Annotated in this window: 55 protein-coding genes and 2 tRNA genes (1 of these 57 only partly in view); 42 read left to right on the top strand and 15 right to left on the bottom strand. The window is 75.0% G+C overall.

Features of this window, described 5'->3' with window-relative positions; translation table 11 throughout:
* Window positions 1–1,304: the 5' portion of a PTS transporter subunit EIIC gene (locus tag KJP73_RS06485; RefSeq protein WP_213281970.1), read on the bottom strand. The gene continues 103 nt to the left of window position 1, outside the view; the window shows 1,304 of its 1,407 coding nt (coding positions 1–1,304); it begins with the start codon at window positions 1,302–1,304; the stop codon falls past the left edge of the window.
* A 300-nt stretch (window positions 1,305–1,604) separates the two neighbouring features.
* On the opposite strand from KJP73_RS06485, the gene KJP73_RS06480 reads away from it, so the two are divergent.
* The 5 genes from KJP73_RS06480 to KJP73_RS06460 all read left to right on the top strand — a co-directional run bounded on the left by KJP73_RS06480 (window position 1,605) and on the right by KJP73_RS06460 (window position 4,159).
* The gene (locus tag KJP73_RS06480; RefSeq protein WP_249669157.1) at window positions 1,605–2,381 is read left to right on the top strand and encodes a GntR family transcriptional regulator; all 777 of its coding nucleotides are present in this window, start codon (window positions 1,605–1,607) and stop codon (window positions 2,379–2,381) included.
* 17 nt (window positions 2,382–2,398) lie between these two features.
* Window positions 2,399–2,644, top strand: coding sequence for a glucose PTS transporter subunit EIIB (locus KJP73_RS06475; protein WP_213281968.1), 246 nt, complete (start codon window positions 2,399–2,401; stop codon window positions 2,642–2,644).
* Window positions 2,645–2,705: 61 nt separating this feature from the next.
* Window positions 2,706–2,936, top strand: a complete 231-nt coding sequence (locus KJP73_RS06470; RefSeq protein WP_147796028.1) for a PTS transporter subunit EIIB — start codon at window positions 2,706–2,708, stop codon at window positions 2,934–2,936.
* On the top strand, window positions 2,936–3,397 hold the full coding sequence (locus KJP73_RS06465; RefSeq protein WP_213281967.1) for a PTS sugar transporter subunit IIA: 462 nt from the start codon (window positions 2,936–2,938) through the stop codon (window positions 3,395–3,397). The genes KJP73_RS06470 and KJP73_RS06465 overlap by 1 nt, the downstream gene beginning before the upstream one ends.
* A 99-nt stretch (window positions 3,398–3,496) precedes the next feature.
* The gene (locus KJP73_RS06460; protein WP_249669156.1) at window positions 3,497–4,159 is read left to right on the top strand and encodes a pyridoxine/pyridoxamine 5'-phosphate oxidase; all 663 of its coding nucleotides are present in this window, start codon (window positions 3,497–3,499) and stop codon (window positions 4,157–4,159) included.
* Window positions 4,160–4,194: 35 nt separating this feature from the next.
* Here the strand turns inward: KJP73_RS06460 and KJP73_RS06455 are convergent, their stop codons facing one another.
* A complete protein-coding gene (locus KJP73_RS06455; protein ID WP_213281966.1) occupies window positions 4,195–5,238 on the bottom strand; it encodes a heparan-alpha-glucosaminide N-acetyltransferase domain-containing protein in 1,044 nt (347 codons plus the stop codon).
* 114 nt (window positions 5,239–5,352) lie between these two features.
* Between KJP73_RS06455 and KJP73_RS06450 the strand changes: the two genes are divergently transcribed.
* From KJP73_RS06450 to KJP73_RS06435, 4 genes are read left to right on the top strand one after another with little or no spacing between them, the layout of a single operon-like run.
* On the top strand, window positions 5,353–6,174 hold the full coding sequence (locus KJP73_RS06450) for a methyltransferase domain-containing protein (RefSeq protein WP_213281965.1): 822 nt from the start codon (window positions 5,353–5,355) through the stop codon (window positions 6,172–6,174).
* 17 nt (window positions 6,175–6,191) lie between these two features.
* Window positions 6,192–6,974: a fumarylacetoacetate hydrolase family protein gene (locus KJP73_RS06445; protein ID WP_213281964.1), complete on the top strand. Its 783-nt coding sequence runs from the start codon at window positions 6,192–6,194 to the stop codon at window positions 6,972–6,974.
* A 52-nt stretch (window positions 6,975–7,026) separates the two neighbouring features.
* On the top strand, window positions 7,027–8,532 hold the full coding sequence (gene gltX / locus KJP73_RS06440; RefSeq protein ID WP_213281963.1) for a glutamate--tRNA ligase: 1,506 nt from the start codon (window positions 7,027–7,029) through the stop codon (window positions 8,530–8,532).
* Window positions 8,529–9,290: an HAD family hydrolase gene (locus KJP73_RS06435; protein WP_249669155.1), complete on the top strand. Its 762-nt coding sequence runs from the start codon at window positions 8,529–8,531 to the stop codon at window positions 9,288–9,290. Before gltX ends, KJP73_RS06435 begins: the two co-directional genes overlap by 4 nt.
* A 67-nt stretch (window positions 9,291–9,357) precedes the next feature.
* Here KJP73_RS06435 and KJP73_RS06430 read toward each other — a convergent pair whose 3' ends face one another.
* A complete protein-coding gene (locus KJP73_RS06430) occupies window positions 9,358–10,170 on the bottom strand; it encodes a class I SAM-dependent methyltransferase (RefSeq protein WP_213281962.1) in 813 nt (270 codons plus the stop codon).
* A 191-nt stretch (window positions 10,171–10,361) separates the two neighbouring features.
* Between KJP73_RS06430 and KJP73_RS06425 the strand changes: the two genes are divergently transcribed.
* Window positions 10,362–10,433 (top strand) — tRNA-Gln (locus KJP73_RS06425).
* A 102-nt stretch (window positions 10,434–10,535) separates the two neighbouring features.
* Window positions 10,536–10,608 (top strand) — tRNA-Glu (locus tag KJP73_RS06420).
* Window positions 10,609–10,801: 193 nt separating this feature from the next.
* Here KJP73_RS06420 and KJP73_RS06415 read toward each other — a convergent pair.
* Window positions 10,802–11,521 (bottom strand): IclR family transcriptional regulator, encoded by a 720-nt coding sequence (locus tag KJP73_RS06415; protein WP_154728344.1) that lies wholly within the window; start codon window positions 11,519–11,521, stop codon window positions 10,802–10,804.
* 95 nt (window positions 11,522–11,616) lie between these two features.
* Between KJP73_RS06415 and leuC the strand changes: the two genes are divergently transcribed.
* From leuC to KJP73_RS06370, 9 genes are all read left to right on the top strand, one after another.
* Entirely contained in the window at window positions 11,617–13,071 is a 1,455-nt protein-coding gene (gene leuC / locus KJP73_RS06410) for a 3-isopropylmalate dehydratase large subunit (protein WP_213281961.1), read from the top strand.
* Between the two features lie 51 nt (window positions 13,072–13,122).
* Window positions 13,123–13,788 carry a 3-isopropylmalate dehydratase small subunit gene (gene leuD / locus KJP73_RS06405; protein WP_213281960.1) on the top strand — a complete coding sequence of 222 codons (666 nt, stop codon included), beginning with the start codon at window positions 13,123–13,125 and terminating at the stop codon, window positions 13,786–13,788.
* A 143-nt stretch (window positions 13,789–13,931) separates the two neighbouring features.
* Window positions 13,932–15,248 (top strand): UDP-N-acetylglucosamine 1-carboxyvinyltransferase, encoded by a 1,317-nt coding sequence (murA, locus tag KJP73_RS06400; RefSeq protein ID WP_213281959.1) that lies wholly within the window; start codon window positions 13,932–13,934, stop codon window positions 15,246–15,248.
* Between the two features lie 192 nt (window positions 15,249–15,440).
* Complete coding sequence (locus KJP73_RS06395) at window positions 15,441–16,784, top strand: ABC transporter substrate-binding protein (protein WP_249669154.1); 1,344 nt, start codon at window positions 15,441–15,443, stop codon at window positions 16,782–16,784.
* Window positions 16,781–17,788, top strand: a complete 1,008-nt coding sequence (locus KJP73_RS06390) for a carbohydrate ABC transporter permease (protein ID WP_213281957.1) — start codon at window positions 16,781–16,783, stop codon at window positions 17,786–17,788. The genes KJP73_RS06395 and KJP73_RS06390 overlap by 4 nt, the downstream gene beginning before the upstream one ends.
* Window positions 17,785–18,636 (top strand): carbohydrate ABC transporter permease, encoded by an 852-nt coding sequence (locus KJP73_RS06385; protein ID WP_249669153.1) that lies wholly within the window; start codon window positions 17,785–17,787, stop codon window positions 18,634–18,636. Before KJP73_RS06390 ends, KJP73_RS06385 begins: the two co-directional genes overlap by 4 nt.
* Window positions 18,633–19,670 carry a glycoside hydrolase family 43 protein gene (locus tag KJP73_RS06380; RefSeq protein ID WP_213281956.1) on the top strand — a complete coding sequence of 346 codons (1,038 nt, stop codon included), beginning with the start codon at window positions 18,633–18,635 and terminating at the stop codon, window positions 19,668–19,670. The genes KJP73_RS06385 and KJP73_RS06380 overlap by 4 nt, the downstream gene beginning before the upstream one ends.
* Window positions 19,667–20,659: a LacI family DNA-binding transcriptional regulator gene (locus KJP73_RS06375; RefSeq protein ID WP_213281955.1), complete on the top strand. Its 993-nt coding sequence runs from the start codon at window positions 19,667–19,669 to the stop codon at window positions 20,657–20,659. Before KJP73_RS06380 ends, KJP73_RS06375 begins: the two co-directional genes overlap by 4 nt.
* Before the next feature lie 243 nt (window positions 20,660–20,902).
* Entirely contained in the window at window positions 20,903–21,157 is a 255-nt protein-coding gene (locus KJP73_RS06370) for an acyl carrier protein (RefSeq protein ID WP_213281954.1), read from the top strand.
* Window positions 21,158–21,245: 88 nt separating this feature from the next.
* Here the strand turns inward: KJP73_RS06370 and KJP73_RS06365 are convergent, their stop codons facing one another.
* Genes KJP73_RS06365 through KJP73_RS06355 form a run of 3 tightly spaced genes read right to left on the bottom strand, consistent with a single transcriptional unit; the run spans window position 21,246 to window position 23,294 of the window.
* Window positions 21,246–22,025 carry an ANTAR domain-containing protein gene (locus KJP73_RS06365; RefSeq protein ID WP_213281953.1) on the bottom strand — a complete coding sequence of 260 codons (780 nt, stop codon included), beginning with the start codon at window positions 22,023–22,025 and terminating at the stop codon, window positions 21,246–21,248.
* A 5-nt stretch (window positions 22,026–22,030) separates the two neighbouring features.
* Entirely contained in the window at window positions 22,031–22,207 is a 177-nt protein-coding gene (locus KJP73_RS06360; RefSeq protein WP_213281952.1) for a hypothetical protein, read from the bottom strand.
* A 49-nt stretch (window positions 22,208–22,256) separates the two neighbouring features.
* A complete protein-coding gene (locus tag KJP73_RS06355; RefSeq protein WP_213281951.1) occupies window positions 22,257–23,294 on the bottom strand; it encodes an ANTAR domain-containing protein in 1,038 nt (345 codons plus the stop codon).
* Window positions 23,295–23,527: 233 nt separating this feature from the next.
* Between KJP73_RS06355 and KJP73_RS06350 the strand changes: the two genes are divergently transcribed.
* Together KJP73_RS06350 and KJP73_RS06345 are read left to right on the top strand one after the other, a co-directional pair.
* Window positions 23,528–24,262 (top strand): lysophospholipid acyltransferase family protein, encoded by a 735-nt coding sequence (locus tag KJP73_RS06350; protein ID WP_213281950.1) that lies wholly within the window; start codon window positions 23,528–23,530, stop codon window positions 24,260–24,262.
* Window positions 24,259–25,260, top strand: coding sequence for an NAD(P)H-dependent glycerol-3-phosphate dehydrogenase (locus KJP73_RS06345; RefSeq protein WP_213281949.1), 1,002 nt, complete (start codon window positions 24,259–24,261; stop codon window positions 25,258–25,260). Before KJP73_RS06350 ends, KJP73_RS06345 begins: the two co-directional genes overlap by 4 nt.
* Here the strand turns inward: KJP73_RS06345 and KJP73_RS06340 are convergent.
* A complete protein-coding gene (locus tag KJP73_RS06340) occupies window positions 25,257–25,895 on the bottom strand; it encodes a TetR/AcrR family transcriptional regulator (protein WP_213281948.1) in 639 nt (212 codons plus the stop codon). The genes KJP73_RS06345 and KJP73_RS06340 overlap by 4 nt on opposite strands.
* 232 nt (window positions 25,896–26,127) lie before the next feature.
* Between KJP73_RS06340 and KJP73_RS06335 the strand changes: the two genes are divergently transcribed.
* The 6 genes from KJP73_RS06335 (at window position 26,128) to KJP73_RS06310 (ending at window position 33,899) form a co-directional block, all read left to right on the top strand.
* The gene (locus tag KJP73_RS06335; RefSeq protein WP_213281947.1) at window positions 26,128–27,798 is read left to right on the top strand and encodes an ABC transporter substrate-binding protein; all 1,671 of its coding nucleotides are present in this window, start codon (window positions 26,128–26,130) and stop codon (window positions 27,796–27,798) included.
* Window positions 27,799–27,881: 83 nt separating this feature from the next.
* Complete coding sequence (locus KJP73_RS06330) at window positions 27,882–28,724, top strand: ABC transporter ATP-binding protein (protein WP_213281946.1); 843 nt, start codon at window positions 27,882–27,884, stop codon at window positions 28,722–28,724.
* Entirely contained in the window at window positions 28,721–29,581 is an 861-nt protein-coding gene (locus tag KJP73_RS06325; protein WP_213281945.1) for an ABC transporter ATP-binding protein, read from the top strand. The genes KJP73_RS06330 and KJP73_RS06325 overlap by 4 nt, the downstream gene beginning before the upstream one ends.
* 5 nt (window positions 29,582–29,586) lie before the next feature.
* Window positions 29,587–30,570: an ABC transporter permease gene (locus tag KJP73_RS06320; protein WP_213281944.1), complete on the top strand. Its 984-nt coding sequence runs from the start codon at window positions 29,587–29,589 to the stop codon at window positions 30,568–30,570.
* A gap of 3 nt (window positions 30,571–30,573) precedes the next feature.
* Window positions 30,574–31,641: an ABC transporter permease gene (locus KJP73_RS06315; RefSeq protein ID WP_213281943.1), complete on the top strand. Its 1,068-nt coding sequence runs from the start codon at window positions 30,574–30,576 to the stop codon at window positions 31,639–31,641.
* Window positions 31,638–33,899 carry a glycoside hydrolase family 3 N-terminal domain-containing protein gene (locus KJP73_RS06310; RefSeq protein ID WP_249669152.1) on the top strand — a complete coding sequence of 754 codons (2,262 nt, stop codon included), beginning with the start codon at window positions 31,638–31,640 and terminating at the stop codon, window positions 33,897–33,899. The genes KJP73_RS06315 and KJP73_RS06310 overlap by 4 nt, the downstream gene beginning before the upstream one ends.
* Window positions 33,900–34,006: 107 nt before the next feature.
* Here KJP73_RS06310 and KJP73_RS06305 read toward each other — a convergent pair whose 3' ends face one another.
* On the bottom strand, window positions 34,007–35,179 hold the full coding sequence (locus tag KJP73_RS06305) for a trans-sulfuration enzyme family protein (protein WP_213281978.1): 1,173 nt from the start codon (window positions 35,177–35,179) through the stop codon (window positions 34,007–34,009).
* 99 nt (window positions 35,180–35,278) lie between these two features.
* Here KJP73_RS06305 and KJP73_RS06300 point away from each other — a divergent pair, with 99 nt between their 5' ends.
* Window positions 35,279–36,430, top strand: a complete 1,152-nt coding sequence (locus KJP73_RS06300; RefSeq protein WP_213281942.1) for a D-alanine--D-alanine ligase family protein — start codon at window positions 35,279–35,281, stop codon at window positions 36,428–36,430.
* A gap of 28 nt (window positions 36,431–36,458) precedes the next feature.
* On the opposite strand, the gene KJP73_RS06295 is transcribed toward KJP73_RS06300, so the two are convergent.
* Window positions 36,459–37,073: a DUF3515 family protein gene (locus KJP73_RS06295; RefSeq protein ID WP_249669151.1), complete on the bottom strand. Its 615-nt coding sequence runs from the start codon at window positions 37,071–37,073 to the stop codon at window positions 36,459–36,461.
* A 66-nt stretch (window positions 37,074–37,139) separates the two neighbouring features.
* On the opposite strand from KJP73_RS06295, the gene KJP73_RS06290 reads away from it, so the two are divergent.
* Window positions 37,140–38,147: a thiamine-phosphate kinase gene (locus KJP73_RS06290; protein WP_213281976.1), complete on the top strand. Its 1,008-nt coding sequence runs from the start codon at window positions 37,140–37,142 to the stop codon at window positions 38,145–38,147.
* A 25-nt stretch (window positions 38,148–38,172) separates the two neighbouring features.
* Here KJP73_RS06290 and KJP73_RS06285 read toward each other — a convergent pair whose 3' ends face one another.
* Window positions 38,173–38,694 (bottom strand): GNAT family N-acetyltransferase, encoded by a 522-nt coding sequence (locus KJP73_RS06285; protein WP_213281941.1) that lies wholly within the window; start codon window positions 38,692–38,694, stop codon window positions 38,173–38,175.
* Window positions 38,695–38,808: 114 nt separating this feature from the next.
* A complete protein-coding gene (rpmB, locus tag KJP73_RS06280) occupies window positions 38,809–39,000 on the bottom strand; it encodes a 50S ribosomal protein L28 (protein WP_213281940.1) in 192 nt (63 codons plus the stop codon).
* Between the two features lie 397 nt (window positions 39,001–39,397).
* Between rpmB and KJP73_RS06275 the strand changes: the two genes are divergently transcribed.
* The 11 genes from KJP73_RS06275 (at window position 39,398) to mutM (ending at window position 49,992) form a co-directional block, all read left to right on the top strand.
* The gene (locus tag KJP73_RS06275; RefSeq protein ID WP_213281939.1) at window positions 39,398–40,966 is read left to right on the top strand and encodes a DAK2 domain-containing protein; all 1,569 of its coding nucleotides are present in this window, start codon (window positions 39,398–39,400) and stop codon (window positions 40,964–40,966) included.
* Complete coding sequence (locus tag KJP73_RS06270; RefSeq protein ID WP_433995151.1) at window positions 40,963–43,233, top strand: ATP-dependent DNA helicase RecG; 2,271 nt, start codon at window positions 40,963–40,965, stop codon at window positions 43,231–43,233. Before KJP73_RS06275 ends, KJP73_RS06270 begins: the two co-directional genes overlap by 4 nt.
* A 69-nt stretch (window positions 43,234–43,302) precedes the next feature.
* Window positions 43,303–43,995 (top strand): ABC transporter ATP-binding protein, encoded by a 693-nt coding sequence (locus KJP73_RS06265; RefSeq protein WP_213281938.1) that lies wholly within the window; start codon window positions 43,303–43,305, stop codon window positions 43,993–43,995.
* Window positions 43,992–45,701 (top strand): DUF6297 family protein, encoded by a 1,710-nt coding sequence (locus KJP73_RS06260; RefSeq protein WP_249669150.1) that lies wholly within the window; start codon window positions 43,992–43,994, stop codon window positions 45,699–45,701. Before KJP73_RS06265 ends, KJP73_RS06260 begins: the two co-directional genes overlap by 4 nt.
* Window positions 45,698–46,279: a 16S rRNA (guanine(966)-N(2))-methyltransferase RsmD gene (gene rsmD, locus KJP73_RS06255; RefSeq protein ID WP_213281937.1), complete on the top strand. Its 582-nt coding sequence runs from the start codon at window positions 45,698–45,700 to the stop codon at window positions 46,277–46,279. Before KJP73_RS06260 ends, rsmD begins: the two co-directional genes overlap by 4 nt.
* A gap of 10 nt (window positions 46,280–46,289) precedes the next feature.
* Window positions 46,290–46,835, top strand: a complete 546-nt coding sequence (gene coaD / locus KJP73_RS06250; RefSeq protein WP_213281936.1) for a pantetheine-phosphate adenylyltransferase — start codon at window positions 46,290–46,292, stop codon at window positions 46,833–46,835.
* Window positions 46,832–47,335 carry a hypothetical protein gene (locus KJP73_RS06245; RefSeq protein WP_213281935.1) on the top strand — a complete coding sequence of 168 codons (504 nt, stop codon included), beginning with the start codon at window positions 46,832–46,834 and terminating at the stop codon, window positions 47,333–47,335. Before coaD ends, KJP73_RS06245 begins: the two co-directional genes overlap by 4 nt.
* A 115-nt stretch (window positions 47,336–47,450) precedes the next feature.
* A complete protein-coding gene (locus KJP73_RS06240; protein WP_213281934.1) occupies window positions 47,451–48,047 on the top strand; it encodes a YceD family protein in 597 nt (198 codons plus the stop codon).
* Window positions 48,048–48,049: 2 nt separating this feature from the next.
* Window positions 48,050–48,244 carry a 50S ribosomal protein L32 gene (gene rpmF, locus KJP73_RS06235; protein ID WP_213281933.1) on the top strand — a complete coding sequence of 65 codons (195 nt, stop codon included), beginning with the start codon at window positions 48,050–48,052 and terminating at the stop codon, window positions 48,242–48,244.
* A gap of 58 nt (window positions 48,245–48,302) precedes the next feature.
* Window positions 48,303–49,052: a ribonuclease III gene (gene rnc, locus KJP73_RS06230; RefSeq protein WP_213281932.1), complete on the top strand. Its 750-nt coding sequence runs from the start codon at window positions 48,303–48,305 to the stop codon at window positions 49,050–49,052.
* Between the two features lie 16 nt (window positions 49,053–49,068).
* Window positions 49,069–49,992 carry a bifunctional DNA-formamidopyrimidine glycosylase/DNA-(apurinic or apyrimidinic site) lyase gene (gene mutM, locus KJP73_RS06225; protein ID WP_213281931.1) on the top strand — a complete coding sequence of 308 codons (924 nt, stop codon included), beginning with the start codon at window positions 49,069–49,071 and terminating at the stop codon, window positions 49,990–49,992.
* 23 nt (window positions 49,993–50,015) lie between these two features.
* On the opposite strand, the gene KJP73_RS06220 is transcribed toward mutM, so the two are convergent.
* Window positions 50,016–50,963, bottom strand: a complete 948-nt coding sequence (locus KJP73_RS06220; RefSeq protein WP_213281930.1) for a phosphoglycerate dehydrogenase — start codon at window positions 50,961–50,963, stop codon at window positions 50,016–50,018.
* 147 nt (window positions 50,964–51,110) lie between these two features.
* Between KJP73_RS06220 and KJP73_RS06215 the strand changes: the two genes are divergently transcribed.
* The gene (locus KJP73_RS06215) at window positions 51,111–51,740 is read left to right on the top strand and encodes a response regulator (protein ID WP_213281973.1); all 630 of its coding nucleotides are present in this window, start codon (window positions 51,111–51,113) and stop codon (window positions 51,738–51,740) included.
* Window positions 51,741–51,768: 28 nt separating this feature from the next.
* Here the strand turns inward: KJP73_RS06215 and KJP73_RS06210 are convergent, their stop codons facing one another.
* Both KJP73_RS06210 and cydC read right to left on the bottom strand, forming a co-directional pair.
* Window positions 51,769–53,601, bottom strand: coding sequence for a GAF domain-containing sensor histidine kinase (locus KJP73_RS06210; RefSeq protein ID WP_349628290.1), 1,833 nt, complete (start codon window positions 53,599–53,601; stop codon window positions 51,769–51,771).
* Window positions 53,586–55,479, bottom strand: a 1,894-nt coding sequence (gene cydC / locus KJP73_RS06205) for a thiol reductant ABC exporter subunit CydC (RefSeq protein ID WP_213281929.1), incomplete at its 5' end; no start/stop codon positions are given. The genes cydC and KJP73_RS06210, both read right to left, overlap by 16 nt.

The following is a 55,479-nucleotide window of genomic DNA, read 5'->3' as shown; positions in this document are numbered from 1 at the left end:
TCGGCGCGACCGGCCGGGACCGTCGCCGGCTCCGTGCGCTCGGTCCGCTCGGCGACCTCGTCGCCCGCGCCCTCGGCGACGGGGTCGTCCTCGCGGCCGGGGGTCTTGAAGTTGAACTTCAGGATCATGAACCGGAACAGGAAGTAGTAGATGACCGCGTAGACCAGCCCGATCACGATGAGCAGCAGCGGCTGCTCGGCGATCCGGAAGTTCAGCAGGTAGTCGATCGCGCCCGCGGAGAACCCGAACCCGCTGCGGATGTCGAGCGCGTTGACCAGGGCCAGCGAGGTGCCGGTCAGCACGGCGTGGATCGCGTACAGCGGGTAGGCCACGTACACGAACGCGAACTCGAGCGGCTCGGTGACACCGGTGACGAACGCGACCAGGGCGGCCGAGCCCATGATGCCGGCGATGACCTTGCGGTTCTTCGGCTTCGCGGTGTGCACGATGGCCAGGGCGGCGGCCGGCAGGGCGAACATCATGATCGGGAAGAACCCGGTCATGAACGTGCCCGCGGTCGGGTCGCCGTGCAGGAAGCGGGCGATGTCGCCGTTCCAGGTCTGGCCGTCGGCCTCGTAGGAGCCGAACTGGAACCACGGCAGCGAGTTGAGCAGGTGGTGCAGGCCGAACGGCAGCAGCAGGCGGTTCAGCGTGCCGAACACGAACCCGCCGATGATCGTCGAGCCGGTGACCCACTCGCCGACCGAGGTGAAGGCCGTGTCGAACGCCGGGTAGATCAGCGAGGCGAGCACGCCGATGAGCACGGCAGCGCCGGCGGTGACGATCGGCACGAACCGGCGGCCACCGAAGAACGCCAGGTACGGCGGGAGCTTGATCCGGTAGAACTTCTGGTAGAGCAGCGCCGCGGTCAGGCCGATCACGATGCCGCCGAGGACGCCGTAGTTGATCAGCTCCTGCGTCTCGCCCTCGCCGGCCCGGTCGAGGATGTACGGCGACAGGGCGTCCGTGACGCCCGTGAACACCAGGTACCCGATGAGCGCCGCGAGGCCGGTGGAGCCGTCGGCCTTGCGGGCGTAGCCGACGGCGACGCCGAGCGCGAACAGCAGGGGCAGGTTGCCGAGCAGGGCGTTGCCGGCGCCGGCCAGGACGTCGGCGACCGGCAGCAGCCAGTCGGCGTTCCGGCCCAGGCCCTCGGCGCCGAGCATGTCGGCCTGGCCCAGGCGCAGCAGCAGCGCGGCGGCGGGCAGGGAGGCGATCGGCAGCATCAGGGAGCGGCCTACGCGCTGCAGCTGCGCGAGACCGGGGATGCCCCGCTTGGGGGCATCGACCGTGGTGGCGGTCATGGTGTCTCCTCGTCGGAAGATCGGCTCCGGGGCGTCCCGCAGGGCGGCCCGGGGCGGAGGGGAGGACCCGTCGGCGACGGGTGTCTTCAGGTGTGCGGAGTGCGTGCGAGCGGTGTGCGTCCGGGGGAGGAGGCACGGAACTTGCGTGTTCGCCGTCGAGTCCGGCAAGTTGTCTGGACCAGTTGCGGTCAGAGTGGTCTAGACCGGAAGATGTGTCAAGGACCACAGCCTGACCGCACGTCGATCCGCGACGCGCCGGTGGTGTCCGGACGACGTCGACCGAGGTGGGAGGGTGAGGCCGTGCACGCGCAGCAGACCCCGCCCGCCCACAAGTACCAGGCGGTCCGCTCCTTCCTCACCGGCCTCGTCGAGGCCGAGCTGCACGTGGGCGACGCCATCCCGTCCGAGCGGACGCTGTGCGAGCGGTTCGGCGTCTCCCGCATGACGGTCCGGCAGGCGGTCGACGCGCTCGTCTCCGAGGGCGTCCTGGTGCGCGAGCAGGGCCGCGGCACGTTCGTCGCCCCGCAGCCCATGGACTTCGAGATGCGGCTGACGACCTTCGGCGAGGAGATGCGCCGCCGCGGGATGCGCCCCGAGACCCGGGTGCTCGGCACCCGCACGGTCACGGCGACCCCCGACGCCGCCGACGCCCTCGGCACGGACGTCGGCGCCCCGCTGCACCACCTGTCGCGCGTCCGGTACGCCGACGGCAGCCCCATGAGCATCGAGCAGCACTGGCTGCCGGTCGCGCTGCTGCCCGACCTGTTCGCCGACGGCGCGCCGCCGAGCCTGCACGACGCGCTGCGGGCCGCCGGGCTCGACCCGTCGTGGGGCGAGGAGACGCTCACCGCCTCGGAGGCGAGCGACGACGAGGCCGCGTTGCTCGACCTGCGCGCCAGCCGGGCGGTCCTGCGGGCCACCCGCCGCACCTTCAGCAGCGACACCCCCTGCATGTACTCGCGGGCCTGCTACCGCGGCGACCGGTACAGCGTGTGGGTGCCGCTCAGCGCCCCCGGCCCCGCCCTCGTCCCGCGGGTCCGTTCCGCGCAGCCCGAGGCCGTGGGGGCCCAGCCATGACCAGCGGGAGGAACCGGATGACGCGCGCAGGCACCGACCAGGCGGCGGCGATCCTCGCCGGCCTCGGCGGCGTGGGCAACATCGACGAGATCGAGCCGTGCACGACCCGGCTGCGCTCGCTGGTCAAGGAGCCGTCCCGCGTCGACACCGCCGCCCTGCGTGCCGCCGGCGCGTTCGGCGTGATGGTGTCCGGCCGCGTGGTCCAGGTCGTCATCGGGCCGAGCGTCGACACCCTCGCGTCCGACCTCGAGGACCTCATGTGACCGGCCCCCGCACCGGGGCCACCCCCGACCCCACCGACTGAGCCACCCGAAGGAGAACACCATGAGCAAGGCAGAGCAGATCCTCGCCGGACTGGGCGGGGACGCCAACATCGTCGACCTGGAGCCGTGCATCACGCGGCTGCGCGTCGAGGTCGAGGACCCGTCGAAGGTCACCGAGTCCGTCCTGAAGGCGGCGGGCGCGATCGCCGTCATGCAGTCCGGCACCGTCGTGCAGGTCATCGTCGGGCCCGAGGCCGACACCCTCGCCTCCGACATCGAGGACCTGCGCTGATGGCCGCTCTGACGGTCCTCGCCCCGGTCGCCGGGGTCGTGCACGCCCTCGCGGACGTGGACGACCCGGTGTTCTCCGGCGAGATCGTCGGGCCCGGCCTGGCGGTGCAGCCCGACCCCGACGCGGGCCGCGCGGTCGTCGCCCCCGTGGCGGGCACCGTCGCGAAGCTGCACCCGCACGCGTTCGTGCTGCTCGCCGAGGGCGGGCGCGGGGTGCTGGTGCACCTCGGCATCAACACCGTGCAGCTCGGCGGCGAGGGGTTCACCCTGCACGTCGCCGAGGGGGACGCGGTCGAGCAGGGCCAGCTCCTCGTCGAGTGGGACCCCGCGGTGGTCGAGGGCGGCGGCCGGTCGGCCATCTGCCCGGTTATCGGCCTCGAGGCGCAGCCCGACTCGCTCACCCGGCTCGCGGAGCCGGGCACCCGGGTCGCCGCGGGCGACCCGCTGCTCGCGCTGGACTGACGCGCCGGCGCCGGCGCGTCCACCGGCACGCCGGCCGGGGCCACGAGGTCCCGGCCGGTGTCCCGGCCACGGCCGTCGCGCCCGGTCGATACTGGGTCGATGATGCCCCGACCGACGATCCGGGACCGGATCCGGGCCCTGCCCGCCCTGACCGGTGACCTGCCCGAGGTCGACCCCTACGCCCTGCCCGGCGACCCGGAGCAGGCGTTCGGCGAGTGGTTCGCCGCCGCGGTCGCCGCCGGGGTCCCCGAGCCGCACGCCATGACCGTCGCGACCGTCGGCGCCGACGGGGCGCCCACCTCCCGCGTCGTGCTGCTCGCGGACGTCGTGGACGGCGCCTGGGTGTTCGCGACCGACGCCCGCACGACCAAGGCCCGGGACCTCGCCGAGAACCCGCGGGCGGCCCTCACGTTCTACTGGCAGCCGCTGGGCCGGCAGGTCCGGCTGGCCGGCCCCGCGCACCCGCTCGACGACGGCACGTCCGCCGCGGACTTCCTCGGGCGCTCGCCGAGCTCCCGCGCCGCGGCCCTCGCGTCCCGTCCGGGGCAGGTGCTGCACTCGGTCGGGGAGATGACCACGGCGATCGCCGAGGCGCGCGCCCGGGTCGACCGCGAGCCGCGCCTGGTGGTGCCGACCTGGCAGCTGTGGGCGGTCGTGCCGGACCACGTCGAGCTCTGGCAGGGCGACTCGGACCGCGCGCACCTGCGCGTGCTGTACACGCGCACCGACGACCGCTGGGACCGGCACCTCGGCTGGCCCTGACCGCCGCTGAGCCCTCGGGTCGACGACTCCGACGGTCAGGGGCGCGGGGCGGGGTCGGGGAGGACGTCCGGGGACACGTCGGACGCGCGCGCCGCCAGGGTGTGCAGCAGCCGCTCCAGGGGACCCTGGCCGAACGCGACCCGCCAGAGCCAGCACGCCGCGAGCGTGACCGCGAGGAACGTCAGCCACACCGAGGTGTCGGGCTCCCACACCACCCGCTCCCCGAGCGCGGCGATCGCGAACAGCTGCGCCGTGTAGGCCGTGAGGGCGAGCGCGCCGGTGGCGGCGACCGGGGCGACGAGGCGCGGTGCCGCGTCCCCCACGACGAGGCACAGCGCCAGGACGGCGAGGCCGACGCCGGTGTTCGCCACGACCTCCAGCGGTGAGCTCGAGTGCGGCTCGGTGGTCACCAGCGCGGCGAGGGCCCCGCCCGGCTCGACGGCCCGGCTCAGCAGCGCCGACGCCCCGTGGCCGGCGACGGCGAGCACGACGCCGGCGCCCAGCAGCCGGCGGCGCACGGTCGCGTCGCGCAGGTCCGACCGCCCGACGGCGAGACCGACCAGCACGTAGGCGAACCACACGACCGCGGGGTAGTAGTCGCCGACCACGACGTCGGTGAACGCGCGCCCGGGCAGCACCGCGAGCACCGGGGCGACCGCGAGGCGCAGCACCGGCCCGAGCGCCGCGACCGCCGCCGCGCCGACCAGCAGCCGGCGCGGGTCCGCACCGAGCAGGGGGACGGCCGCCGCGAACAGCACGGCGTAGGTCGGCAGGATCACCACGACCGGCGTGCCGAGCAGGAGCACCGCGACCCCGATGCCGAGCACGGCGAAGGCGCGCACGAGGATCCTGGTCCGGGCCTGCACCCGCCGGACGCCGACGACGGGGGAGGACCCGCCGGAGATCAGCGCCACCGACACCCCGGACAGCAGCACGAACAGCGCCGCGGACCGCCCGTCGACCACCTGGGCGAGCGACCACGGCCACGAGTCGTCCGGTCCGCCCGGCCCGACGTGCGCCGTGATCATCCCGAGCACGGCGAGGCCGCGGGCGACGTCGACCCCCGTGATCCGCTGCATGCCGACACGGTAGCGGCGTCCCGGGCGCCGGGCGCCGCGCAGGTCGTCCCGCCATCCGGGACGGCACGTACCGCCTACTGGAACGCACCCCGGCGACCCGCCTAGAGTCGACGGGTGACCGACACGCACCCGGCCGAGGTCTACACCCACGGCCACCACGACAGCGTGCTGCGCTCCCACCGGTGGCGCACCGCGGAGAACTCGGCGGCCTACCTGCTGCCCGCCCTGCAGCCCGGCCAGCGGCTGCTCGACGTGGGCTGCGGCCCGGGCAACCTCACCGTCGACCTCGCGGCCCGCGTCGCGCCCGGGGACGTCGTCGGGCTGGACCGGTCCGAGCGGGTGCTCGACATCGCCCGCGAGGAGGCCGCCCAGGCCGGGGTCGCCAACGTGACCTTCACGCCCGGCGACGCGTACGCGCTGCCCTTCGAGGACGACAGCTTCGACGTCGTGCACGCGCACCAGCTGCTCCAGCACCTGGCCGACCCGGTCGCCGCCCTGCGCGAGCTCCGCCGGGTCACGCGGCCCGGCGGCGTGGTGGCCGTCCGCGACGCCGACTACTCGGGGATGACCTGGTACCCGCCGTCGCCCGTGCTGGACGAGTGGTCCGCGCTCTACCACGAGGTCACGCAGGCCAACGGGGCGGAGGCGGACGCCGGCCGGCGGCTGCACTCCTGGGTCCTCGCCGCGGGGTTCGACCCCGACTCGCTCGTCGTCACCGCCGGCGTCTGGTGCTACGCCTCCGCGGAGGACCGCGAGTGGTGGGCCGGCCTGTGGGCGGAGCGGTGCGTGGCCTCCGACTTCGCGCAGCAGGCCGTCGGGCACGGGCTCGCCGACGAGGTGGCGCTCGAGCAGCTCGCGACCGGCTGGCGCGAGTGGGGCGAGGCTCCCGACGGGTGGTTCGCCGTGCTGCACGGCGAGGTGCTGGCCCGGGTCTGACCGTTAGGGTGAGGCCCGTGCGTATCGCGAGGTTCACCACGGGGGACGACCCCCGCTACGCCCTGGTCGAGGGCGAGCCGGGTCAGGAGCAGCTCGTCGTCATCACCGGCGACCCGATCTACACGCCGGTGCAGCCCACCGGCGAGCGGATCCCGCTCGGCGACGGGGTCCGCCTGCTCGCACCGGTCATCCCGCGGTCGAAGATCATCGGCGTCGGCCGCAACTACGTGGACCACGCCGCCGAGATGGGCAACGAGGTCCCGGCGTCGCCGCTGCTGTTCCTCAAGCCCAACACCTCGGTGGTCGGCCCGGACGACCCGATCGTGCTGCCCGACTGGACCGAGGAGGTCTCGTACGAGGCCGAGCTCGCCGTCGTGATCGGCAAGGTCACCAAGGACGTCCCGCCGGAGCGCGCCCTCGCGCAGGTGTTCGGCTTCACCGTGGCGAACGACGTGACCGCCCGCGACGTGCAGCGCGCCGACTCGCAGTGGGCCCGCGCCAAGGGCTTCGACTCGTCCTGCCCGCTCGGGCCGTGGATCGTGCCGGGGCTCGACGTCGACGACCTGGCGGTGCGCTCGCGGGTCAACGGCGAGGCGAAGCAGGACGGCCGGACGTCCCAGATGGTCTTCGACGTCGCGTACCTCATCTCGTACATCTCCGAGGCGTTCACGCTGCTCCCCGGCGACGTGATCCTCACCGGCACCCCCGCCGGCGTCGGCCTGCTCGCCGAGAGGGACGTCGTCGAGGTCGAGGTCGAGGAGATCGGCACCCTGCGCAACCCGGTGCTGCGCCGCGGCTGACCGCCTGCCCGCACGTCGGGCCGGGCCGGCGCGGCTCGATAGGGTGGACGGCGTGACCTCCGCTGCTCCTGCCTCCCCGGTTCGCGTCCGCTTCTGCCCCTCGCCCACGGGCACCCCGCACGTCGGGCTGATCCGCACGGCGCTGTTCAACTGGGCGTACGCCCGGCACGTCGGCGGCACCTTCGTGTTCCGCATCGAGGACACCGACGCGGCCCGCGACTCCGAGGAGTCCTACCAGCAGCTGCTCGACGCGCTGCGCTGGCTCGGGCTCGACTGGGACGAGGGCGTCGAGGTCGGCGGCCCGCACGCGCCGTACCGGCAGTCGCAGCGGATGGACTTGTACGCCGACGTCGCGCGGCGCCTGCTGGAGGGCGGGTACGCCTACGAGTCGTTCTCCACGCCGGAGGAGGTCGAGGCCCGGCACCGCGCCGCCGGCCGCGACCCGAAGCTCGGCTACGACGGGTACGACCGCGACCTGACCGACGAGCAGAAGGCCGCCTACCGCGCGGAGGGCCGCGAGCCCGTGCTGCGGCTGCGGATGCCCGACGAGGACGTCACGTTCACCGACCTGGTGCGCGGCGACGTCACGTTCAAGGCCGGGTCCGTGCCGGACTACGTGGTTGTCCGCGGCAACGGGCAGCCGCTCTACACGCTGGTCAACCCGATCGACGACGCCCTCATGGGCATCACGCACGTGCTGCGCGGCGAGGACCTGCTGTCGTCGACCCCGCGCCAGGTCGTGCTGTACCGGGCGCTGCTGGAGCTCGGCGTGGCGACCGTCATGCCGCAGTTCGGCCACCTGCCCTACGTCATGGGCGAGGGCAACAAGAAGCTCTCGAAGCGGGACCCCGAGTCGAACCTGTTCCTGCACCGGGAGCGCGGCTTCACGCCCGAGGGCCTGCTGAACTACCTGTCGCTGCTCGGCTGGTCGATCGGCCCGGACCGCGACATCTTCTCGGTCGCCGAGCTGGTCGAGGCGTTCGACGTCGCGGACGTGAACCCCAACCCCGCGCGGTTCGACCTGAAGAAGGCCGAGGCGATCAATGCCGAGCACGTCCGGCTGCTCGCGCCCGAGGACTTCCGCGACCGCCTGGTGCCGTACCTGCACGCCGCGGGCCTGGTGCCGGCCGACTCGTACGCCGACCTGTCGCCGGAGCACCGCGCCCTGCTCGACGCCGGCGCGCCGCTGATCCAGACCCGCGTCACGCTGCTCGGCGAGGCCGTGGGGATGCTCGGGTTCCTGTTCACCTCCGACGACGCGCTGGTCGTCGAGGAGGACGCCCGGGGCGCGCTGAAGGACAGCGCCGCCGACGTGCTCGACGCCGCGACCGCCGCGCTGTCGGAGCTGCCGGCGGACGGGTTCACCACCCAGGCCACGCAGGACGCCCTGCAGGCCGCGCTGGTCGACGGGCTCGGCATCAAGCCGCGGTTCGCGTTCACGCCGCTGCGCGTGGCCGTGTCGGGCCGTCGCGTGTCGCCGCCGCTGTTCGAGTCCCTGGAGATCCTCGGCAAGGACTCCACCCTGGCGCGGCTCGCGACGCTGCGCGCCTCGCTGTGACGGCCGCCGCTGTGCCCCCCGCCGTGCCCGGGCTGGCGGTCGACGGCGTCCTGTTCGACGTCGACGACACGCTGGTCGACACGCACGGGGCCTTCGCCGCGGCGCTCGCCGCCGTGAGCCGGCGCTGGCTCCCCGAGCTCGACCCGGCGCGGGACGCCGAGGTGCTGGACCAATGGCGCGCCGACTCCGGCGGCCGGTACCGCCGGTACACGCGCGGCGAGGTGTCGTACCGCGAGCAGCGGATGGCCCGCGCCAACGACCTGCACGCGACGTTCGGCGGGCCGGCGCTCGACGACGCCGCCTACGACGAGTGGAACGCGCTGTTCGAGGAGCGGTTCCGCGCCGCCTGGGCCGCGCACGCCGACGCCGCGGCGGTCGTCCGGCGCCTGCTGGACGCGGGCGTGAAGGTCGGCGCCCTCACCAACGCCGCGACCGAGTACCAGATCGCGAAGCTGACCCGGGCGGGGCTGGCGGCCGACGTGCCGCTCCTGGTCGGCGTCGACACCCTCGGGTTCGGCAAGCCGGACCCGCGCGTGTTCGCGGAGGCCTGCCGCCGGCTGGGCACCGATCCGGGCCGGACCGCGTACGTGGGCGACGAGCTGGACGTCGACGCCCGCGCCGCCGTGGCTGCCGGTCTGCGCGGGGTGTGGTTGGCCCGGCCGGGGCTGGGCGCGAAGGACGCGAACGGCACCGCCGCGCTGCCGACCGACGTGGTGATCGCGTCGCTGGACGAGCTGCCGGCGGTGCTCGGGCTCTGACGGCGGGCCGGCCCTGGTCGGCGCGGGTGAGCCCAGGTCAGCCCAGGTCAGCCCAGGTGAGCCCAGGTCAGCGCGAGGCGGTGCGGACCGCGCGGAAGCAGTCCGTCCGGTAGGGCATCGCGACGACGTCGCGCCCGCGGAGCTCCGGGTGCGTCGCCGCGAGCTCGTCGATCTCCGCCAGCAGCGCCTCCCGCGCGTCCTCCGGGAGGGTCAGCACGTGCGAGCGGCTCGCGGCGAGCGCCCGCAGCGACGACGGCGCCACGGGGTCGGTCCACCGCACCTGCCGGTGCTCGACGGGGCCGAACACGGACCCGAGGGCCGGGGGCCCGCTGATGGTCCGCAGCGGGTCGTCGCGGTGCAGGATCTCCTCCACGTCGGCGACCCACCCGGCGCCGGCCTCGGTGTCCCGGACGTTCCACAGCAGCGCCAGCGTGCCGCCCGGCCGCAGCACCCGGGCGAGCTCGGCCGCCGCGCGCGGCGGGTCGAACCAGTGCCACGCCTGCCCGACCGCCACCGCGTCGGCGCTCGCCGCCGGCAGCCCGGTGCCCTCGGCGGTGCCCGGCAGGACGGTCACCCCGGGGAGCGCGGCGTGCAGGGCGTCGCGCATGCCCGGGGACGGCTCCACGGCTGTGACCCGGCGGCCGGGGACGTCCTGCGCGAGGATCCGCTCGGTCAGCTTGCCCGTCCCGGCGGCGAGGTCCACGACGTCGAGGGCGCTGCGCGGCACGCACCACGCGACGGCCTCGTCCGGGTAGGACGGGCGGGCCGTCTGGTACAGCGCGGCGGCGGCGCCGAACGAGGCCGCGCGGCGGGCGTGCCGGTCGTCGTGGGTGGCGTGGTGGGCGGCGTCGCGGGTGGGGGAGGCGGGCTGGTCGGTCACGCCTCCGAGACTGCCACCGGGTGCCCGGACAGGCCTCGCGAGCGGCCGGTTTGGAGCCCGCCCGACTGTCCGGTAATGTTCTCGGCCGGTGAGACGTCCGGTTGACGTCGGCCCCCCAACCGCTCGGACGGCGCCCTGTGCGCCGGTCGGTGCTGGTCGCGGGACCGGGATCAGCGGGGGTTTTGTCCCATTGGGGTATGGTGTAATTGGCAGCACGAGTGATTCTGGTTCACTTAGTCTAGGTTCGAGTCCTGGTACCCCAGCAAGGCCCGGTGACATTGCCCGCGAGGGCGGATTTCACCGAGTCGAGCAGGATGCTGTACAGTAGTTCCCGGTCGATCCCCGGTAGGGGAGAGATCGTCCAGGCCCCCATCGTCTAGAGGCCTAGGACGCCGCCCTCTCACGGCGGTAACAGGGGTTCGAATCCCCTTGGGGGTACATCGAGAGGCCGGTCACCATCAGGTGACCGGCCTTTCTGCTCCCCAGAACGCATTTCCGCCGCCTCGACCGCCATTCCGAGGTCGGCCCCAGGGTGTGAGGTCGTCATATCGGCACGAGGTCGTCAGGTGGACCTGACGACCTCGTGCACGACTGACGACCTCGCCGCGCGAACGCTCGACCTCGCGGCGCGCTACTCCGCGGTGCGGCGCAGGACCTCCGTCAGGCGGTTCGCCGCCGAGACGACGGCCGCGGCGTGCAGGCGGCCGGGCTGGCGGCTGAGGCGCTCGACCGGGCCCGAGATCGAGACCGCCGCGACGACCCGCCCGGACTGGCCCCGGACCGGGGCGGAGACCGACGCGACGCCGACCTCGCGCTCGGACACCGACTGGGCCCAGCCGCGGCGGCGGACGCCGGACAGGATCGTGGCGGTGAACTTCGCGCCCTGGAGCCCGCGGTGCAGCCGGTCGGGCTCCTCCCAGGCGAGCAGGATCTGCGCGGCGGACCCGGCGGCCATCGTGAGCGTCGCCCCGACGGGGATCGAGTCGCGCAGGCCGATGGGCCGCTCGGCGGCCGCGACGCAGATGCGCTGGTCGCCCTGCCGCCGGTAGAGCTGGGCGCTCTCGCCCGTGTGGTCCCGCAGCGCCGCGAGCACAGGGCCCGCCGCTGCCAGCAGCCGGTCCTCGCCGGCCGCGCTCGCCAGCTCCGTCAGTCGCGGCCCCAGGACGAACCGACCCTGCATGTCGCGCCCCACCAGGCGGTGGTGCTCGAGCGCGACCGCCAGACGGTGAGCCGTCGGACGGGCAAGATGGGTGGCGTTGACCAGCTGCGCGAGGGTCGCGGGGCCGGCCTCCAGGGCGTTGAGGACAGAGGCGGCCTTGTCGAGTACGCCGACTCCGCTAGAGTTGTCCATAGGTCGATATTGGCGTCTCGAAGGCTGAGACGCAAGTGCGACACCCAGACGGACCCCGGACGGCCCCCCGCCCGGCGAGCGGAGAGGACGGCGACATGGCCGGCACACTGGCGGAGAAGGTGTGGGAGAACCACATCGTGCGGCGCGGCACGGACGGCGCGCCCGACCTCCTGTACATCGACCTGCACCTGGTCCACGAGGTGACCAGCCCGCAGGCCTTCGAGGGGCTGCGGCTCGCGGGCCGGAAGGTCCGCCGCCCGGACCTCACCCTGGCGACCGAGGACCACAACACCCCGACGCTCGACATCGACCGGCCGATCGCCGACACGACGTCGCGGACCCAGATCCAGACGCTGCGGAACAACGCCGCGGAGTTCGGCGTCCGGCTGCACTCCCTGGGCGACGCGGACCAGGGCATCGTGCACCAGGTCGGCCCGCAGCTCGGGCTGACGATGCCGGGCCTGACAGTCGTCTGCGGCGACTCGCACACGTCCACGCACGGCGCGTTCGGCGCGCTGGCGTTCGGCATCGGCACCTCTGAGGTCGAGCACGTGCTCGCCACGCAGACCCTGCCGCTGGCCCCGTTCAAGACCATGGCCATCACCGTGAACGGCGCGCTGCCGCTCGGCGCCACGGCGAAGGACATCATCCTCGCGGTCATCGCGAAGATCGGCACGGGCGGCGGCCAGGGCTACGTCCTGGAGTACCGCGGCGACGCCATCCGGTCGCTGTCGATGGAGGGCCGGATGACGATCTGCAACATGTCGATCGAGGCCGGCGCCCGCGCGGGGATGATCGCCCCGGACGAGACCACGTTCGAGTACCTCAAGGGCCGCCCGCACGCGCCCGAGGGCGCCGACTGGGACGCCGCCGTGGAGTACTGGCGGACGCTGCGCACCGACGACGACGCGACGTTCGACGCCGAGGTGGTCCTGGAGGCCGCGGACCTCGAGCCCTTCGTCACGTGGGGCACCAATCCCGGCCAGGGCCTGCCGCTGTCCGCGACCGTCCCCGTCCCGGAGGAGATCGCCGACGCCAACGAGCGCGTCGCCGCGGAGCGGGCCATCGAGTACATGGGCCTGACGCCGGGTCAGCCGCTGCGCGAGATCGCGGTCGACACCGTGTTCATCGGCTCCTGCACGAACGGCCGGATCGAGGACCTGCGGGCCGCCGCGAAGATCGTCCAGGGCAAGCAGAAGGCCGAGTCGGTCCGCGTGCTGGTCGTGCCGTCGTCCGCGCGGGTGCGCCTGCAGGCCGAGGCCGAGGGCCTGGACAAGATCTTCCTGGACTTCGGCGCGGAGTGGCGCAACGCGGGCTGCTCGATGTGCCTGGGCATGAACCCGGACCAGCTGGCGCCGGGGGAGCGGTCCGCGTCGACGTCGAACCGCAACTTCGAGGGCCGGCAGGGCAAGGGCGGCCGCACGCACCTGGTGTCCCCGCTCGTGGCCGCCGCCACCGCGATCCGCGGGACCCTGTCCTCCGTCTCCGACCTCGGCCCGGACGTCCCGGTGCCGGACGGCTCGCCGCTGCAGGACCTGCAGCCGGCCTGAGCCGCCGACCCCGCCGCCCGAGCCCCCCAGACCCCCAGGAACGAGATCGTCATGGAGAAGATCACCCAGCACACCGGCGTCGGCGTCCCGCTGCGCCGCAGCAACGTCGACACGGACCAGATCATCCCGGCCGTGTACCTCAAGCGGGTGACCCGCACCGGGTTCGAGGACGCCCTGTTCGCCGCGTGGCGCGGTGACCCGTCGTTCGTGCTGAACCAGGACGCCTACAAGGCCGGCTCCGTGCTGGTCGCGGGCCCCGACTTCGGCACCGGCTCCTCCCGCGAGCACGCCGTGTGGGCGCTCAAGGACTACGGCTTCAAGGTCGTGCTGGCGTCCCGGTTCGCGGACATCTTCCGCGGCAACTCCGGCAAGCAGGGCCTGGTCGCCGGCCAGGTCGCGCAGGAGGACATCGAGCTGATCTGGAAGATCCTCGAGACCGCCCCGGGCACCGAGGTGACGGTGGACCTCGACGCCCGCACCGTCACGTGCGACGACGTCGTGGTGCCGTTCCAGATCGACGACTACACCCGCTGGCGCCTCATGGAGGGCCTCGACGACATCGGCCTGACCCTCCAGCACGAGGAGGAGATCACGGCGTTCGAGACGACGCGCGACGCCTGGCGGCCGAAGACGCTGCCGGCCAAGCACCTGCCGCCGGTGGAGATCAAGGCCGCCCGCCCGGTCGAGCTCGCGATCGGCCGTCGTCCCGGCCTGTAGGACCACGCACCCGGCGCCCGGGCCCCGCAGCCGCTGCACTGTGCGGGGCCCGGGCGTCTGGTTTGTGGAGGTTTGGCGAGCGCTGTGCCGCGCCACCCGCGCGGTGCGCGTCGGCACCCTCCCGGGTGGGTCACCATGGGGGGATGACCGATCTGCTGTACGTCCACGGCGGCACGCCGCTCTCCGGTGAGATCACCGTCCGGGGGGCCAAGAACTTCGTCTCCAAGGCGATGGTCGCGGCGCTGCTGGGCGAGACCCCGAGCGTGCTCCGCAACGTCCCGCAGATCCGCGACGTCGGCGTCGTGACCGGGCTGCTGGAGCTGCACGGCGTGCGGGTCGACGCGGACGCGGAGGCGGGCGTGCTGCGCCTCGACCCCACCGACGTCGAGTCGGCGCACGTCGCGGACATCGACGCGCACGCCGGGTCCAGCCGCATCCCGATCCTGTTCTGCGGCCCGCTGCTGCACCGCCTCGGCGAGGCGTTCATCCCGGACCTGGGCGGCTGCCGGATCGGCGACCGGCCGATCAACTACCACCTGGACATCCTGCGGCAGTTCGGCGCGGTGGTGGACAAGCGCGAGAACGGCATCCACATCCGCGCGCCGCGCCGCCTGCAGGGCACGAAGATCACGCTGCCGTACCCGAGCGTCGGCGCCACCGAGCAGCTGCTGCTCACCGCCGTGCGCGCCGAGGGCATCACGGAGCTGACGAACGCGGCGATCGAGCCCGAGATCATGGACCTGATCAACGTCCTGCAGAAGATGGGCGCGATCATCTCGGTCGACACCGACCGGGTCATCCGGATCGAGGGCGTCGACCGGCTCGTCGGGTTCCAGCACACGGCGCTGGCGGACCGCATCGAGGCGGCGTCCTGGGCGTCGGCCGCGCTGGCGACCGGCGGCGACATCTACGTCCGCGGTGCCACCCAGCCCGAGATGACGACGTTCCTCAACACGTTCCGCAAGGTCGGCGGCGAGTTCGTCATCGACGACGAGGGCATCCGGTTCTTCCACCCCGGCGGCGACCTGTCGTCGATCGTGCTGGAGACCGACGTGCACCCGGGGTTCATGACGGACTGGCAGCAGCCGCTGGTCGTTGCGCTGACCCAGGCCAAGGGCCTGTCGATCGTGCACGAGACCGTGTACGAGAACCGGTTCGGGTTCACCGACGCGCTGCGCGGCATGGGCGCGACCATCCAGGTCTACAAGGAGTGCCTGGGCGGGCGGCCGTGCCGGTTCGGGCAGCGGAACTTCTACCACTCGGCGGTCATCTCGGGCCCGACGCCGCTGTCCGCCGCCGACATCGAGGTGCCGGACCTGCGCGGCGGGTTCAGCCACCTGATCGCCGCGCTGACCGCCAAGGGCACGTCCGCCGTGCGGGGGATCAGCCTGATCGACCGGGGCTACGAGCGGTTCACCGACAAGCTCGTCGCGCTCGGCGCGGAGTTCGACCGCGACTGACGCCGCACCGCCACGACGCCCGCCCGCGCCACGCGCCGGCGGGCGTCGCCGTCCCCGGCGTCGTCCCCAGCGCGTGAGGTGCGGCTTTACAACGGAGGAACGGCTCCGCTAGACATGGGCCACGGTTATCCGTTGTACAGCCGGGTGGCGAACAGCCGCCGCCCACCTGGCACCGATGGCGAAGGAGCCACTGTGCGCCAGACACCCCTCATCCCTGCACGCCCTCAGCCCGCCGGACCCCTCGGCGGCACCCTGTCCCGTCGCGGGTTCCTCGCCGGAGTCGGTGCCGTGGGCATCGCCGCCGGCGTCGCGGCCTGCGCCGGCGGCAGCCCGTCGTCCGGCGGGTCCGCCGGCGGGAAGGTCCAGCTCGCGTTCTGGAACGGCTTCACCGGCGGCGACGGACCGGTGATGCAGGACCTCGTCGACCGGTTCAACGCCGAGCACGAGGGCATCGCCGTGCGGATGACCACCATGGAGTGGGCCGACTACCACGCGAAGCTCCCGGCGGCCCTCACGTCAGGGCAGGGCCCGCACGTCGCGATCCAGCACCTCGACTCGCTGCCGACGTCCGCCGCGCGCGGGCTGCTGCTGCCGCTCGACGACGTGGCGGACGACCTGCGGCTGACCTCCGACGACTTCATCCGCACGGTCTGGGACGCGGGGCTCTACGACGGCGCTCGGTACGGCATCCCGCTCGACGTGCACCCGCTCGGCATGTTCATGAACACGCGGGTGCTGACCGACGCCGGCCTGGACCCCGCCGCCCCGCCGACGGACCGGGAGTCCTACGAGGCCGCGCTCGACGTGCTGCTCGGCCACGGGGTCGCGGGGCACTGGATGAGCCCGCACACGTTCACCGGCGGCCAGACGGTGCAGTCGCTGATCTGGCAGTTCGGCGGCGACCTGTTCGACGCCGAGGGCGCCCGGACCACCTGGGCGCAGGACGAGGGCGTCGAGGCCCTGTCGTGGATGGTCGACGCGGTGCGCAAGGGCTGGAGCGCCGCGGACGTCGGCCAGGACGCGGACCTCATCGCGCTGCAGAACGGGCGGGCGGCGTTCAACTGGAACGGCATCTGGACCGTCAACACCCTCGACCAGATCAGCGGCCTGGAGTGGGACGTCCGCCGGCTGCCGCGCATCGGGAGCGTCGACGCCGCGTGGGCGGGCTCGCACAACTTCGTGATGACGAAGCAGCGCGGGGCGAGCGACGACCAGCTCGAGGCCGCCCGCACGTTCATCAACTGGGTGTCGCAGCAGTCTGCGGAGTGGGCGGTCGGCGGGCAGGTGCCCGCGCGCATCTCGGCCCGCGAGTCCGCGGAGTTCGCGGCCCTCGCCCCGCAGGCCGCCATCGCCGAGCAGGCCGACGACCTCCGGTTCCTGCCGGCGATCCCGGGCATCGGGGACGCCATCGAGGAGCTGTACACGGCCCTGAACGAGGCCGTGCTGCTGCGCAAGAGCCCCGCGGACGCGCTGTCCGAGGCGGCGGCGCGCTCCGACCAGGTGCTGGCCGACAACCGCGCCCGCTACGCGGCATGAGCGCCGCGCACGCCGCCCGTCCGCCCGCGCGGAGGGCGCCGCAGCGACGCGCGCCCCTGCGCCGTGGCGCGTGGTGGACGCCGTACGTGTTCCTGGCCCCGTTCCTGGCGATCTTCGGCACGTTCGTCGCGTTCCCGGCGCTGCGCGGGCTGTGGATGTCCCTGCACGACTGGGACTACCTGATGCCGAGCAAGCCGTTCGTGGGGCTCGGCAACTACGCCGACCTGTTCGACAGCTCCAGCGTCCTGTTCGGGAGGTTCTGGGACGGCATGGCCGCCACCGGCATCTTCGTCGTCGCGTCCGTGCCGGTGCTGCTGGCGCTGCCCCTGCTGCTCGCGCTGGCGCTGAACCGGCGGTTCCCCGGGCGGACGTTCCTGCGCGCGGTGGTGTTCCTGCCGTACGTGCTGGGCGTCGCCGTGGTGGGCGTGCTGTTCCGGTTCGTCCTCGACCCGAACCTCGGCATCCTCAACCACCTGCTGGACGTCACCCGGCTCGACGGGCTGCTGCACGCCCTGGGAGCGGGCGACCCGGTCCCGTGGCTCACCGCGCAGCCGTGGACGTGGGTGTCGCTGGTCGGGGTCACCGTGTGGTGGACCCTCGGGTTCAACATGATCGTGTACCTGGCCGGCCTGCAGGACGTCCCCGCGGAGCTGTACGACGCCGCGAAGATGGACGGGGCGTCCGCCGGGCAGCGGTTCCGGCACGTGACGCTCCCGGGGCTGCGGCCGGTGCTCGCCTTCGTGCTGACCATGACGGTGCTGGCGTCCGCCAACATGTTCGGGCAGTCCGACCTCATGACGAGCGGCGGGCCCGGCACGTCGACGCGGACGGCGCTCATGGTCATCCTGGACACCGGCCTCGGGGAGTACCGGATGGGCGCGGCCGCGGCGATGGGGTACCTGCTGTCCGTCGGGCTCGGCGTCGTGTCGATCATCAGCTTCGTGGCGCTGCGGGAGCGGGAACCCGGACGTCCCCGTCGGCGGGCCCTGAGGAGCGCGTCGTGACCGCCCCCGTGCGCGGCCGCCGGCGCGGGCTCGGTGCGGGCGTCACGTGGGCGCTGCTGGTGGTCCTCGCGGCGACGTTCATCGGGCCGCTGGTGTGGATGGCCCTCACCTCGGTGAAGTCCTACGGGGAGGCCACGGCGTCCCCGCCGACGCTGTGGCCGCAGGACGTCGACGTGTCGGCGTACGCGCGGCTGCTCAGCCTCGACGGGCAGTACCCGGTGCTGCGCTGGTTCCTCAACTCGCTGGTCGCCGGGACGCTGCACACCGTGCTGGTGCTCGTGGTGGCGTCGACCGCCGCGTTCGCCCTCGCGCGGATGCGGTTCCGGGGCCGCGGGCTGATCTTCGGCGTGATCGTCTCGACCCTGTTCCTGCCGGCGTTCGTGTTCCTCATGCCGAACTACCTCACCATCGACCGGCTCGGCTGGGTCGACTCGATCTGGGCGCTGGTGGTGCCCGGGGCCGCCGGGGCGTTCGGCGTGTTCTTCCTGCGGCAGTTCTTCGTCGGGCTGCCCGCGGAGCTCGAGGAGGCGGCCGCGCTCGACGGCGCGAACCAGTGGCACGTGTTCACCCGCGTGGTGCTGCCGAACACCCGGCCGGCGCTGGCGACGCTCGCGGTGCTGGCGTTCCTGGGCAACTGGAACGACTACATCTGGCCGGTCTACGTGCTGTTCAGCCCGGAGCGGCTCACGCTGCCCGCGGGGCTCAAGCTGCTGCAGGGCGCGTACATCACCGACTACCCGTCGATCATGGCGGGAGCGGTGGTGGCCTCCGTCCCGGTGATCCTGCTGTTCGTGCTGACGCAGCGGTTCATCATCGAGGGCGTCGCACGCAGCGGGCTCAAGGGATGAGCGACCCGGTGCGTCTGCTCACGGCGGTCCTCGCCGCGGCCCTCGGCGCCACGGCGCTGACGGGCTGCGGCGGGGCCGCGGACCCCGGACCCGGACCGACACCGGAGGAGACCGTGACCGTCACCAACCCCGTGTACGACGGGAACCTGCCCGACCCGTTCGTCCTGCGCGCGCCGGACGGCTGGTACGCCTACGGCACCCAGGGGCGGTACGGCACGATGCCGGTGCTGCGGTCGGACGACCTGGTCGCGTGGGAGGTCGTCGGCGACGGGATGCCGGTGATCGCGCCGTGGGCCGCGGCCGGGCGGCACTGGGCGCCGGAGGTGGTCGAGCTCGGCGGCCGGTACGTCGCGTACTACACGGCCATGGACGCCGCGACGCAGGACCAGTGCCTGGGCGTGGCGTTCGCCGACGCGCCCGCCGGGCCGTTCGTGGACGACGCGCCCGCGCCCCTGGTGTGCGAGCACGACGAGGGCGGCTCGATCGACGCGTCGCCGTTCGTGGACGTCGACGGCACGCCGTACCTGCTGTGGAAGAACGACGGCAACCACATCGGCGTGCGGTCCTGGATCCGGGTGCAGCAGCTCGCGCCGGACGGGTCCGCGCTCGTGGGCGGCGGCCCGGTCGACCTGATCACGCACGACCAGGCCTGGGAGGGCTCGCTCGTCGAGGGCCCGACCGTGCACGTCCACGACGGCCGCTACCACCTGCTCTACTCGGCGAACGACTACGGGTCCGAGCACTACGGTGTCGGGTACGCCGTCGCGGACGCCCTGACGGGGCCGTGGACCAAGCCGTCGGAGGAGCCGCTGATGAGCAGCACCGAGCACGCCGCCGGGCCCGGGCACGGGTCGGTCGTCACGACGGACGACGGCACCTGGTACGTGCACCACGCCTGGCGGCCGGACGCCGTGGGGTCGACCGTGCCCGGGCGGCAGATGTGGCTCACGCCGCTGCGGTTCACCGCCGACGGCGTGCCGGTGCTCGACGGCCCCGCGCCCACGGTGAGCCACCCCGTGAGCCGCCGGGCGTGAAGGTGACGCTGCGGGACGTCGCCGCCCGGGCCGGCGTGTCGTTCAAGACGGTCTCGAACGTCGTGAACGGCCACCCGCACGTCACCGAGGCCACCCGGAGCCGGGTCGTCGCGGCCATCGACGACCTGGGGTACCGCCCGAACGCCAGCGCCCGCAGCCTCCGGCACGGCCGGTCCGGGATCCTGGCGCTCGCGGTCCCGGAGCTCACGTCGCCGTACTTCGCGGCGCTCGCGTCCGAGGCGGGCCGTGCGGCCAAGGAGCACGGCCGGGTGCTGGTCATCGAGGAGACCCGGGGCGACGCCGAGGGGGAGCGGATCGCGCTCGTCGACCTGACGTCCCGGCTGGTCGACGGCGTGATCCTCTCGCCGCTGGTGACCCCGCAGTCCGTGGTGGTGGAGCGGATCGGGGAGACGCCCGTGGTCATGCTCGGCGAGCACCGCTACGACGTCCGGGCGGACCACGTCGCGATGGACAGCGTCCGCGCCGCCCGCGAGCTGACCGCGCACCTGCTGGCGACCGGGCGGCGGCGGATCGCGGTCGTCGGCAGGCAGGACGAGCCGAGCACGGGGGCCGAGCGGTGGCGCGGGCACGTCGAGGCCCTGGCCGCGGCGGGCCTGACGCCGGACGAGCGGCTGGTCGCGCGGGTCGCCGCGTACCGGCGGGAGGACGGCGCCCGGGCGGTGCGGGAGCTGCTCGACGCCGGAGCGCGGCCGGACGCGGTGCTCTGCTTCAACGACCTGCTCGCGCTCGGCGCGGTGCACGCCCTGCGCGCGGCGGGGCTCGCCGTGCCCGGCGACGTCGCGGTCGCGGGGTTCGACGACGTCGAGGAGTCCCGGTACGCCGGCCTCACCACGGTGGCCCCCGACCTGCCGCTGCTGGCGCGGGAGGCGGTGCGGCTGCTCGTCCGACGGGTCGAGGACCCCACGGTGGAGCCGGCCCACGTCGAGGTGCCGTTCCGCGTGGTCGTGCGGGCGAGCACCGGCGGCTGAGCTCGGCCGGCCCTGCTGACCGCGCCGCGCTGACCGCGCTGACCGCGCTGCTGACCGCGCCGCGCTGACCGCGCTGACCGCGCTGCTGACCGCGCCGCGCTGACCGCGCTGACCGCGCCGGCCCCGCCGGCTCCGGGTTGCGGCGTCGCGCCGGGCCCCTAGCGTGGGGCTCGGGTCCAGGGTCGGGCCCGTCCGCGCGGCACCGCCGGAGCGCCGCGGTGCCGGACGAAGGGAGCCGTGGTCATGGCGACAGGCGAGACCGGTTTCGACGACGTCACGTACGACCTCATCTCCGTGCAGTACCACTCGCTCAAGGCCGGGCACGACTACGGGCAGTACGTGCGCGACGCCCGGAACGCCGGCGAGGACGAGATCGCCGAGTTCTTCGAGCGCGTGATGGCCGAGGACTCCGCGCGGGCCCAGCAGTGCCACCAGTTCCTGGCGCGGCTCACCCAGCACGGGACGGACGCGACCTCACCGCAGAGCGCAGGGGCCTGAGCGGCGGGGTCCGGCCCGGTCGCGAGGTCGCCCGGCGGGACCGGGCGACCTCGCGGACGGACCGGGCGGGCCGACGCGCCCGCGGGGGTCAGGTCCCTGGCCGGTCGCGGAACTCGTTGGCGCTGTGCGGCTCGCTGCCGGACACCCGGGCGACGATCTGCGCGGCCACGTCCCGCAGCTTGGCGTTCCGGTGCTGGGAGGCCCGGCGCAGGATCGCGAAGGCCTCCTCGGGGGAGCAGCGGTTCTGCGCCATGATGACGCCGAGCGCCTGGTCGATGGTGGTGCGCGACGCCATGGCCTGCTTCAGGTCGGCGTTGACCCGGGCCTGCTCCTCCACGCGCGCGGCGACGGCGAGCGCGCGTCCGGCGTCCTCGGCGAACGCCTGCACGTCCGCCAGCGTGGCCTCGTCCCACTCGCCCGGCTCCGGCCGGTACAGGTTGATCGCCAGCTCGAGGTCCGGCTCCTCGGCCAGGGACGCGGGCAGCGCCGCCGCCGAGCCGAACCCGGCCGCCAGCGAGGCCTCGCGCCACTGCGCCCACCGGTCGGCGGCCGCGATCTCGGGCACCGTGATCAGGCCGCCGTGCACGGTGGCCTCCAGGCACGGGCCCGCCCCGGCGGCCTGCTCCACGCGGTCGCACTCGGCGCTGCGCTCGTCGGTCGCGGCCGCGACGGTGGGCTGCTGGCGCAGGCGGAGCGTGATGGCGGCCGAGGCCGAGTCGCCGACCCGCTCGGCGGCGCGGTGCACGATCGTGTCGAGCAGCACCTCCAGCGGGACGGCGGTGGCGAGCATGCTGTGCATCTCCCCGAGCGCGACCGTGCGCCACTCCTCGCGGACGGAGCCGTCACCGTCCACGGACGGGGTCTCCATGGTCCTCACCGCTCGGCGGGGCCGTCTTCGGGGCGCTGCCGCTGCTCGGGCCCGTCGGCCGGCTCGGTGTAGGCGTCCTCGGGCCCGTCGCCCTCAGACCCCGGCGTGCTCTGCTCGGCCACGTCGTCGGGGTCACCCCCGGGCAGCACGCCGTCGGGGCGGTCAGCCGCATCCTGGCTCACGTCGTCCTCCTCCGTCTCGGATGGGAGACATGCTGCTGCCGGGGCGTGCTCACCGCATCTCGGCGGGCTCGGGCGCCGTGCCGTGCGGCGGGACCATCCGCAGCGCGACGCCGGCGTGCTCGCACCGCCGCCGCAGGCGGGAGATGTGCAGCGCGGCGACGGGGCCGAGCCGCTGCAGGGCGGAGGCGTCGAGCACGAGCGTGCCGCGCGACGGGACCGCACGCAGCGCCTCGGACAGCCCGGTCACGAGCGCGGGGGCGGTCGAGGCGTCCACCTCGCCCTCCAGCCGCACGAGCACGAGGCGGCCTTCCTGCTCGTGCCGGACGTCGAGCCGCGCCGGCAGGTGCGGGTGGGCGTGCAGCGAGCCGTCGAGCGCCGCCGTGGTCGCGCCGGGCACGTCGGCGAGGCTCGCGAGCGCGGTGTCGAGCAGCTCGCGTGAGTCGACCGCGGCGCGTCGGCCCGGCAGCGCCTCCAGCAGCCGCTCCGCCAGGGTCCGGACCTTCACGTTGAGATGCTCGGAGTGCCACCGCAGGAACTCGAAGGCCGCGGCGCCGTCGATCCCGTACGCGAGCATGACGGCGCCCTTGGCCTGGTCGATCACCTCGCGGGACGCGATGGCGGCGGTCAGCATCTCGTCGGCCCGCCGGGCCGCCGTGGCGCCGATCTCGGCGCCGAGGTCGATGAGCAGCCCGAGCTGCTGGCGCGCGGGGGCGTCGGTCGTGTCCGCCTGCGCGTCGAGCGAGCCGTCGCCCGTCCGGGTGCCGCGCGGGCCGGCCTCCCCGGCGAGCACCGCGAGCACCACGCGCTCCTCGCCGGCGGCGTCGAGCAGGCGGTAGCGGGCGGTACGGCCGGCGGCGGGCTCGGTGGGCGCGCCGCGCAGGACGGACTCGAGCCCCGCGCGGTCGTCGCGGTGGCAGTGGGCGAGCATCAGGGCGGTCGAGGGGACGACGTCCCCGGGCTGGAAGCCGTGGATGCGGTAGACGGGCTCGGACCAGGCGAGCGACTCGCCGTCGCTGAGGATGTGGAACGTGCCCGGGACGGAGGACCGGGAATCCGCCCGGGTCGACGGTCGGGTGGTGAGGGACATGCGTGCTCCGAAGCCGAGGCGCGACCATGTCTCTGCACGTCACGCCGGGTTTCTCGCGCGGCTCGCTTCGTCCCAACGATGCGCGGCGGTCCCGGGGGTGAACCGCGGTGACCAGGACCGATACTGCCTCATCCGGGCGTGGCGCGCACGCCGACGCCCTCACCGGCGGTGCGCGCGCGGTCGCCCCGGGTGTGCCCCGGGGCCCTGCCGCCCGCCGGGTAGCATCGGCTCCCGTGCACCCGCCCCGCGCCAACCGCGCCTACCGCAACGTCGCCCGCGTCCTGCGCCCCGTGCTCTACGCGATCACGCGGCGGGACTGGCGGGGCACGGAGCACCTGAGCCTGCCGGCGGGCACCGGGTTCATCGCCGCCGGGAACCACATGTCGAACGTCGACCCGATCACGTTCGCCCACTACCTGTACGACAACGGCGTCGCCCCGAAGATCCTCGCGAAGTCGTCGCTGTTCGGCGTCCCGGTGCTGGGCTGGGTGCTGCGCACGTCCGGGCAGATCCCGGTGTACCGGAACACCTCGCGGGCGGGCGACTCGCTGCGCGCCGCGGAGGCAGCGCTGGCCGAGGGGGAGTGCGTCGCCGTGTTCCCCGAGGGCACGCTGACCCGGGACCCGGACCTGTGGCCGATGGTCGCGAAGACCGGCGTGGCCCGCCTCGCGCTGACCTCCCGGGTGCCGGTCGTGCCGATCGCCCAGTGGGGCGCGCAGGATCTGCTGGGCCGGTACAAGAAGCTGTTCAAGCCGTTCCCGCCGAAGAAGATCACCGTCGTCGCGGGCCCGCCCGTCGTGCTCGACGACCTGTACGACCGGCCCCTGGACGCGGCGACGCTGCGCGAGGCGACCGAGCGGGTCATGGCGGCGATCACCGCCCTGCTCGCGGACGTGCGCGGCGAGACGCCCTCGGCCAGCCCCTACGACATGCGGCGTCCGGGCGGGACGTCGACGGAGCTCACGTGACGCGCGCCGCCGTGCTGGGCGCCGGCGCCTGGGGGACGACGTTCGCCGCCGTGCTGGCCGACGCGGGGTGCGACGTCACCGTCTGGGGCCGGGACGCCGCCGTGTGCGCCGAGATCGCGCGGGACCGCCGGAACAGCCGCTACCTGCCGGGCACCGACCTGCCGGAGCGCGTCACCGCCGACCCCGACGCGGCGTCCGCCCTCGCCGGCGCCGACGTGGTCGCCGTCGCCGTCCCGTCGCAGTCCGCGCGGGCCACCCTGGCCCCCCTCGCCGGCGCGCTGGCGCCCGGCGCGGTCGTCGTGTCCCTGATGAAGGGTGTCGAGCTCGCCACCGACCGCCGGATGAGCGAGGTCGTCGCCGAGTCGCTCGACCTGCCCGCCGCCCGCGTGGCCGTGCTGTCCGGGCCGAACCTCGCCTCCGAGATCGCCGCGCGGCAGCCGACCGCGACCGTCGTCGCCTCGACGGACGCCGGCACCGCCGAGCGGGTCGCCGCCGCCTGCGCGACCGGGTACTTCCGGCCGTACACGAACGACGACGTGGTCGGGGTCGAGCTCTGCGGCGCCGTGAAGAACGTCATCGCGCTCGCGGTCGGCATCTCGCAGGGCCGCGGCCTCGGCTACAACACCATGGCCACCGTCATCACCCGGGGCCTGGTGGAGATCACCCGGCTCGGGCTCGCGCTCGGCGCGCGGGCGGAGACGTTCCCGGGGCTGGCGGGGATGGGCGACCTCATGGCGACCTGCGCGTCCCCGGACTCGCGGAACCACAGGCTCGGTCTGCACATCGGCCGCGGGATGACGCTGGACGAGGCCGTCACCGCGACCGGCGGCACGGCGGAGGGCGTGAAGAGCTCGCGGTCCGTGCTCGACCTCGCCGAGCGCGCCGGCGTCGAGATGCCGATCACCCAGGCGGTGGTCCAGGTGCTGCACGAGGGGCTGCCGGTCGACGCGCTGGCGCCGCTGCTGCTCGGCCGCCCGCGCAAGGCCGAGGGCCTCTAGCCCTCCGCGACCACCGCGGGCGCCGGTTGCACGACCGCGGACACCAGCGCCTCGATGGCGAACTCGCTCGCGCGCGCCAGCTCCACGTCGTCCCGCGCCAGCAGCCACTGCACCTGGAGGCCGTCCATCACCGCGAGGATGCTCGCCGCCGCGCGGTCGACGGTGTCGGGGGCCTCGATGCCCCGCGCCTCGCACACCACCCGGAACGCCGCGGCGATCTCGCCCCGCAGCGTGCGGTACCGGTCCTCGAAGTACGCGCGGCCGGGGTGGTCGTCCGTCACGGACTCGGCCGACAGCACCGCGTAGGTCTGCACGATGCCCGGGCGCTGCTCGTTGGCGAACGCGGTGCGCACCAGGTGCCGGAACAGCTCGATGCCGTCGGGGATCCGCTGCTCGGCGAGGCCCTCCACGTCGGTCTCGTCGCGGTACCGCAGCACCTCGACCAGGAGCTGGTCCTTGGACCCGAAGTGGTGCAGGATCCCGGCGTGGGTCATGTCGACCTGCTCCGCGATCTCGGTGAGCGGGCCGTTGTTGTACCCCTTGCTGCCGAACGTGGTCATCGCGGCGCGCAGGATGCGCCGTCGGCGCTCCAGCGTCTCCGGTCGTGGCCGGGGGGACCGCTTGGGCGAGCCCATGACTTCCTCATTCCTGCGGGCGCCGGGGTGCCGCGCGCCTGCGGGGCGCGCGCCGCCGATTCTAGGGCGCCCGCGTCGTGGCGGCGGGGACCTGCGGTCGTGACCAAGTCGTGACCCTGCACGTCGGCATTGACTTACTGACAGTGTAGTAACGTTCCGGCCAGCACGATCGCGACGACGCGACGTGGCCTCTGAGCAGCCACCCCGGGCCGCTCGTTTCGAAGGAGAAACCATGAGGATCAAGACACCGGCGGTCGCACTCGGCGTGGCCGCCGCCCTGGCCCTGACCGCCTGCTCCGGCGGCTCCGGCGGGTCGGCGGACGACGGCACCAGCACCGGCGGGGCGGGCGCCGCCCTCACCATCGCCAAGCCCGACGGCGCGATCGCCACCGAGTCGAACAACCCGTGGGTCGGCGACGCGTCGGGCATGAAGCTCGGCTACATCAACGCGATCCTCGAGCCGCTCGGCTTCGTCAACCTGGTCGACCCCACCGACGAGGTCACGCCCTGGCTGGCGCAGGAGATCACCTGGAACGACGACTTCACCGCGGTGACGCTGGTCGCGCGGGACGGCGTCACCTGGAACGACGGCGAGGACTTCACCGCCGACGACATCGCCTTCACGTTCACGCTGCTCAAGGACACCCCGGAGCTCGACAACGCCGCCCTCGGCATCACCGACGTGGCGCTCGACGGCGACACGGTCACGATCAGCTTCGCCGCCTCGATGTTCGCCAAGCAGGACAAGGTCCTGCACAAGCTCATCGTCCCGCAGCACGTCTGGGAGTCCGTCGCGGACCCGGCGACCGACCCGAACCTCGAGCCCGTCGGCACCGGCCCGTACACGCTGACGCAGTTCTCGTCGCAGAGCGTCGAGCTGACCGCGCGCGACGACTACTGGGGCGGCGAGCTGGCCGCGCCGACGCTCTACTACGTGTCGTACAACGACAACACCGCCCTGACCACCGCGCTCGCCAGCGGCGAGGCGGACTGGGCGCAGGCGTTCATCCCCAACGTGCAGTCGGCGTACCTCGACAAGGACGAGGACAACGTCTACTGGGCCGCCGCCGGCCTGGGCATCGACACGATGTTCGTCAACACGCAGACGAAGCCGTTCAGCGACGTCGCGTTCCGGCAGGCCATGAACCTGGTGGTCGACCGCGAGAAGCACCAGGCGATCGCCCGCGAGGGCGGCGTGCCGGAGCTGACCTCCGTGACCGGCCTGCCGACCCCCGCGGGTGACGCGTTCATCGGCGAGGACTACGCGGACGAGTCCTTCGGGGTCGACGTCGAGGGCGCCAAGCAGATCCTGTCCGACGCCGGCTACACCTGGGACGGCGACGCCCTCGTGGACCCGGACGGCGAGCCCGTCACGTTCGAGCTGAGCGTCCCGCAGGGCTGGAGCGACTACGTCACCGGCATCAGCCTGATCGCCGACTCCGCCGCCGAGCTGGGCGTGGAGGCCACGGTCGACACCCCGGACTCCGACACCTGGTGGGCGATGAAGGGCGAGGGCGACTTCCAGGCGATCCTGCACTGGACGGACACCGGCGCCACGCCGTACGACCTGTACAGCGACATCATGGACGGCCGCTGGCTGAAGCCGGTGGGCGAGGCCGCCGACTTCAACTTCGGGCGGTACGACAACCCCGAGGCGACCGCCGCGCTGAACACGTACGCGACGGCCACCGACGACGGGGCGCGCGAGGAGGCCCTCGCGGAGATCCAGCGGATCTTCGTCGAGGACGTCCCGGCCCTGCCGATCGGCACGCGCCCGTTCATCGGCGAGTACAACACCCGCAACTACGTGGGCTGGCCGGGCGAGGACGACCCGTACACCAACCCCGACCCGACCCAGCCCTCGGCCGCGCTCATCCTGACGAGCCTCGAGCCCGCGAGCTGACCGGCGCGACGCGGCCGGCGCGGGCCCCACGGCCCGCGCCGGCCGCGCGACGCAGGGCGGCACGAGCAGACGGGAGAGGTGCAGTGGCAGGACAGGACGTGCTGACGGTCTCGGACTTCAGCGTGGTCTACGACGTGGACCCGCCGGTCGAGGCGGTGCGGGAGGTCTCGCTCAGCGTGCGCCGGGGGGAGATCCTCGGGCTGGCGGGGGAGTCCGGGTGCGGCAAGACCACCCTGGCGTACGGGGTGCAGCGGCTGCTCCGGCCGCCCGCGGTGATCTCCGGCGGGACGGCGGTGTTCCACGACGAGTCCGGGCGGGACATCGACCTCAACGCGCTCAGCGACGAGGAGATGCGCGCGTTCCGCTGGGACAAGGCGTCGATGGTGTTCCAGGGCGCGATGAACGCGCTGAACCCGGTCGTCGCGGTCGGCAGGCAGCTGGACGACGTGTTCACGACGCACCGGCCCCGGATGAGCCGGGCCGAGCGGCTGGCCGAGTGCGGGCACCTGCTCGACATGGTCGGCGTCGGGAGGGACCGGCTGCGGTCGTTCCCGCACGAGCTGTCCGGCGGGATGCGCCAGCGCGTGATGATCGCGATGGCGCTGGCCCTGCGGCCCCAGCTGATGATCATGGACGAGCCGACGACCGCGCTCGACGTGCTGGTGCAGCGCGAGATCCTGCAGCAGATCTCCGATCTGCGCCGCGAGCTCGGGTTCTCGGTCGTGTTCATCACCCACGACCTCCCGCTGCTGCTGGAGATCAGCGACCGGATCGCCGTGATGCGCGCCGGCCGGGTGGTCGAGCTCGACACCGCCGAGAACATCTACCGCCACGCCCGGCACCCGTACACCCAGCGTCTGCTCGGGTCGTTCCCGAGCCTGACCGGCGACCGCGGCGACTTCGTCCGCACGGGAGGTGCGGCATGAGATCACCCCACGACATCGTTCGCTCCGCTCACGATCCCGCGGGGACCCCGACCACCACCCTCGAGTTCTCCGGCGTCACCAAGAAGTACCGCGTCCGCGGCGCGGGGGAGATGCTCGCGCTCGACGACGTGTCGTTCACCCTGACGTCGGGCCAGACGATCGCGCTGGTCGGCCAGAGCGGCAGCGGCAAGTCGACGATCGCCAAGATCATCACCCGGCTGGAGCGCGCGACCTCCGGGACCGTGCTGCTCGACGGCGCCCCGGTGCCGAGCCGCGGGCGCGGGCTGCGCCGGTACCGGCAGCAGGTCCGCATGGTGTTCCAGGACCCGTTCGCCTCGCTGAACCCGTACCACACCATCCGGCACCACGTGGAGCGGCCCCTGCGGCTCGACCGCGTCGTGCCGTCCGACCAGGTCGAGGCCGAGGTGCACCGCCTGCTCGAGCGGGTGCACCTGGACCCGCGCGAGGTCGTCGACCGCCGCCCGCACGAGCTGTCCGGCGGTCAGCGCCAGCGCGTCGCGATCGCCCGCGCGCTGGCGTCCCGGCCCTCGCTGCTGGTCGCGGACGAGCCGGTGTCGATGCTCGACGTGTCGATCCGGCTCGGCGTGCTGAACCTGCTCGCCGAGCTCCAGCGCGAGTCCCACCTGGGCGTCCTGTACATCACCCACGACCTCGCGACGGCGCGGCACTTCAGCGACCAGATCATGGTGCTGCACCACGGGGTCGTCGTGGAGCGCGGCGCTGCCGACGACGTCATCCTGCGCCCGCAGCACGCCTACACCCGCGCCCTGCGCGACGCCTCGCCGGACCCCGACAAGCACTTCGCGGGCCCGGCCACGACGCCGGAGAGGAGCTGACCGCCGTGCGATTCTTCACGCGCCGCGCCGTGTTCTACCTGTTCACGGCCTGGGCGGCCATCACCATCAACTTCTTCCTGCCCCGGATGATGAAGGGCGACCCGGTCTCCGCCTACCTGCAGAAGAACCAGGGGCGGATCAGCCCGGAGGCAGCGTCGTCGCTGCGGACCCTGTTCGGGCTCGACGACGACAAGACGATGCTGCAGCAGTACGTCGACTACTGGGGGCTGCTCCTGCGCGGCGACCTGGGCCGGTCGTTCTCCAAGGGCCTCGCCCCGGTCACGGACGTGATCGGCACGGCGCTGCCGTGGACCGTCGGGCTGGTCGGCATCGCCACGGTGCTCAGCTTCTTCCTCGGCACCGGCGTGGGCGCCTGGATCGGCTGGCGCCGCGGCAGCAGGGCCGACGCGCTCGTGCCGGTCGCGACGTTCTTCTCGACGGTGCCCTACTTCTGGATGGGCCTCATCGCGATCGCCGTGTTCTCCACCGCGCTCGGCTGGTTCCCCGCCTCGCACGCCTACGACAAGGGCAGCGCGCCCGCGTTCAGCGCGGACTTCGTCGGGCAGGTGATCCAGCACGGCACGCTGCCGGCGCTCACCATCGTGCTCGCGTCGCTCGGCGGCTGGGTGCTGGGCATGCGGAACATGATGGTCACCGTCCTCGACGAGGACTACGTCACCGTCGCCCAGGCCAAGGGACTCGCCCCGCGCCACGTGATGCTGAACTACGCGGCCCGCAACGCGGTGCTGCCGCAGCTGTCGTCGTTCGCCCTGTCGCTCGGGTTCATCGTCGGCGGGACGCTCGTCATGGAGCTCGTGTTCTCCTACCCCGGCGTCGGCAAGCTGCTGCTCGACGCGACCACCGCGAAGGACTACCCGCTCATGCAGGGGCTGTTCCTCATCATCACGCTGACCGTCCTGGTCGCGAACATCATGGCGGACGTCGCCTACGCCGTCCTCGACCCGCGCACCCGGCAGACGGAGGGCTGAGCGATGACCTACCCCACCACCACGGTCGAGCAGGCCGCCGAGCCCGCGCCCGCTCCGGGGACCGGCCCGACGCGCACCGGCGGCGGCCTCGGCTCCCGGCTCGGCCGGTCGTTCGCGATGTTCCGCAACGGCAAGTCGCTGACGGGTCTGGCGATCCTCGGGTTCTTCGTGCTGCTGGCCGTCTTCGGCGACCTCATCGCGCCGTACGGGCCGCTCGACAAGGACTTCGACGCGCTGCGCCAGCCGCCGTCGGGGCAGCACTGGCTCGGCACCACCCACATGGGCGAGGACGTGTTCAGCCAGATCGTCTACGGCACCCGCGGCGTGCTGGTCGTCGGCCTCAGCGCGGGCGTCATCGCGACGATCGTGTCCGTGGCGATCGGCGTCACCGCCGGGTACGTCGGCGGCTGGAAGAGCGAGACGCTGTCGGCGCTCACCAACGTGTTCCTGGTGCTGCCCGCGCTGCCGCTGATGATCATCGTCGCCTCCCAGTACGACGACCCGAGCCTGCTGCTCATCTCGGCGGTGCTCGCCATCACCGGCTGGGCGTGGGGCGGCCGCGTCCTGCGCGCCCAGACCATGTCGCTGCGGAACCGGGACTTCGTGCAGGCCGCCCGCGCGAACGGGGAGCCGCTGCACCGGATCATCGCGGTGGAGATGCTGCCGAACCTCACGGCGATCATCGCGTCGAGCTTCGTCGGCACCGTGACCGCCGCGGTGCTGGGGCTGACGACGCTGGCGTTCATCGGGGTCATCCCGATCACCAACCTCAACTGGGGCACCATCCTGTACTGGGCGCAGCAGAACGGCGCCTTCCCCGACTTCTGGTGGTGGTACGTCCCCGCCGGCCTCTGCATCGCCCTGCTCGGCATGGCGCTGTCGCTGATCAACTTCGGCATCGACGAGTACGTGAACCCGCGCCTGCGCTCCGCCGGCGAGCGGGCGCGCGCCCTGCGCAAGAAGGGCCTCAGCCCGGCCGGCACCGTCACCGTCGTGCGCCCGGCCTCCTCGCACCCGCACCCGCACGAGCACCAGCACCACGACGACCCCGATCAGAAGGACCCCTCGTGACCGACACCACCACCGCAGCCGTCGCCTACCTCGACCCGACCCTGCCGGTCGAGGACCGGGTGCGGGACCTGCTCGACCGGATGACCCTCGAGGAGAAGGTCGGGCAGATGCTGCAGCTCGACGCCCGGGACGACGTCGCGGACCACGTGCTGCGCCGGCTCGCCGGGTCGATCCTGCACGCGTCCCCGGAGCGGCTGCTGCGGGCGCACGAGCTGGTCGAGGAGACCCGGCTGCGGATCCCGCTGCTCGTGGGGGAGGACTGCATCCACGGGCACTCGTTCTGGGTGGGCGCGACGATCTTCCCGACCCAGCTCGGCATGGCCGGCACCTGGGACCCCGCGCTCGTGGAGCAGGTCGCCCGCGCGACGGCCCGGGAGGTCGCGCCGACCGGGGTGCACTGGACCTTCTCGCCGGTGCTCTGCATCACCCGGGACCTGCGCTGGGGCCGCGTCGACGAGACGTTCGGCGAGGACCCGTACCTGATCGGCGAGCTCGCGTCCGCGATGGTCCGCGGCTACCAGGGCGACGGCCTCACCGACCCGACGGCGATCCTCGCCACCGCGAAGCACTTCGCCGGGTACTCCGAGACGCAGGGCGGCCGGGACGCGAGCGAGGCGGACATCTCCCGCCGCAAGCTCCGGTCCTGGTTCCTGCCGCCGTTCGAGCGCGTCGCGCGTGAGGGGTGCAGCGTCTTCATGCTCGGCTACCAGACCATGGACGGCGTGCCGATCACGGTCAACGACTGGCTGCTGAACGAGGTGCTGCGCGGCGAGTGGGGCTACACCGGGACCCTCATCACCGACTGGGACAACGTCGGTCGGATGGTCTGGGAGCAGAAGGTGCAGCCCGACTACGCGCACGCCGCGGCCGCCGCCGTGAAGGCCGGCAACGACATGGTGATGACGACGCCGCTGTTCTTCGAGGGGGCGCTGGAGGCCGTCGAGCGCGGGCTGCTCACGGAGGCCGAGCTCGAGCCCGCCGTCGCCCGCATCCTCACGCTGAAGTTCCGGCTCGGCCTGTTCGAGGACCCGCGCCGGCCCGACGCCGCCGCGCAGGCCGCCGTCATCGGGCACGCCGACCACGCCGCGCTCAACCTCGAGGTCGCGCGTCGGTCGCTGGTGCTGCTGCGCAACGAGGGCGGGGTGCTGCCGCTGCCGGCCGCCGGGCCCGCACGGAGCGTGGCCGTCGTGGGCCCCCTCGCGGACGACGCGCAGACCCAGCTCGGCGACTGGGCGGGCTCCTCCGGCCAGGCCGACTGGCTCCCGGACGGCCAGCCGCGCGAGATGATCACGACCGTCCTGGACGGGCTGCGCGCGACGGTCCCCGCGGGCTGGACGGTGCAGCACGCCCGCGGCGCCGAGATCCTCACGCTCGAGCCCGACCCGGAGGGCGCGACGTTCCCCGACGGGCAGCCGCGCCCGCCGGTGGTCGTGCCGTCCGAGCCCGACGAGGCGCTGATCGCGGAGGCCGTCGCCGCCGCGCGCGACGCCGACTACGTCGTGGCCGTCGTCGGCGACCGGATCGAGCTGGTCGGGGAGGGGCGGTCCACCGCGACGCTCGAGCTCGTCGGCGGGCAGGTCGCGCTGCTCGACGCGCTCGCCGCCACGGGGAAGCCGCTGGTCGTGGTGCTGCTCGCGTCCAAGCCGCTGGTGCTCCCGGAGTCGGCGCTGTCCGCCGACGCGCTGATCTGGGCGGCCAGCCCCGGCATGCAGGGCGGCCGGGCGCTCGCGGAGGTGCTGCTCGGGCTCGCGGAGCCGTCCGGCCGACTGCCCGTGTCGTTCGCGCGGCACGCCGGGCAGCAGCCGACGTACTACAACCAGGTGCGCGGCCAGCACGGCGACCGGTACGCCGACCTGACGCAGCGCCCCGCGTTCGCGTTCGGGGAGGGCCTGTCCTACTCGACCGTCGCGTACGAGGACCTGCGGCTGGCGTCCACGTCGCTGGACGCGGCCGGGACCGTGCGCGCCGAGGTGACGGTGCGGAACACCGGGACGCGTCCGGTGCGGGAGACCGTGCAGGCGTACGTGTCGGACCGGGTGACGTCCGTGTCGTGGGCCGACAAGGAGCTCAAGGCCTTCCGGCAGGTCGACGTCGCGCCGGGCGGGTCGGTGCGCGTCGCGATCGAGGTCCCGGTCGCGGACTGCACGATCGTCGACGCGGCCGGCCGCCGGGTCGTGGAGCGGGGCGACTTCGAGCTCCTGGTCGGCCCGAGCAGCCGCGACGACACCCTGCTCCGCGCACCGTTCGAGGTGCGCTGACCGAGTCGGTCCCCTCCGGCCGAGGTCGGCAGTCCCGGGCCGAGGTCGGCACCCCGGGGTGCCGACCTCGGCGGCCGGGTGCCGACCTCGGCGCCGGGGGCGGGCGGCTACGCGCGGAGCGCCCGGTCCAGGTCGTTCCAGAGGTCCTCGACGTCCTCGATGCCGACCGACAGCCGCAGCAGGTCCTCCGGGACCGTCGGGGACTCCGTGGCGAACCGCCGGCGGCGCTCGATGCTGGACTCCACGCCGCCGAGGCTGGTCGCCGGCACCCACAGGCGCAGCGCCGCGACCACGGCGTCCGCCCCCGCGGCACCGCCGGCCGGGCGCAGGCCGATGATCGACCCGTAGCCGGACATCTGCGCGGTCGCCCGCGCGTGGCCCGGGTCCTGCGGGAGCCCGGGGTGCCGCACCTCCGCGACGCCGGGGTGGGCCGCGAGCCGCTGCGCCAGGTCCAGGGCCGTGCGCTGCGAGCGCTCGACCCGCAGGGCCAGCGTCCGGACGCCGCGCAGGGCCAAGTACACCTCGAACGGCCCGGCGATCGCGCCGTGCACCGTGCGGTAGGTGTGCAGCCGCTCGTGCAGCGCGGGGTCGTCGGCCAGGGCCGCGCCGAGGACCACGTCGCTGTGCCCGGCCAGGTACTTGGTCACCGAGTGCACGACGACGTCCGCGCCGTGCTCCAGCGGCCGCTGCACGAGAGGCGTGGCGAACGTGTTGTCCACGGCCACGAGCGCCCCCGCGGCGTGCCCGGCGGCCACCAGCGCGGGCAGGTCCGCGACCTCGAGCATCGGGTTCGTCGGCGACTCCACCCACAGCAGCGACGTCGCGCGCCCGGTGGGGGAGGCGGCGGGGTCGAGCGCGGCGACCACCGCGTCGGTGTCCGCGATGTCGACCTGCTGGACCTCGACGTCGGACCGCTCCGCCAGGTCGCGCGCGTACCCGAGCGTCACCTGGTACGCGTGCCGGGGGAGCACCAGCCGGCCCCCGTGCGGGACCAGCGACAGCGCCGCCGCGATGGCCGCCATGCCGGAGCCGAACACCAGCGCCGGGTGCGCCGAGCCCTCCAGGGCGCCGAGCGTCTGCTCGAACGGCCCCCAGGTCTCGGTGTCGCCGCGGGCGTACATCATCTCGCCGGGCTGCGGCACGCCCTGCGACACGTACGTCGAGGACAGGACGACCGGGGGGTTGACCGGGGCGCCCTGCGCGCGGGCGGGGCGGCCGGACGTCACGGCGAGGGTCTCGCGGGCGAGGCCGGCCGGGTGCCGGTGGTGCTCGGGCTGCACGGGGTGCTCGGTGGGCTCGGTGTGCGTCACGACGCGCAGGCTAACGCCGCCCGCGGTGCGCCACCGCCGCGTCCCACCCAGCGGCTAGGCTCGCGGGCGATGTCCAGCAGCCCTGAGCCCCAGACCCCGTCCACCGCGCCCGGCCGCCGGCCCCGGGTGCTCGTCCTGTTCGGGGGGCGCTCCAGCGAGCACGCCATCTCCTGCGCCACCGCCGGCGCGGTGCTCCGGGCGGTCGACCGCGAGCGGTACGACGTGCTGCCGATCGGCATCACGCCGCAGGGCCGGTGGGTGCGCGTCGCGGACGACCCGGACCGCTGGGCCATCGTCGACGGCCGGCTCCCGGAGGTCGAGGCGCTGCCCGAGCAGGTGCTGCTGCCGCAGGAGGCCGGCTCCCGCGCGCTGCAGGTCATCGAGCCGGGCTCGCCCGCCACCGCGCTGGGCGACGTCGACGTGGTCCTGCCGCTGCTGCACGGCCCGTTCGGGGAGGACGGCACGCTGCAGGGCATGCTCGAGCTCGCGGACGTCCGGTACGTCGGCGCGGGCGTGCTCGCCTCGGCGGTCGGCATGGACAAGCACTTCATGAAGGTGGCGCTCGCCGGGGCGGGCCTGCCGGTGGGGCCATTCGTCACCCTCCGCGGGGACGACCTGGCGCTGGACCGGGATGGCGTGCGCGCCCGCATCGAGGCGCTGGGGCTGCCGCTGTTCGTCAAGCCCGCCCGCGCCGGGTCGAGCATCGGCATCACGCGGGTCACCGACCTCGCCGACCTGCCCGCGGCCGTCGCGGAGGCGCAGCGGCACGACCCCAAGGTCGTCGTCGAGGCCGGCATCGTCGGCCGCGAGATCGAGTGCGCGGTGCTCGGCGGGCGGTCCGGCGCCCGGGCGCGCGCGTCGCTGCCGGGGGAGATCGTCGTCACCGACGAGGCGCACGGGTTCTACGACTTCGAGGCGAAGTACCTCGACGAGTCCGCCGTCGAGCTCACGTGCCCCGCGAACCTGCCCGCCGACGTGACCGCCCGGGTGCAGGACGTCGCGATCCGGACCTTCGAGGCCGTGGACTGCGAGGGCCTCGCGCGCGTGGACGTGTTCGTGGCGCCGGACGGCCAGGTGATCGTGAACGAGATCAACACGATGCCGGGGTTCACGCCGTTCTCGATGTACCCGCGGATGTGGCAGCAGAGCGGCCTGTCCTACCCCGACCTGCTGGACGAGCTGCTGCAGCTCGCGCTCGAGCGGCCCACCGGCCTGCGCTGAGGCGTCGCCGTCGCGGTCACGACCGTCGTCACAGGCAGGTGCGGGTCGCCTCGACCTGCGCCACCGCGACGCTGAGCCCGTCCAGGAACGACGTCGACCGCTCGGCCACGACCGACGCCGGGACGTGCACCTCCACCGCGGGGTCGCGCCCGTAGGTGACGAACGTCCAGTCCGACGACCCCGAGGGCTCCGGCGTCGCGGGCGCCGTCGGGTCGGTGCCGGGCGTCGCGCCCGCGTCGGCGTCGTCGTCGTCGTCGTCGTCGGCGCTCGCGTCGGCGACCGGCTCCGAGTCCGCGCGCACCAGCCAGTCGACGCTCGGGCCGCTCGCCGTCTCCACGGTCACGCACTGCTCCGTCGTCGGCCCCGGGACCTCCACGCCGCAGCGCAGCGTCACGGGATCCGTCGGGTCGCCCCACGCGGAGGTCGCCTGGCTGGTGGTGCGCAGCTGCGCGAGGTCGTCGCCGAGGACCTCCGGGAGCGCCAGCACCACGCGCGCGCACGCGGGCTCGGTCGCGTGCGGGGCGACGGTCACGCCGACCGCCTGCGCGCAGCCCGCCAGCGTCGAGGCCGCCAGGACGGCCAGGGCCACCAGGGCCGGCGTCGTGGCGGTCCGGCGGGGGGAGGTGCGGCTCGAGCGGGTCACCGGGTCACGGTAACCCGGGCGCCGCGGGATACCGTGACGGGCGTGACCGACGCCGCAGCGCCCCGGGTGGACCGTGCCGACCACGCAGCCCGCTCCGGCGGCCCCTGGGTCGGCGACCTGACCGAGGAGCAGCTGCTCGCGCGGATCTTCCCGCTGCTGCCCGCCGGCGACCGGACCCTGCTCGGCCCGGGCGACGACGCCGCGGTGCTCGCCGCGCCCGACGGGCGGTTCGTCGTCTCGACGGACGTCCTGGTGGAGGACCGGCACTTCCGGCTGGACTGGTCCTCGGGCGAGGACGTCGGGTGGCGCGCGGCGATGCAGAACCTCGCGGACGTCGCCGCCATGGGCGCGCGGCCCACGGCCCTGGTCGTGGCGCTCGTCGTGCCTCGGCACGTGCCGGTCGCGTGGGTCGAGGGGCTCGCGCGGGGGCTCGGCGCCGCCTGCGCGACCGTCGGCGCCGGCGTGGTCGGCGGCGACCTGTCCGGGGGTGAGGCGGTGGTGGTCGCGGTGACGGTGCACGGCGACCTCGCGGGCGCGTCCCCGGTGCTGCGCTCCGGCGCCCGGCCGGGGGATGTCGTCGCTCTGGCGGGGACGGTCGGGCGGTCCGCGGCGGGTCTCGCGCTGCTCGGTGCGGGGCGCGCCGACGCCGACCCGGAGGCCGTGCGGGTGTTCCGCCGCCCGGTGCCGCCCCTGCCCGCCGGTCCCGCTGCCGCCGCGGCCGGGGCCACGGCGATGATGGACGTGTCCGACGGGCTGCTGCGCGACGGTGGCCGGATGGCCGCGGCCAGCGGGGTCGTGCTGGACCTGGGCGACCCCGCGCGGGTGCTGCCGGAGGACCTCGCGGCGCTGCGGGGAGCGGCGGGCGCGCTCGGCGTCGACGCCGCCGGCTGGGTGCTGACCGGCGGCGAGGACCACGGCCTCCTGGCGACGTTCCCGGCCGGCGCCGTGCCGGACGGGTTCCGGGTGATCGGGGTGGTCCGGTCCCCGGAGGAGGCGGGCGTCCCGGCGGGCTCCGTGCTGGTCGCCGGCGACCGCCCGGCGGTGTCCCCGGGCTGGGACCACTTCCGCCGCTGATGCCCTGCGCGCGCGGGCGGGTGCGTCAGCCGCGGCGGTAGCGGACCTCGAGAAGCTCGGCCCCGCCGACGTCCTCGGTGCGCTCCGTGCCGTCCGGCTGGAAGCCGTGCCGGCGGTAGAAGTGCCGCGCCCGCTCGTTGTCCTCGAACACCCACAGCGTCACCGGGACGCGCGGCGGCACGTCGGCCAGCGCGGTGCGCAGGAGCTCGCGCGCGACGCCGGAGCCCCACATCCCGTGGTCCAGGTAGATCGAGCGGATCTCGAGGGCGTGCCGGTCGGCGTCCTCGTCGGTCGACGGCCCGAGCGCGATGAACCCCACGACGTGGTCGTCGTCGGACACCGCCACCCAGATCTGCGTGCGGCTGCCCGGCTCGAGGTGCCGGCGCCAGCCCTCGGCGCGCTGCTGGACGTCCAGCGCAGCCAGGTAGTCCTCGGGCACCAGCCCGGCGTACGCCTGCTGCCAGGTGCGGACGTGCACGCGGGCGATGCCCTCGGCGTCCTGCGGCCGGGCAGGTCGGACCACGTGCTCGCGCCGCTGCTCGCTCATGCGCTCAGGGTGCCACACGCTCCCATGCCGCCACAGGGGTTCGCGGTGCGTCCCTGCCCGGGCAGCACGAAGGCCCGTGCGGGGTGTCCCGCACGGGCCTTCGTCGACAGACGCTCAGACGGCGCGCTGCACCTTGCCGGCCTTGAGGCACGAGGTGCAGACGTACAGCCGCTTCGGGGTGCCCGCGACGACCACGCGCACGCGCTGGATGTTCGGGTTCCAGCGGCGCTTGGTGCGCACGTGCGAGTGCGAGATGCTGTGCCCGAAGCTCGGGCCCTTGGCGCAGACGTCGCAGTTGGCAGCCACGGTGTTCTCCTGATCCGGTCATTGCACGCCGCTCGGGAAGGTGCCCGGGCGGCAAGTCCTGGTTGGTCGGGGCGCCCCCACCGTCGGTCCGAGGACCGGGCCGCGGGGCACCACCAGTGCCCGGAGCACGCCGGGCAACCGGACAAGACTAGCCCACGAACGCCCGGACCCTCAAAACGACCTGCGTCACACCGGCACACCCGGACCGGCGCCGGCTGGCACGCCCCTCGAGTGGAGAGGGCTGCCGGACACGCTCCGGCGTGTCGGGCAGGACGCTCCACCCGGCACGACCGGACCGGCGCGGGCTGGGGACGAGCGCGGGTGCGGGGGATCCGTGGGGCAGAGTAGGGAGGTGGGCGAGGGCCCACGAGGGACGACGGAAGGACCGCGCGCGGACGTGGTTGGGCGACTGGTGGACGGCGACGTGCTGCGCGCCTGGCTGGACGGCGCGGTGCCCGCGCTCGAGGCGGCCCGGGAGCGGATCGACGCGGTCAACGTCTTCCCGGTCGCGGACGGGGACACCGGCACCAACGTGCTCCTGACGGTGCGCGGCGCCGCCGACGCCGTCCGCGAGCTCGACCCGTGCGCCCCCGGGCCGGACGTGCTGCGCGCGCTGGCCCGCGGTGCCCTGCTGGCCGCGCGCGGGAACTCCGGGGTCATCGTCAGCCGGTACCTGGGCGGGCTCGCGGAGGTCCCGGACGCCGCTCTCCCCGAGGCGCTGCACCGCGCCGCGGACGCCGCCCGCACGGCGGTGCATGCCCCCGAGGACGGCACGGTGCTGACCGTGGCCGCGCGGGTGGCGGACGCGGCTGCGGACGCGGTCCTCGGCGGCGCGTCCGGCGGCGCGTCCGGCGGCGCGTCCGGCGACCCGTCCCGCGACCGGCTCGGCGACCCGTCCCGCGACGACGTCGCGGCGCTCGCGGCCGGGGTGGCGGCGGGACGCGCGGACCTCGCCCGGATCAGCGCGGCGCACCCGGTGCTGCGGTCCGCGCGGGTGGTCGACGCGGGTGCGTGCGCGCTGCTGGTGCTGCTGGACGCGCTGCTCGCGGCGCTCGACGGCCGCGGCGGACCGGTCGACGTGGCGTGGCTCGCCGAGCACGCCGCGTCGGCGGCGACTCCCGGGACCGCGGCCGACCCGGGGGACCACGCCTTCGAGATCATGGCGGTGCTCCACGCGCCCGACGCCGCTGCCGCCCCGGACCTGCGCGCCGCCCTCGCGGCCGTCGGCGGGGCCGTCGCCGTGGTGGAGGGCGACGCGGTGCTCACCGCGCACGTCCACGCGGACGACCCGGTGCCGGTGCTCGCGGCGGTCGGGGCGTGCGGTCCGCGGTGGACGGCGTCGGTGCGGGCGCTGGTGGGCGCGCCGAGCCCCGCCGTCGCCTGCACGGCGCACCCGGAGCTCGCCGGGGCGCTGGCGCTCGCGGGTGCGGTCGCGCTGGTGCTGCCCGACGCCGTGCCCGTCCCGGAGGCCCGCGCCGCGGTGGCCCGGGCCGCGCAGGACGCGCTCGCCCCCGTGCACGCCGGTTCCGCCGCCGGGACGCCCGCCGGCACCGACCGCGTCGTGGTGCTGCCCGGCGACCGGCTCCCCGCCGCGGTGCTCGACCCGGCGTGGTCGGTGCCGGACTGGGCGTCCGACGACCTCCGCGTGCTCGCCGCCGTCGTCGCCGGTCCGGAGGCGGAGCCCGGGACCGCAGCCGCGACCGACCTCGACTCCGCGCTGGCCGAGGCCGGGCTCCTGCTCGCCGCCGGACCCGCCGACGCGCGCGGGCTGACCGTCCTGCTCGGGGCAGGCGCTACCGCGGACGACGGCCTCGACCTCGCCGACCGGCTCGGGGCGCTGCACCCCGGGCTGCCCGTGGCGGTCGCCGGGCCCGTCCCCGCCGGTCCCGCGTTCGCGCTCGCGACCACGCCTGCCGCCACCCGGCCCAGCACCCCGTCCGACCCCCGCGCGGAGGCCCGCCCGTGACCGTCCCCGACGACGCCGTCGTCCGCCCCCTGCCGTTCCTCGAGCGCGACCTCGCGGGCATCGCCGGCAACCCCCGGGCCGCGAAGCTGCTGGGCAGGCTGGGCCTGCGGACGTACGGGGACCTGCTGCGCCACTACCCGCGCCGCTGGCAGCGCTGGGGCGAGATGACGCCGATCGACGCGCTCGTCATCGGTGAGCACGTCACGGTCGATGCGCGGGTCGAGCAGGCGACGATGCGGACCATGCGCACGCGCGGCGGCGTGATCCTCGAGGTCGTGGTGCGCAACGACCGGCACCAGCTGCACCTGACGTGGTTCGCGAAGCACGCCGGGGCGCTGCGGGCGTTCGAGAAGGAGCTGGTGCCCGGCACGTACGGCCTGTTCTCCGGGACGGTCAAGGAGTACCGGGGCCAGATGCAGCTGCTGCACCCGGAGTACGAGGTGCAGGAGCTCGGCAGCGTGGTCGACGAGGCGCTGCGGATCCAGGAGAGCGAGCGGCCGAGGCCCGTCTACCCGCTGACCTCGGGGCTGACCAACAAGGCGATGAAGTCGTTCGTCGGCACGGTGCTGGACATGATGACCGACGCCGACGTGCCGGACCCGCTGCCGGAGCCGGTCCGGCGGGACCTGCCCTCGCTGCCGGGCGCGCTCGCCGGCCTGCACCGGCCGCACGACCGGGTCGAGCTCGAGCAGGCCCAGAAGCGCCTGCGCTTCGAGGAGGCGTTCGTCCTGCAGGCCGAGCTCGCCCGCCGCAAGGCCCGCATCGCGGCGCAGGCGGCGGTGGCCCGCCCGCCCCGGTCCGGCGGGCTGCTCGACGCGTTCGACGCGCGGCTGCCGTTCGAGCTGACCGCCGGGCAGCGGGAGGTGGGCGCGGAGATCGCGGCCGAGCTCGCCGAGGACGTGCCGATGCAGCGGCTGCTGCAGGGCGAGGTGGGCTCGGGCAAGACGGTCGTGTCGGTCCGGGCGATGCTGCAGGTCGTCGACGCGGGCGGGCAGGCCGCGCTGCTGGCCCCGACCGAGGTGCTCGCCGCGCAGCACGCCCGCACGCTGCGGAACCTGCTCGGGGACCTCGCCGAGGGCGGGATGCTCGGCGGCGCGGAGCAGGCGACCCGCGTGGCGCTGCTGACCGGGTCGCAGGGCTCGGCCGCGCGACGCCAGGCGCTCGCCGAGGCCGCCGGTGGTGCGGCCGGCATCGTCGTCGGCACGCACGCGCTGCTCTCCGAGCACGTGCAGTTCGCGGACCTCGGGCTGGTCGTCGTCGACGAGCAGCACCGGTTCGGCGTCGAGCAGCGCGACACCCTGCGCGCCAAGGCCGGCGGCGTCCCGCACCTGCTCGTGATGACCGCCACCCCGATCCCGCGGACCGTGGCGATGACCGTCTTCGGCGACCTGGAGACGTCCACGCTCCGGGAGGTCCCCGCGGGCCGTGCGGAGGTCGTCACCCACGTGGTGCCCGCCGACCGCCAGGCGTGGCTCGACCGCACCTGGCAGCGCGTCCGCGAGGAGGTCGACCGCGGCGGCCGCGCGTACGTGGTGTGCGCGCGCATCGACTCGGCCGCCGACCCGAAGGCCGCGGCCCGCGACGACGGCGACGGGGCGGACCTGGTCCTCGACGACGTCGTGGAGGGCGAGGGCGACGAGCGCCCGAAGCGGGTGCTCCGGGCGGTGCTCGACGTCGCCGAGGAGCTCCGCGGCAGCGCCGCCCTGCGCGGCGTGCCGGTCGGCGTCCTGCACGGCCGGATGGCGCCCGAGGAGAAGGAGCGCGCGCTCGCGGACTTCTCGTCGGGCGCGGTGCCGGTCCTGGTGTCGACCACGGTTGTCGAGGTCGGGGTCGACGTCCCCGAGGCGACGGTGATGGTGGTACTGGACGCCGACCGGTTCGGCATCTCCCAGCTGCACCAGCTGCGCGGCCGGATCGGGCGCGGCAGCAGGCCGGGGGTCTGCCTGCTGGTCGCGGACGCCCCCGACGGCACGCCTGCGGCCACCCGGCTGGCGACGCTCGCGGCGACGCGGGACGGCTTCGAGCTGGCGGGCGTCGACCTGGAGCTGCGGCGCGAGGGCGACGTGCTGGGCGCCGCGCAGTCCGGCCGCGGCACGTCGCTGCGGCTGCTCAAGGTGACCGAGCACGTCGACGTGATCGAGCACGCCCGCCGCGACGCCCGGGAGCTCGTGGCGGCCGACCCGGAGCTCGCGGGTCACCCGGACCTGGTCGCCGCGATCCAGACGATGCTGGCGGGGACGCGCGAGGAGTTCATCGACCGCACGTGACCCCCGGCCGGCGGTGCCCGGCCCGGAGGTCCCGTCCGGCCGCCCCGCGCCGGTGCGTACGCTGCACCCGTGTCGAAGCAGCCCGTCATCCGTGCCGTCGACCTGCTCGTCGGCTACGGCGGGGAGCCCGTGTGCGCCCCCGTCTCCTTCACCCTCCCGCCCGGCAGGGCCCTCGCGCTGGTCGGCGCGAACGGCTCCGGGAAGTCGACCGTGCTGCGGGCGGTGCTCGGCCTGCTGGAGCCGGTCGGCGGCCGGGTGGAGGTGCTGGGCCGGCCGGTCGACGAGCGGGAGATCGGGTTCCGCACCCGGGTGTCCAGCGTGCTCGACGACGACGCGTACTTCCCGGCCCTGACCGTCGCGGAGCACCTGTACCTGACGGCGCGCGGCCACGGCGTGCAGGGTGCGGACGCCGTCGTGGACGAGCTGCTCGCGGAGTTCGGCCTGACCGAGCACGCCGGCGCCCTGCCCGTGGCCCTGTCCTCCGGCCAGCGGCGCAGGCTGCTGCTCGCGGCGGGCCTCGTCCGGCCGCGGTCGCTGCTGGTGCTGGACGAGCCGGAGCAGCGGCTCGACGTCGCGATGCGCGACCACCTGGCGCAGCGGCTGGTCGAGGAGAAGCGCGCGGGCGGCTCGGTGCTGCTGGCCACGCACGACCCCGACCTGCTGCGGGCCGTCGCGGACCGCGCGGTGCTCGTCGGTGACGACGCGTCCCGGCTGCTGAGCCCGGCGGACGCCGCCGAGGCCCTGCGCCCGGGGGTCCTGTGACCGACCGGCCCGCCACCCCGCCGGGCGACGTGGACGAGTTCGCCGCGACGCCCGACGCCCCCGGCAGCCCCGGCGGCACGACCCTCACCTGGGACGACGCGCCGGAGCCCGCCGTCGCGCCCACCGACGGCAGCACGCCGATCCCCGCCGCCCGCTCGATCCGCCGCTACACCGGTGCCGTCGCCCGCCGGCGCGCGGGCGCGGGCCTCGGCGAGGTGCTGGGCGACGTCTACTACGCGGTGCTGATGACCGCGGTCGGCATCGGCGTCGCGCTCGGCGTCGCGGGCCAGCTGCGTTCCGCGCTCCCGCACGTCCCGGACCAGGCGCTCGGCACCGGCGTGAGCCTGCCGACCGTGGTCGCGGTGGTGGCGGTGGTCATCGCCGGCACGGTGCTGTCGATCGGCGCGCGGCTCGGGCCCGTGGGCGCCGGGGGTGCCGAGGCGACCTGGTGGCTGACCACGCCCGTCGGCCGCCGCGGCCTGCTGCGCCCGACGTCGCTGCGGCTGCCGGTCGTGGCCGGGCTGGTCGGCGGGGCGGTGGTGGCCCTGCTGGACGGCGGGCTGCTCGCCGACCACGGGGTCGGGCACGTGCTGCGGCTCGGGCTGACCGCCGGGCTGGTCTGCGCGGCGCTCGTGCTGCTCGCCGGGCACGCGCAGAGCCGCGGCGTCCCGCGCCGGGCGACGGCCGTGGTGGGCGACCTGGTGATCGCCGCCGCGCCGGTGCTGGCGCTGGCCGGGGCGCTCGCGGGCTGGCGGCTCGCCGCGCTGCCGGACGTCGCGTGGTGGCTGATCGCGGTCGTCGCGGTGGCCGTGGCCGCCCTGGGCTGGTGGCTGGACCTGCGGCTGGGCCGGATCCGGGGCCGCGACCTGCGGGAGAGCGGGTCCGTGGCCACGCAGGCCGCGGGCGCCGTCGTCTCGCTGGACTCCCGCGAGCTCGGCCGGGCGCTGTCCGACTCCGCCGCCCGGCCCCGCCGGCGCCGGGTGCGCCGCATGCGCCTGGTGCGTGGACCGGTCTCGGCCGTCGTGGTCGCGGACCTCACGGTGCTGCTGCGCTCCCCGCGGCACCTCGTGCAGCTGGTCGTGTCCGCGCTGGTGCCCGTGGTCGTCGTCATCACCCCGCAGCTCGCGGGCGCGCTCGGGGTGGCGCTCGGGGTCGTCGTCTCCGGCTACGTCGGGATGCTCGCCACGGGGGAGGGCGCCCGCCGCGCGGAGATGGCGCCGATCGTCGACCGCCTGCTGCCGCTGTCCGCCCAGCAGGTCCGCCGGGCGCGCCTGGTCGTCCCGGGCGTCGCCATGCTGCTCTGGTCGCTGGCGGCGTTCGGCGCCGTCGGGCGCTGGGAGGGCGACGTCGCGGGCTGGCTGCTGCTCGGCGTGGCGTCCGCACCGGTGTGGGCGGGGGCGGCGCTGCGCGCGGCGTACCGGCCGGCGCCGAAGTGGGACGGCCCGCTGGTCGCCACCCCGATGGGCGCGCTGCCCGGCGGGGTCGCCGGCGTGCTCGCCCGGGGCCCGGACGTCGCCGTGCTGGGCATGGTGCCCGTGCTCATCTGCGTCGCGCTCGGCACCGTCGTGCCGACGGTCGTCGTCGTGCAGGTCGCGGTCTCGGCGATCGCGCTCGCCGTCGGGTCGAGCACCAGCACGAAGACGATGATGGACCGCATGTCCGAGTCGATGGACGCCGCCGAGGCGGAGAAGAAGGCACGCTCGTGACCCGCATCGTGGCCGGCTCGGTCGGCGGCCGGACCCTCGCCGTGCCGCCGCAGGGCACGCGCCCGACCAGCGAGCGGGTGCGGGAGGCGCTGTTCTCCCGGCTCGAGCACCTGGACGCGGTCGAGGGCGCGCGGGTGCTGGACGGGTACGCCGGGTCGGGCGCCCTCGGCCTGGAGGCGGCCAGCCGCGGGGCCGCCCGGGTGGTCCTGGTCGAGATGGGCAAGGTCGCCGCCGACGTCTGCCGCAAGAACGTCGCCGCGCTCGGCCTCCGCGACCGCGCCGAGGTCGTCCGCGACCGGGTCGAGAAGTACGTCGCGCGGCCGGTCGCCGAGCCGTGGGACCTCGTGCTGCTGGACCCGCCGTACGACGTGCCCGACGAGACGGTCGCCGAGGTGCTGACGGCGCTGGTCCCCGCGCTGACGGCAGAGTCGGTCGTCGTGGTCGAGCGCTCCGCGCGCAGCGGCCCGCCGCCGTGGCCCGAGCAGATGCACGGGTTCGACACCCGCACCTACGGCGACACGGCGCTGCACCTCGGCGCGCGGAGCCCCGTCCCGGACGACGAGGCGACCCGGAGGTAGATTCGGGCGCGTGGTCCTCGCGGTGTGCCCCGGCTCGTACGACCCCTTCACGCTCGGACACCTGGACGTGGTGCGCCGCGCCCGGCGTCTGGCGGACGAGGTCGTGGTCCTGGTCGCGCACAACGCCGCCAAGTCCCCGCTGCTCGACGTCGCCACCCGCGTCGCGCTCATCGAGGACGCGGTCGCCGGCCTGCCGGGCGTGCGCGTGACGTCCTCGGCGGGCCTGCTGGCGGACGAGCTGCGCTCGCTCGGCGCCGACGTCGTGGTCAAGGGCCTGCGCGGCGGCGCGGACTTCGACGCCGAGCTGCCGATGGCCCTGATGAACCGGCACCTGTCGGGCGTCGAGACCGCGTTCGTCGTGGGGGACCCCGCGCTGTCCCACGTCGCGTCGTCGCTGGTGAAGGACGTCGCCCGGCACGGCGGCCGGATCGACGACCTCGTGACGCCGGCCGTCGCCGCGGCCGTGCACGCCGCGCTGGGCACCGATCCGCGCCCACAGCGCACCGCGGCGTCCGCCGACCGAGCACCGACACCCGCCGAGGGGAGCCCCGCATGACCGAGCCGACCGCCGCCGACGCCCCCGGGGCGCGCCGGGAGAACCTCAGCTCCGTGCTCGACGCGCTGGAGCAGGCCGTCTCCGCGGCGCGCGCCATGCCGATGTCCGCCTCCGTCCTGGTGAGCCGCGCGGAGCTGCTGGACCTGGTCGAGCAGGCCCGTGCCGCGCTGCCCACGCAGCTGCAGCGCGCCGACGACGTCCTGGCCGCCGCCGACGCGGAGCGCGCCGCGGCCCGGGCGGACGCCGAGCGCATCGAGGCCGCCGCGCGCCGCCGGGCCGCCGAGCTCGTCGAGAACGAGTCGGTCGTCGCCCTGGCCCACGAGCGGGCCGCCGAGATCGTCCGGGAGGCGGAGGAGACCGCCCGCGGGCTGCGCCGGGACGCCGACGACTACTGCGACCGGCGGCTCGCCGACTTCGAGATCGACCTGGGCAAGGTGCTCAGCCAGGTGCAGGCCGGGCGGGCCAAGCTCGCGGACCGGCTGGACGACCCCGCGTCCTGAGGCGTGTGACGCACGCCCCGGCCGGTGAGGGCCCTTGTCGTTTGGGCGGGAGCGGCCCCGTACCGTAGGATCGACCGTTGGTCCTGCCGGTCATCGCAGCGACCGAGACCCCCTCATGACAGGAACGTGGACCGTGGAGCGCGCGCCTCACCTCGATCCCCGCTCGCCGTTCGTGCTCGACACCCACGAGCTCGGCCGACGTCCGGGATCGATGCGTCGTGCCCGCGCGACGGTCCCCGCCCCCGAGGATCTCGGTACCGACGTGATCGGCGTCCCCCCCGGTGCCGACGTCGAGCTGGACCTCCAGCTCGAGGCCGTCATGGAGGGGGTCTTCGTCTCCGGCTCCGTGCGGGCCCGGGCGGTCGGGGAGTGCGTGCGCTGCCTGGACGAGGTCGTCGAGAACCTCGACGTCCAGCTCCAGGAGCTCTACGTGTACCCCGGTCGTGCCGAGGTCGCCAAGGAGAACGGCGACGACGAGGAGGACCTGCCCGAGCTGGACGGCGACCTGGTCGACGTCGAGCCCGCGATTCGGGACGCGGTCGTGACTGCGCTACCGTTCCAGCCGTTGTGCCGGGACGACTGCCCGGGTCTGTGCTCCATCTGCGGAGCGCACCTGGCGGACGACCCCGGGCATTCGCATGAGACCCTTGACCCTCGGTGGGCGGCCCTCGGCGGCCTGCAGAGCACGCTTGACGAGAAGAGAGAGAGCTAGCCGTGGCTGTTCCGAAGCGCAAGATGTCGCGCAGCAACACCCGTGCGCGTCGGTCGCAGTGGAAGACCACTGCCACGACGCTCACGACCTGCCCGCAGTGCCAGTCGAACATGCGCCCCCACCAGGCGTGCCCGACGTGCGGCACCTACGCCGGTCGCCGCTACGCCGAGGCGATGCGGACCGAGCACGCCGGCTGACGCCAGCGCCGACGCGCCTGCGGCCGGTGACGCACCGGACGCGCGGGCGACGAGCACCATGAGCACCTCAGCAGCACAGCTCGCCCAGCAGCTCGGGGTCCACCTGGACCCCGAGCTGCTGGTGCTCGCCCTCACCCACCGGTCGTTCGCCCACGAGGCGGGCGGCATCCCGACCAACGAGCGCCTGGAGTTCCTGGGCGACACCGTGCTCGGGCTCACGGTCACCGAGGAGCTGTACCGCCGGCACCCGGGTCAGTCCGAGGGCGAGCTCGCGAAGATGCGCGCCGCGACCGTGTCCCAGCGCGCGCTGGCGGAGGTCGCGCGGGCCCTCGACCTCGGGTCGTACGTGCTGCTCGGCAAGGGGGAGCTCGCCACCGGCGGGCGGGACAAGGACTCGATCCTGTCCGACACCCTGGAGGCCCTGTTCGGCGCCGTGTACCTGTCTCACGGCCTCGAGGTGTCCCGGCAGATCGTCCTGCGCCTGGTCGGCCCCACGCTGACGGCCGCCGCGGACCTCGGCGCGGGCCTGGACTGGAAGACGAGCCTGCAGGAGCTCACCGCCGCGCTCGGCCTGGGCGCTCCGGTGTACCAGGTGACCAGCGACGGCCCGGACCACGCCCGCACGTTCACCGCCGAGGCCGTCGTGGCCGGGCAGGTGCGCGGCACCGGCACGGGCACCGCGAAGAAGCTCGCGGAGCAGCGCGCCGCCGCGCTCGCGTGGACCGCTCTGCAGGCGGAGGCCGAGACCCTGGCGGAGGCCGCCGAGGCCGCCGACGCCGCCGCGGTCCCGGTCGACGCCGCCGACTGAGCCGGCCGGGTCCCGCGTGCCGGAGCTGCCCGAGGTCGAGACCGTCCGTGACGGCCTCGAGCGCCACGTGGTCGGCCGCACCGTGCGGTCGGTGGAGGTGCGCCGCCCGTACAGCGTGCGCCGCCACCTCGCCGGCCCCGCGGACCTCGCGGGGCGGCTCACCGGGCGCACGCTGACTGCCGCCGCGCGCCGCGGCAAGTTCCTCTGGCTGCCGCTCGACCACCCCGGCGCGCCGGGGGAGCGGCCCGACGACGCCCTGCTGGCGCACCTCGGCATGAGCGGCCAGCTGCTCGTGCGCGGGTCGGCGGCCGACGTCGAGTCCGGCGGCGAGCACGGGCACCTGCGGGTGCGCCTGCTGCTCGACGACGGCGGCGCGCTCGACTTCGTGGACCAGCGGACGTTCGGGCACCTGTCCGTGGTGGACCTCGAGCCGACCACGGACGGCCGCCCCGGCGGCGCGGGCTCGGACCTGGACCTGGTGCCGGCGCCCGTCGCGCACATCGGCCGCGACCTGCTGGACCCCGCGCTGGACGTGGACGCCGTCGCCCGGGCGATCCGACGTCGCCGCACGCAGGTGAAGCGGGCGGTGCTCGACCAGGGCGTCGTGTCCGGGGTCGGCAACATCTACGCCGACGAGGGCCTCTGGCGGGCGCGGGTGCACCCGGCGACGCCGACCGCGGACCTCGACCAGGCGACGGCGCTGCGCGTGCTCGACTCCGTCGCGGGCGTCATGCGGGACGCCCTCGCCCAGGGCGGGACGAGCTTCGACGCCCTGTACGTCAACGTCAACGGGGCGTCCGGGTACTTCGACCGGTCGCTGGCCGTCTACGGGCAGGCCGGCCGCCCGTGCCCCCGCTGCGGGACTCCGGTGGTGCGCGAGCCCTTCATGAACCGCTCGTCGCACCTGTGCCCCGTCTGCCAGCCGGCCCCGGCGGCCTGAGGGGCGGACCTCAGCGGCGCACGTCAGCGGCGCACCAGGTTGCGCAGCGGCTCGCCGCGCACGAACGCGCCGATGTTGTCGCTCAGCAGCGTGTCCGCGCCGATCGGCCGGCCGCCCGCCGCGTGCGGGGTGATGAGCACGCGCGGCTCGTCCCACAGCGGGGAGCTCGCGGGCAGCGGCTCGGTCTCGAAGACGTCGAGCGCCGCCCCCGCGAGCCGGCCGGCGCGGATGGCGTCCAGCAGGTCGTCCTCGTCCAGCGTGGAGCCGCGCCCGACGTTGACCACCCACGCGTGGTCCGGCAGGGCGGCGAACACGTCGGCGTCCAGCACGCGGCGGGTGGCGGGGGTCGCCGGGAGGATCGCGATCAGCACGTCGGTCCCGGGCAGCGTGCGGGCGACGTCCCGCGCGGCGATCACCGGGTAGCCGGCGCGCTGCCCGGCGTGCGACGCCACGCCGACCACCTGGGCACCGAGCACCGTGAGCAGGGGCGCCAGCCGCGCGGCGATCGACCCGAAGCCCCAGATCAGCACCCGCGCCCCGGACAGCGAGCGGAACTCGCCGCCCTCGTGCGGCAGCCGCTGGATGCCGCCCAGCTCCTCCGCCCAGCGGTGCTCGTCCTGGGCGCGGACCAGCTCGGGCAGCCGCCGCGCGGCCGCGAGCACCAGCGCCAGCGTGTGCTCGGCGACCGGGCCGTCGTGCAGCCCGCGGCCGGAGGTCACCTGCACGTGGGGCGCGAAGCCGGCCGCCAGCACGCCGTCCGTGCCCGCCGCCAGCGCCTGCACCCAGCGCAGCCGGCCCATCCGGCGGGCGGCGTCGGCGAGCTGCGCGGTGGGGTTGCCCCAGGCCACGAGCGCCTCCGCGTCGACCAGGTGGTCGGGCAGCGGCTCCCGGACGTCGTACGTGGCCGTCCGCACCCCGTCCGGCAGCGTGGGGGAGAGCGGGATCGAGGACGGCAGCAGCACGGTGGTCATGGGCGAGAGGTTCCCCCACGCGGGACCGCCGCGCCAGGCGAGCCGGGTGCGGCGGTGCGCCACCCCGGCGCGCGGGGTCGATACGATGCCTTCGTGTCCGCCACGAACAGCGCAGTGCAGCCGGCCCGCTCCGGGGAGATCTCGGTGATGATCGTCGACGACCACGAGGTCGTGCGGCGGGGCATCGCCGAGGTGGTCGAGCGCGCCGACGGGATGAAGGTCGTCGCCGAGGCGGGGTCCGTCGCCGACGGCGTGCGCCGCGCGGGACTGGTGCACCCCGACGTGCTGCTGGTGGACCTGCAGCTCCCGGACGGCACCGGCATCGACCTGATGAAGCAGGTGGCGGTCACGCTGCCCACCGCCCGGGCCATCGTGCTGACCTCGTTCGACGACGACGACGCGCTGGCCGAGGCGCTGGACGCCGGCGCCGCCGCCTACCTGCTGAAGAGCGTCCGGGGCGCCGAGATCACCGACGTGATCCGTGCCGTGGCCTCCGGCCGGACCCTGCTCGACGAGCGGACGGTCACCCGCCGCCGCGCCGGCCACGAGGACCCGACGGAGAACCTCACGCCGAGCGAGCTCAAGGTGCTCGACCTGATCGGCGACGGGCTGTCCAACCGCGAGATCGCCGAGCGCCTGGGCGTCGCGGAGAAGACCGTGAAGAACCACATCACCTCGCTGCTGGCCAAGATGGGCCTGCAGCGCCGCACCCAGGTGGCCGCCTGGGTCGCCGCCCGCCGGCACAGCGGCTGGCGCGCGGAGGCCGGGCACTCCTGACCTCCGGGCCGGCTCACCGGCATCCCGCTCAGCCGAGCGGGACCTCCCACGACAGCAGCGTGCCCGTGCCCCCCGGTGCGGCACCCAGCGAGAACGTCCCGCCGTGCTGCCGTGCGCGCGCCGCGAGGTTCCCGGTCCCGGACCGCCGGTCCCGCACCGCGGGCAGGCCGACGCCGTCGTCCTCGACCTCGACCAGCACGGCCCCCGTCGGCCCGGAGCCGCGGACGGCCACCCGGACGCTGACCGAGGACGCGTGCGCGTGCCGGGCGGCGTTCGCCAGCCCCTCCCGGACCACCGCCACCACGTCGTCGGTGCGGTCCGGGCCGATCCGCTCGTCGATGAGGTCCGCCACGATGTAGTCCCCGTCCGGCACGGACTCCCCGTCGAGCGTCACGACGAGCGACGGGGCGAACCCGAGCCCGGTGCGGGCGAGCGACGCCTCCCGGCGCAGCCGCTCGACGATGCCCGTGGCGGCGTCGGGGTCGCGCAGCGCGTAGACGATCTGCCGGATCTGCCGGACCGAGGCGTCGACGTTGTCCAGCGCCTCCTCGACGATGCTCGTGAGCTCCGACGGGTCGACCCCGCGGGCCGACCGCCGGCGCACCGTCTCGAGCTGCATGCCGGTGGCGAACAGCTGCTGGATGGCGAGGTCGTGCAGGTCCCGGGCGATCCGTTCGCGCTCGTCGAGCAGGGCCGCGACGTCCTGCGCGTGCCGGGCCTCGGCCAGCACGAACGCGAGGGCCGCCTGGGACGCGAACGACTCGGCGGTGGCGAGGTCGCTCGGCTCGAACGTCAGGGAGCCGATCTTGCGCAGCAGGATGAGCACGCCGACGCCGCGGCCGGACGTCTGCAGCGGGGCGAAGATCGCCGAGCCGAACGCCCGCATCGCGGGGACGGTGATGCGGCGGGACGTGGACAGGGACTCGAGCAGCAGCCCGGTGCCCTCCTCCATGACCGACCACGTCGGCCCGCCGGGGGTGAGCCGCGCGCCGATCAGGCTGTCCGCGTTGTGGCCGTCGGCCAGCTCGATCAGGAGCTCGCCCGCCACGCCCGGCAGGGCCAGCGCCGCCGTGTCCGCGTCCGCGACGTCCCGGGCGGTCGCGGCGATGTGGGCGAGCGCCTCCTCCTCGTCGGCGCCGGACAGCAGCATGGTGGTGATGTCCTGGCCCGCGCGCAGCCAGTGCTCGCGGCGGGCGGCGTCGGCGTACAGCTGCGCGTTCGACACGGCGACGCCCGCGGTGGCGGCGAGCGCGATCACCGTGGTGGCGTCCTGGTCGGTGAACCCGCCCTCCTTCTCGGAGAGGTACAGGTAGCCGTAGACCTGCTCCCGGACCCGCACCGAGGCGCCGAGGAACGACCCCATCGACGGGTGCCCCGCCGGCCAGCCCCGGAACGCCGGGTGGTCCGTCAGGTCGTCCAGCTTCAGCACGCCGTGCGTCGGGATCTTGCTCAGCACGCCCTGCGCGTGCGGCGGGTGGCCCATCATCGCGGCGGCGGCCGCGGGGACGCCGGTCTGCACGAAGGTGGTGGACTCGCCGCGGGAGTCCAGCACGTTGATCGCGCCGTACTTCGCCCCGGTCAGCTCGACCGAGACGCGGACGAACCGCTCCAGGACGCCCGGCAGCTCCAGGCCGGAGGCGACGGACAGGACCGCGTCCAGCAGGTCGGCCATCTCGTCGCCGGTCTCGGACGCCGTGCCGAGCTCCAGGTGGGAGCGGCCGCCGGGCTCGCGGACGTGGATCGTCGTGGTGACGCCCGGTCCGTAGGTCGGCTCGGGCAGCCCGCCGGGCCGCTCGTGGCGATCGGGCCGGCGCTCCGGCCCCGCCGGGGTCGGGCGCTGCGTCGTCAGGTCGTCGGCCATGCCCTCGTCGTCCCCGTCCCACCGTCGTGCTGCTCGCTGGCGTGCGCCTCACGGTAGTCGTCGTCGGCGGCGATCAGGTCCGTGTGCGCGCCGCGCGCCGCGACCCGGCCGTCGCGGAGCACCAGCACCTCGTCGGCCGCGGCGAGCGGGGCGAGCCGGTGCGTGACGACCAGGACCCCGCGCGACGCGTCCTCGCCCCGGGGCGCGGCGAGCAGGTCGGTGACGAGCCGGTCGGCGGTGGCGGGGTCGAGGTGCTCGGCGGGCTCGTCGACCAGCAGGAGCGGAGCGGCGGCCAGCAGGGACCGCGCGAGCAGCAGGCGCCGCCGCTCGCCGCCGGAGACGCTACGGGCGTCCGGGCCGAGCACGGTGTCGACGCCGTCCGGCAGGCCGGCGAGCCAGTCGCCGAGGCCGGCGCGGTCCAGCGCGGCGCGCGCGTCCTGCGGCGTGGCGTCCCCGCGGGCGACCCGCAGGTTCTCCAGCACCGTGGTCTCGAAGACGTGTGCGTCCTCCGTGGTCAGCGCCAGCCGGGCCAGGCGGGCCGCGGGGTCGACCTCGGCCAGCGGCACGCCATCGAGGAGCACCTCCCCGGCGCGCGGCGGCAGGAAGCCGGCGAGCGTGAGCAGCAGGGTCGTCTTCCCGACGCCGGACGGGCCGACGACGGCGACGCTGCGCCCGGGGGACACGTCGAGGTCGAGGCCCTCGACCACCGGCGGACGGCCGGGCCAGCCCACGGCGAGACCGCGGGCGACGAGCCGCGGGCCGGGACCCGAGCGGTCCTCGCCGGGCGCCCCGTCCGGGGCCGTGCGCGGGTCGGCGGGCGCCGGCGCGGGTCCGTCCGCGTCGTCGAGCACCGCCATCAGCCGGGCCGCGGCCGCGCGGGAGCGGTGCACCTGGATGGCGGCGGCGGGCAGCACGGAGGTCGCCTCGAACGCGGCGAGAGGGGTCAGCACGATCACGGCGAGCTCGACGGGGGCCAGGGTGCCCGCGGTCGCGGCCGGGATCCCGACCAGCAGGGCGGCCAGCACGGCCACCCCGACGGCGAGGTTCCCGAGCGCCGCGGCGACCGCCGCGGGCCCCGCACCGGCGTCCGTGGCGCGCGCGAGGTCGGCGTCGGCGGTGCGCAGGCGGGCCAGCTCCTCGGTGGTGCGGCCCTGCACCGCGAGCGGGCCGGCGTCCTCCAGCAGGCCCAGCGCGGTGGCCGCCATCTCGGCGCGGGCCGCGGCGGCGCGCTGCTCCGTGGTCCGCGCGGCACGCTGGGCGAGCCACGGCGCGATGACGCCCGCGAGCAGCAGGCAGGCGGCGAGCGTCAGGCCCGCTGCGGGCAGGAACAGCCCCATCGCGACGACCGTGCCGAGCCCGAGGACCGCGGCGACGGCCGCGGGCAGCAGGCCCCGGACCACGACGTCACCGACCGCGTCGACGTCCGCGCCGACGCGGGCGAGCAGGTCGCCGCGCCGCAGCCCGAGGGTCGCCTCCGGGCGGCCTGCCGCGAGCCGCGAGTACAGGGTCGTGCGCAGCGTGCTCATGCCGCGCAGCGCGACGTCGTGCGACACGAGCCGCTCGAGGTAGCGGAACAGCCCGCGGCCGATGCCGAAGGCGCGCACCGCGACGGTCGCCACCGACAGCTCCAGCACCGGCGGCATCTGGGCCGCGCGCGTGATCAGCCACGCCGAGACGGCGGCGAGCGCGACGGCGGACCCGAGCGCCAGCACGCCGAGCAGCACGGCGAGCGCGACACGGCGGCGGTCGACGTCGAGGAGCCGGACGGCCCGCCTGAGCGGGTCGGCGGCGGGTCGCGCTCCGGGCGGGGGCGTGCGCCGGGGGTCGGCAGCCGGGGCGAGCGGGGGGGGGGGGCCGGGCCCCCGGCGGCCTCCGCCC

Origin of the sequence: Cellulomonas hominis (genome assembly GCF_901521055.1) — a bacterium.
Classification (GTDB): domain Bacteria; phylum Actinomycetota; class Actinomycetes; order Actinomycetales; family Cellulomonadaceae; genus Cellulomonas; species Cellulomonas endometrii.
This window is presented reverse-complemented; position numbering and strand designations above follow the sequence as displayed.

What these genes read in the sequence shown, in the direction of transcription:
- KJP73_RS06460 (WP_249669156.1), top strand. Translation starts at nt 3,497, where the DNA reads ATGATGCCCCGACCGACGATCCGGGACCGGATCCGGGCCCTGCCCGCC.
- KJP73_RS06220 (WP_213281930.1), bottom strand. Translation starts at nt 50,963, where the DNA reads ATGACCACCGTGCTGCTGCCGTCCTCGATCCCGCTCTCCCCCACGCTG.
- rnc (WP_213281932.1), top strand. Translation starts at nt 48,303, where the DNA reads ATGAGCACCTCAGCAGCACAGCTCGCCCAGCAGCTCGGGGTCCACCTG.
- KJP73_RS06210 (WP_349628290.1), bottom strand. Translation starts at nt 53,601, where the DNA reads ATGGCCGACGACCTGACGACGCAGCGCCCGACCCCGGCGGGGCCGGAG.
- KJP73_RS06475 (WP_213281968.1), top strand. Translation starts at nt 2,399, where the DNA reads ATGACGCGCGCAGGCACCGACCAGGCGGCGGCGATCCTCGCCGGCCTC.
- KJP73_RS06300 (WP_213281942.1), top strand. Translation starts at nt 35,279, where the DNA reads ATGTCCAGCAGCCCTGAGCCCCAGACCCCGTCCACCGCGCCCGGCCGC.
- KJP73_RS06325 (WP_213281945.1), top strand. Translation starts at nt 28,721, where the DNA reads ATGAGATCACCCCACGACATCGTTCGCTCCGCTCACGATCCCGCGGGG.
- KJP73_RS06285 (WP_213281941.1), bottom strand. Translation starts at nt 38,694, where the DNA reads ATGAGCGAGCAGCGGCGCGAGCACGTGGTCCGACCTGCCCGGCCGCAG.
- KJP73_RS06355 (WP_213281951.1), bottom strand. Translation starts at nt 23,294, where the DNA reads ATGTCCCTCACCACCCGACCGTCGACCCGGGCGGATTCCCGGTCCTCC.
- KJP73_RS06315 (WP_213281943.1), top strand. Translation starts at nt 30,574, where the DNA reads ATGACCTACCCCACCACCACGGTCGAGCAGGCCGCCGAGCCCGCGCCC.
- KJP73_RS06455 (WP_213281966.1), bottom strand. Translation starts at nt 5,238, where the DNA reads ATGCAGCGGATCACGGGGGTCGACGTCGCCCGCGGCCTCGCCGTGCTC.
- KJP73_RS06415 (WP_154728344.1), bottom strand. Translation starts at nt 11,521, where the DNA reads ATGGACAACTCTAGCGGAGTCGGCGTACTCGACAAGGCCGCCTCTGTC.
- murA (WP_213281959.1), top strand. Translation starts at nt 13,932, where the DNA reads ATGACCGATCTGCTGTACGTCCACGGCGGCACGCCGCTCTCCGGTGAG.
- KJP73_RS06370 (WP_213281954.1), top strand. Translation starts at nt 20,903, where the DNA reads ATGGCGACAGGCGAGACCGGTTTCGACGACGTCACGTACGACCTCATC.
- KJP73_RS06335 (WP_213281947.1), top strand. Translation starts at nt 26,128, where the DNA reads ATGAGGATCAAGACACCGGCGGTCGCACTCGGCGTGGCCGCCGCCCTG.
- KJP73_RS06340 (WP_213281948.1), bottom strand. Translation starts at nt 25,895, where the DNA reads ATGGGCTCGCCCAAGCGGTCCCCCCGGCCACGACCGGAGACGCTGGAG.
- KJP73_RS06470 (WP_147796028.1), top strand. Translation starts at nt 2,706, where the DNA reads ATGAGCAAGGCAGAGCAGATCCTCGCCGGACTGGGCGGGGACGCCAAC.
- leuC (WP_213281961.1), top strand. Translation starts at nt 11,617, where the DNA reads ATGGCCGGCACACTGGCGGAGAAGGTGTGGGAGAACCACATCGTGCGG.
- KJP73_RS06465 (WP_213281967.1), top strand. Translation starts at nt 2,936, where the DNA reads ATGGCCGCTCTGACGGTCCTCGCCCCGGTCGCCGGGGTCGTGCACGCC.
- KJP73_RS06245 (WP_213281935.1), top strand. Translation starts at nt 46,832, where the DNA reads ATGACCGAGCCGACCGCCGCCGACGCCCCCGGGGCGCGCCGGGAGAAC.
- leuD (WP_213281960.1), top strand. Translation starts at nt 13,123, where the DNA reads ATGGAGAAGATCACCCAGCACACCGGCGTCGGCGTCCCGCTGCGCCGC.
- KJP73_RS06380 (WP_213281956.1), top strand. Translation starts at nt 18,633, where the DNA reads ATGAGCGACCCGGTGCGTCTGCTCACGGCGGTCCTCGCCGCGGCCCTC.
- KJP73_RS06240 (WP_213281934.1), top strand. Translation starts at nt 47,451, where the DNA reads ATGACAGGAACGTGGACCGTGGAGCGCGCGCCTCACCTCGATCCCCGC.
- KJP73_RS06365 (WP_213281953.1), bottom strand. Translation starts at nt 22,025, where the DNA reads ATGGAGACCCCGTCCGTGGACGGTGACGGCTCCGTCCGCGAGGAGTGG.
- KJP73_RS06215 (WP_213281973.1), top strand. Translation starts at nt 51,111, where the DNA reads ATGATCGTCGACGACCACGAGGTCGTGCGGCGGGGCATCGCCGAGGTG.
- KJP73_RS06390 (WP_213281957.1), top strand. Translation starts at nt 16,781, where the DNA reads ATGAGCGCCGCGCACGCCGCCCGTCCGCCCGCGCGGAGGGCGCCGCAG.